This is a genomic window from Mycobacterium sp. (genome assembly GCF_052144515.1).
In the GTDB taxonomy this organism is placed as follows: Bacteria; Actinomycetota; Actinomycetes; order Mycobacteriales; family Mycobacteriaceae; genus Mycobacterium.
Window position 1 is genome coordinate 57,672 of the sequence record NZ_JBKQQD010000106.1, and the last position, 57,171, is coordinate 114,842.

General features: G+C 66.9%; 52 protein-coding genes and 6 pseudogenes (2 of these 58 running past the window's edge). 30 read left to right on the forward strand and 28 right to left on the reverse strand.

The genetic code is table 11. The features are described from left to right. The 8 genes from ACLP9N_RS06290 to ACLP9N_RS06325 form a co-directional block, all read right to left on the reverse strand. Window positions 1–354, reverse strand: partial view of a GNAT family N-acetyltransferase gene (locus ACLP9N_RS06290; protein WP_442406578.1) — the 5' portion only. It extends 192 nt beyond the left edge of the window; 354 of the gene's 546 nt are visible here — the first part of the coding sequence; it begins with the start codon at window positions 352–354; the stop codon falls past the left edge of the window. A gap of 9 nt (window positions 355–363) precedes the next feature. Beyond that, a complete protein-coding gene (locus ACLP9N_RS06295; protein ID WP_442406640.1) occupies window positions 364–1,269 on the reverse strand; it encodes a 5-oxoprolinase/urea amidolyase family protein in 906 nt (301 codons plus the stop codon). 35 nt (window positions 1,270–1,304) lie between these two features. Continuing rightward, a complete protein-coding gene (locus tag ACLP9N_RS06300; protein ID WP_442406579.1) occupies window positions 1,305–1,979 on the reverse strand; it encodes a 5-oxoprolinase subunit B family protein in 675 nt (224 codons plus the stop codon). Window positions 1,980–2,068: 89 nt separating this feature from the next. Beyond that, on the reverse strand, window positions 2,069–3,097 hold the full coding sequence (locus ACLP9N_RS06305) for an ABC transporter substrate-binding protein (protein ID WP_442406580.1): 1,029 nt from the start codon (window positions 3,095–3,097) through the stop codon (window positions 2,069–2,071). Window positions 3,098–3,127: 30 nt separating this feature from the next. Further along, complete coding sequence (locus ACLP9N_RS06310; RefSeq protein WP_442406581.1) at window positions 3,128–3,712, reverse strand: acyl-CoA-like ligand-binding transcription factor; 585 nt, start codon at window positions 3,710–3,712, stop codon at window positions 3,128–3,130. Between the two features lie 43 nt (window positions 3,713–3,755). Continuing rightward, entirely contained in the window at window positions 3,756–7,352 is a 3,597-nt protein-coding gene (locus tag ACLP9N_RS06315; RefSeq protein ID WP_442406582.1) for a hydantoinase B/oxoprolinase family protein, read from the reverse strand. 82 nt (window positions 7,353–7,434) lie between these two features. Next, window positions 7,435–7,881, reverse strand: a complete 447-nt coding sequence (locus tag ACLP9N_RS06320; protein ID WP_442406583.1) for a PhoU domain-containing protein — start codon at window positions 7,879–7,881, stop codon at window positions 7,435–7,437. A 379-nt stretch (window positions 7,882–8,260) separates the two neighbouring features. Further along, a complete protein-coding gene (locus tag ACLP9N_RS06325) occupies window positions 8,261–9,514 on the reverse strand; it encodes a DNA polymerase domain-containing protein (protein ID WP_442406584.1) in 1,254 nt (417 codons plus the stop codon). 67 nt (window positions 9,515–9,581) lie between these two features. Here ACLP9N_RS06325 and fadD2 point away from each other — a divergent pair, with 67 nt between their 5' ends. After that, window positions 9,582–11,261, forward strand: a complete 1,680-nt coding sequence (fadD2, locus tag ACLP9N_RS06330; protein WP_442406585.1) for a long-chain-fatty-acid--CoA ligase FadD2 — start codon at window positions 9,582–9,584, stop codon at window positions 11,259–11,261. A 26-nt stretch (window positions 11,262–11,287) separates the two neighbouring features. Here fadD2 and ACLP9N_RS06335 read toward each other — a convergent pair whose 3' ends face one another. Next, window positions 11,288–11,689, reverse strand: a complete 402-nt coding sequence (locus ACLP9N_RS06335) for an ATPase (RefSeq protein ID WP_442406586.1) — start codon at window positions 11,687–11,689, stop codon at window positions 11,288–11,290. Between the two features lie 492 nt (window positions 11,690–12,181). Between ACLP9N_RS06335 and ACLP9N_RS06340 the strand changes: the two genes are divergently transcribed. Further along, window positions 12,182–12,598 (forward strand): hypothetical protein, encoded by a 417-nt coding sequence (locus ACLP9N_RS06340; protein WP_442406587.1) that lies wholly within the window; start codon window positions 12,182–12,184, stop codon window positions 12,596–12,598. Between the two features lie 124 nt (window positions 12,599–12,722). Here the strand turns inward: ACLP9N_RS06340 and ACLP9N_RS06345 are convergent, their stop codons facing one another. The 4 genes from ACLP9N_RS06345 to ACLP9N_RS06360 are packed head-to-tail and all read right to left on the reverse strand — an operon-like array spanning window position 12,723 to window position 17,712. Continuing rightward, window positions 12,723–14,948 carry an acyl-CoA dehydrogenase gene (locus ACLP9N_RS06345; RefSeq protein WP_442406588.1) on the reverse strand — a complete coding sequence of 742 codons (2,226 nt, stop codon included), beginning with the start codon at window positions 14,946–14,948 and terminating at the stop codon, window positions 12,723–12,725. A 60-nt stretch (window positions 14,949–15,008) separates the two neighbouring features. Next, the gene (locus ACLP9N_RS06350; protein ID WP_442406589.1) at window positions 15,009–15,971 is read right to left on the reverse strand and encodes a 2-hydroxyacid dehydrogenase; all 963 of its coding nucleotides are present in this window, start codon (window positions 15,969–15,971) and stop codon (window positions 15,009–15,011) included. Window positions 15,972–15,978: 7 nt separating this feature from the next. Continuing rightward, window positions 15,979–17,112 carry an alpha/beta hydrolase gene (locus ACLP9N_RS06355; RefSeq protein ID WP_442406590.1) on the reverse strand — a complete coding sequence of 378 codons (1,134 nt, stop codon included), beginning with the start codon at window positions 17,110–17,112 and terminating at the stop codon, window positions 15,979–15,981. Then, entirely contained in the window at window positions 17,113–17,712 is a 600-nt protein-coding gene (locus tag ACLP9N_RS06360) for a TetR/AcrR family transcriptional regulator (RefSeq protein WP_442406641.1), read from the reverse strand. It abuts the gene before it with no gap. 170 nt (window positions 17,713–17,882) lie between these two features. Here ACLP9N_RS06360 and ACLP9N_RS06365 point away from each other — a divergent pair, with 170 nt between their 5' ends. Together ACLP9N_RS06365 and ACLP9N_RS06370 are read left to right on the forward strand one after the other, a co-directional pair. Next, on the forward strand, window positions 17,883–18,464 hold the full coding sequence (locus ACLP9N_RS06365; protein WP_442406591.1) for a VOC family protein: 582 nt from the start codon (window positions 17,883–17,885) through the stop codon (window positions 18,462–18,464). 33 nt (window positions 18,465–18,497) lie between these two features. Further along, entirely contained in the window at window positions 18,498–19,049 is a 552-nt protein-coding gene (locus tag ACLP9N_RS06370) for a hypothetical protein (protein ID WP_442406592.1), read from the forward strand. Here ACLP9N_RS06370 and ACLP9N_RS06375 read toward each other — a convergent pair. Further along, window positions 18,982–19,677, reverse strand: a complete 696-nt coding sequence (locus tag ACLP9N_RS06375) for a TetR/AcrR family transcriptional regulator (RefSeq protein ID WP_442406593.1) — start codon at window positions 19,675–19,677, stop codon at window positions 18,982–18,984. The two genes, ACLP9N_RS06370 and ACLP9N_RS06375, sit on opposite strands and share 68 nt — an antisense overlap. Before the next feature lie 81 nt (window positions 19,678–19,758). Here ACLP9N_RS06375 and ACLP9N_RS06380 point away from each other — a divergent pair, with 81 nt between their 5' ends. The 4 genes from ACLP9N_RS06380 (at window position 19,759) to ACLP9N_RS06395 (ending at window position 24,327) form a co-directional block, all read left to right on the forward strand. Next, window positions 19,759–20,667, forward strand: a complete 909-nt coding sequence (locus ACLP9N_RS06380) for an oxygenase MpaB family protein (RefSeq protein ID WP_442406594.1) — start codon at window positions 19,759–19,761, stop codon at window positions 20,665–20,667. 93 nt (window positions 20,668–20,760) lie between these two features. Next, window positions 20,761–22,542 carry a PPE family protein gene (locus tag ACLP9N_RS06385; RefSeq protein ID WP_442406595.1) on the forward strand — a complete coding sequence of 594 codons (1,782 nt, stop codon included), beginning with the start codon at window positions 20,761–20,763 and terminating at the stop codon, window positions 22,540–22,542. A 75-nt stretch (window positions 22,543–22,617) separates the two neighbouring features. Next, entirely contained in the window at window positions 22,618–23,580 is a 963-nt protein-coding gene (locus ACLP9N_RS06390) for a permease (protein ID WP_442406642.1), read from the forward strand. After that, complete coding sequence (locus ACLP9N_RS06395) at window positions 23,581–24,327, forward strand: TIGR03943 family putative permease subunit (RefSeq protein WP_442406596.1); 747 nt, start codon at window positions 23,581–23,583, stop codon at window positions 24,325–24,327. It begins immediately after the preceding gene. A 392-nt stretch (window positions 24,328–24,719) separates the two neighbouring features. Here ACLP9N_RS06395 and rpsR read toward each other — a convergent pair whose 3' ends face one another. Genes rpsR through rpmB form a run of 4 tightly spaced genes read right to left on the reverse strand, consistent with a single transcriptional unit; the run spans window position 24,720 to window position 25,725 of the window. Further along, complete coding sequence (gene rpsR / locus ACLP9N_RS06400) at window positions 24,720–24,995, reverse strand: 30S ribosomal protein S18 (protein ID WP_442406597.1); 276 nt, start codon at window positions 24,993–24,995, stop codon at window positions 24,720–24,722. A 21-nt stretch (window positions 24,996–25,016) separates the two neighbouring features. Next, window positions 25,017–25,322: a 30S ribosomal protein S14 gene (gene rpsN, locus ACLP9N_RS06405; protein WP_442406643.1), complete on the reverse strand. Its 306-nt coding sequence runs from the start codon at window positions 25,320–25,322 to the stop codon at window positions 25,017–25,019. 2 nt (window positions 25,323–25,324) lie between these two features. Beyond that, entirely contained in the window at window positions 25,325–25,489 is a 165-nt protein-coding gene (gene rpmG / locus ACLP9N_RS06410; protein WP_442406598.1) for a 50S ribosomal protein L33, read from the reverse strand. Next, a complete protein-coding gene (gene rpmB / locus ACLP9N_RS06415) occupies window positions 25,489–25,725 on the reverse strand; it encodes a 50S ribosomal protein L28 (protein WP_442406599.1) in 237 nt (78 codons plus the stop codon). Before rpmB ends, rpmG begins: the two co-directional genes overlap by 1 nt. Before the next feature lie 111 nt (window positions 25,726–25,836). Here rpmB and ACLP9N_RS06420 point away from each other — a divergent pair. The 3 pseudogenes from ACLP9N_RS06420 to ACLP9N_RS06430 form a co-directional block, all read left to right on the forward strand. Then, window positions 25,837–26,008 (forward strand): annotated as a pseudogene (locus ACLP9N_RS06420) (ribosome hibernation factor-recruiting GTPase MRF); the annotation flags it as partial. Continuing rightward, window positions 25,997–26,152, forward strand: a pseudogene (locus tag ACLP9N_RS06425) (ribosome hibernation factor-recruiting GTPase MRF); the annotation flags it as partial. The pseudogenes ACLP9N_RS06420 and ACLP9N_RS06425, both read left to right, overlap by 12 nt. Beyond that, window positions 26,152–26,440 (forward strand): annotated as a pseudogene (locus ACLP9N_RS06430) (type B 50S ribosomal protein L31). The pseudogenes ACLP9N_RS06425 and ACLP9N_RS06430, both read left to right, overlap by 1 nt. On the opposite strand, the pseudogene ACLP9N_RS06435 reads toward ACLP9N_RS06430, so the two are convergent. From ACLP9N_RS06435 to ACLP9N_RS06450, 4 genes and pseudogenes are all read right to left on the reverse strand, one after another. Next, window positions 26,409–26,810, reverse strand: a pseudogene (locus ACLP9N_RS06435) (Fur family transcriptional regulator). The pseudogenes ACLP9N_RS06430 and ACLP9N_RS06435 overlap by 32 nt on opposite strands. Before the next feature lie 40 nt (window positions 26,811–26,850). Further along, window positions 26,851–27,684, reverse strand: coding sequence for a metal ABC transporter permease (locus tag ACLP9N_RS06440; protein WP_442406644.1), 834 nt, complete (start codon window positions 27,682–27,684; stop codon window positions 26,851–26,853). Between the two features lie 62 nt (window positions 27,685–27,746). Continuing rightward, complete coding sequence (locus ACLP9N_RS06445; protein ID WP_442406600.1) at window positions 27,747–28,535, reverse strand: metal ABC transporter ATP-binding protein; 789 nt, start codon at window positions 28,533–28,535, stop codon at window positions 27,747–27,749. Continuing rightward, window positions 28,522–29,313, reverse strand: coding sequence for a metal ABC transporter solute-binding protein, Zn/Mn family (locus ACLP9N_RS06450; RefSeq protein ID WP_442406645.1), 792 nt, complete (start codon window positions 29,311–29,313; stop codon window positions 28,522–28,524). Before ACLP9N_RS06450 ends, ACLP9N_RS06445 begins: the two co-directional genes overlap by 14 nt. Window positions 29,314–29,565: 252 nt before the next feature. On the opposite strand from ACLP9N_RS06450, the gene ACLP9N_RS06455 reads away from it, so the two are divergent. The 15 genes and pseudogenes from ACLP9N_RS06455 (at window position 29,566) to eccE (ending at window position 49,163) form a co-directional block, all read left to right on the forward strand. Further along, a complete protein-coding gene (locus ACLP9N_RS06455; RefSeq protein WP_442406601.1) occupies window positions 29,566–30,462 on the forward strand; it encodes a class I SAM-dependent methyltransferase in 897 nt (298 codons plus the stop codon). A 13-nt stretch (window positions 30,463–30,475) separates the two neighbouring features. Beyond that, window positions 30,476–31,649: pseudogene (locus ACLP9N_RS06460) on the forward strand (cupin domain-containing protein). Further along, window positions 31,636–32,607, forward strand: a complete 972-nt coding sequence (locus tag ACLP9N_RS06465; protein WP_442406602.1) for a hypothetical protein — start codon at window positions 31,636–31,638, stop codon at window positions 32,605–32,607. Before ACLP9N_RS06460 ends, ACLP9N_RS06465 begins: the two are co-directional and overlap by 14 nt. A gap of 91 nt (window positions 32,608–32,698) precedes the next feature. Then, window positions 32,699–34,210, forward strand: coding sequence for a PPE family protein (locus tag ACLP9N_RS06470; RefSeq protein WP_442406603.1), 1,512 nt, complete (start codon window positions 32,699–32,701; stop codon window positions 34,208–34,210). A 192-nt stretch (window positions 34,211–34,402) separates the two neighbouring features. Continuing rightward, a complete protein-coding gene (gene eccA / locus ACLP9N_RS06475) occupies window positions 34,403–36,289 on the forward strand; it encodes a type VII secretion AAA-ATPase EccA (protein WP_442406604.1) in 1,887 nt (628 codons plus the stop codon). After that, complete coding sequence (gene eccB / locus ACLP9N_RS06480; RefSeq protein WP_442406605.1) at window positions 36,286–37,884, forward strand: type VII secretion protein EccB; 1,599 nt, start codon at window positions 36,286–36,288, stop codon at window positions 37,882–37,884. The genes eccA and eccB overlap by 4 nt, the downstream gene beginning before the upstream one ends. Next, the gene (gene eccCa / locus ACLP9N_RS06485) at window positions 37,881–41,873 is read left to right on the forward strand and encodes a type VII secretion protein EccCa (protein ID WP_442406606.1); all 3,993 of its coding nucleotides are present in this window, start codon (window positions 37,881–37,883) and stop codon (window positions 41,871–41,873) included. Before eccB ends, eccCa begins: the two co-directional genes overlap by 4 nt. A 5-nt stretch (window positions 41,874–41,878) precedes the next feature. Further along, complete coding sequence (locus tag ACLP9N_RS06490) at window positions 41,879–42,187, forward strand: PE family protein (protein WP_442406607.1); 309 nt, start codon at window positions 41,879–41,881, stop codon at window positions 42,185–42,187. A 2-nt stretch (window positions 42,188–42,189) separates the two neighbouring features. Continuing rightward, window positions 42,190–43,731, forward strand: a complete 1,542-nt coding sequence (locus ACLP9N_RS06495; RefSeq protein ID WP_442406608.1) for a PPE family protein — start codon at window positions 42,190–42,192, stop codon at window positions 43,729–43,731. Window positions 43,732–43,758: 27 nt separating this feature from the next. Then, window positions 43,759–44,052, forward strand: a complete 294-nt coding sequence (locus tag ACLP9N_RS06500; protein WP_442406609.1) for a WXG100 family type VII secretion target — start codon at window positions 43,759–43,761, stop codon at window positions 44,050–44,052. A gap of 30 nt (window positions 44,053–44,082) precedes the next feature. After that, window positions 44,083–44,373: a WXG100 family type VII secretion target gene (locus ACLP9N_RS06505; protein WP_442406610.1), complete on the forward strand. Its 291-nt coding sequence runs from the start codon at window positions 44,083–44,085 to the stop codon at window positions 44,371–44,373. Window positions 44,374–44,405: 32 nt separating this feature from the next. Next, window positions 44,406–45,284, forward strand: coding sequence for an ESX secretion-associated protein EspG (locus tag ACLP9N_RS06510; protein WP_442406611.1), 879 nt, complete (start codon window positions 44,406–44,408; stop codon window positions 45,282–45,284). Window positions 45,285–45,352: 68 nt separating this feature from the next. Further along, entirely contained in the window at window positions 45,353–46,753 is a 1,401-nt protein-coding gene (gene eccD / locus ACLP9N_RS06515) for a type VII secretion integral membrane protein EccD (RefSeq protein WP_442406646.1), read from the forward strand. Window positions 46,754–46,815: 62 nt separating this feature from the next. Then, window positions 46,816–48,165, forward strand: a complete 1,350-nt coding sequence (gene mycP / locus ACLP9N_RS06520) for a type VII secretion-associated serine protease mycosin (protein WP_442406612.1) — start codon at window positions 46,816–46,818, stop codon at window positions 48,163–48,165. An 8-nt stretch (window positions 48,166–48,173) separates the two neighbouring features. Next, entirely contained in the window at window positions 48,174–49,163 is a 990-nt protein-coding gene (gene eccE / locus ACLP9N_RS06525) for a type VII secretion protein EccE (protein WP_442406613.1), read from the forward strand. Here the strand turns inward: eccE and ACLP9N_RS06530 are convergent, their stop codons facing one another. Next, window positions 49,164–50,342 carry an alpha/beta hydrolase gene (locus tag ACLP9N_RS06530; RefSeq protein WP_442406647.1) on the reverse strand — a complete coding sequence of 393 codons (1,179 nt, stop codon included), beginning with the start codon at window positions 50,340–50,342 and terminating at the stop codon, window positions 49,164–49,166. A 111-nt stretch (window positions 50,343–50,453) separates the two neighbouring features. On the opposite strand from ACLP9N_RS06530, the gene ACLP9N_RS06535 reads away from it, so the two are divergent. Continuing rightward, entirely contained in the window at window positions 50,454–51,239 is a 786-nt protein-coding gene (locus ACLP9N_RS06535) for a trans-aconitate 2-methyltransferase (protein ID WP_442406614.1), read from the forward strand. Here ACLP9N_RS06535 and stf0 read toward each other — a convergent pair. Then, the gene (gene stf0 / locus ACLP9N_RS06540) at window positions 51,228–52,034 is read right to left on the reverse strand and encodes a trehalose 2-sulfotransferase (RefSeq protein WP_442406615.1); all 807 of its coding nucleotides are present in this window, start codon (window positions 52,032–52,034) and stop codon (window positions 51,228–51,230) included. The genes ACLP9N_RS06535 and stf0 overlap by 12 nt on opposite strands. 94 nt (window positions 52,035–52,128) lie before the next feature. After that, the gene (locus tag ACLP9N_RS06545; protein WP_442406616.1) at window positions 52,129–53,511 is read right to left on the reverse strand and encodes a sulfatase family protein; all 1,383 of its coding nucleotides are present in this window, start codon (window positions 53,509–53,511) and stop codon (window positions 52,129–52,131) included. 116 nt (window positions 53,512–53,627) lie between these two features. Here ACLP9N_RS06545 and ACLP9N_RS06550 point away from each other — a divergent pair, with 116 nt between their 5' ends. Further along, the gene (locus ACLP9N_RS06550) at window positions 53,628–54,509 is read left to right on the forward strand and encodes an SMP-30/gluconolactonase/LRE family protein (RefSeq protein WP_442406617.1); all 882 of its coding nucleotides are present in this window, start codon (window positions 53,628–53,630) and stop codon (window positions 54,507–54,509) included. On the opposite strand, the gene bluB is transcribed toward ACLP9N_RS06550, so the two are convergent. Beyond that, window positions 54,434–55,081, reverse strand: coding sequence for a 5,6-dimethylbenzimidazole synthase (gene bluB / locus ACLP9N_RS06555; RefSeq protein WP_442406648.1), 648 nt, complete (start codon window positions 55,079–55,081; stop codon window positions 54,434–54,436). The genes ACLP9N_RS06550 and bluB overlap by 76 nt on opposite strands. A 133-nt stretch (window positions 55,082–55,214) precedes the next feature. Here bluB and ACLP9N_RS06560 point away from each other — a divergent pair. Beyond that, window positions 55,215–55,531: pseudogene (locus ACLP9N_RS06560) on the forward strand (hypothetical protein). On the opposite strand, the gene ACLP9N_RS06565 reads toward ACLP9N_RS06560, so the two are convergent. Next, on the reverse strand, window positions 55,515–55,997 hold the full coding sequence (locus ACLP9N_RS06565) for a hypothetical protein (protein WP_442406618.1): 483 nt from the start codon (window positions 55,995–55,997) through the stop codon (window positions 55,515–55,517). The pseudogene ACLP9N_RS06560 and the gene ACLP9N_RS06565 sit on opposite strands and share 17 nt — an antisense overlap. 95 nt (window positions 55,998–56,092) lie before the next feature. On the opposite strand from ACLP9N_RS06565, the gene ACLP9N_RS06570 reads away from it, so the two are divergent. Then, on the forward strand, window positions 56,093–56,743 hold the full coding sequence (locus ACLP9N_RS06570; RefSeq protein ID WP_442406619.1) for a L,D-transpeptidase family protein: 651 nt from the start codon (window positions 56,093–56,095) through the stop codon (window positions 56,741–56,743). On the opposite strand, the gene ACLP9N_RS06575 is transcribed toward ACLP9N_RS06570, so the two are convergent. Beyond that, window positions 56,733–57,171: the 3' portion of a nuclear transport factor 2 family protein gene (locus ACLP9N_RS06575; protein WP_442406620.1), read on the reverse strand. 68 nt of this gene lie beyond the right edge of the window; the window shows 439 of its 507 coding nt (coding positions 69–507); its start codon lies beyond the right edge, outside the window — the gene reads right to left on this strand; the stop codon is at window positions 56,733–56,735. The genes ACLP9N_RS06570 and ACLP9N_RS06575 overlap by 11 nt on opposite strands.

Genomic DNA, 57,171 nt, shown 5'->3' on the forward strand with positions numbered 1-57,171 from the left:
AGAACTGAGGGCCCCGAGCTGGTAGGCGCCGCGCATCACCTGCTCGACGCCGTCGAGCAGCGCGTGCACCAGCCCTTGGCCACGGCAGTCCTCCCGTACCGCGACCCCCTCGACGTAACCGCAGCGCAGCGCGCTACCCCGGTAGATCAGTCGCCGCTGGACCACCGATGCGTGCGCGATGATCGCGCCATGACGCCAGATCAGCGCGTGCATCCCGCCCAGCGCATGCTCCCAGTCGGTGTCGGTGAAGTCACCGGCGAATGCTTCGGTGACCATCTGGCACATGCGCGCACGGGTGTCGCTGTCGAGATCGGCGGTGTGGACCAGGCGGGCGGTGTGTACCTGGGTGTGCACCCTATCTGTTTACACCCCGTGAGCCAGGTCCGCTCTTTCAGCCGTAAACGGAGAGCGGGGCCGTGCCCAGTGCAGCCGCACGTGCTGACCGGGCCGCACCTGGGCGACCTTGTCGATGTCCTCGTCGACCACGACGCCCACGACCGGGTAGCCGCCGGTGACCGGGTGATCGGGCCCCAAGATAACCGGTAACCCGTTGGGCGGCACTTGAATCGCGCCGCGGGTGGTGCCCTCGCTGGGCAGTTGCCGGTCGGGGTAGCAGTACCGCAGAGGGCGGCCCTCCAGCCGCATTCCGACCCGGTCGCTGCGGTCGGAGGCCATCCAAATCGTGTGCACCAAGGCGTCGGGATCGACGAACCAGTCGTCGCGCGGTCCGGGCATCACCTGAAGTTCCACCAGTTGCGCGGAGATCGCCGCGACTGGGGCCTGGTCGAGTTCGGGATAGTCGTTGGTGTGCTCGCCGACCGGCAGCTCGTCTCCGGTCTGTAGCGGCGACGGGCCGATCGCCGACATCATGTCGTAGCTGCGCGAGCCCAGCACCGGCCGCACGCAGAAGCCACCGCGTACCGCCAAATAGCTGCGCAGTCCGGCGCGCGGGGCGCCCAGAGAGATCACCTGGCCGTCGCGGACGTGACGAATACTATTGGTGCCGAAGACTTTTCCGTTGACGGCGGGGTTGGTGTCAGCGCCCGTCACCGCGACGTCGACGTCGCCTCCGCGGACCCGGGCCGAGAAACCGCCGAACGTGACCTCCACGGTGGCGCGGTCGTCGGGATTGGCGACCAGTCGGTTGGCCAGCGTGTGCGAGCGGCGGTCGGCGGCTCCAGACCGCCCGACGCCGAGGTGGGCCAGCCCGGCCCGGCCCAGGTCCTGGACGACGGCCAGCGGCCCGGTGCGCAGGATTTCCAGCCTGATTTCCGGATCTGTCACGGCTTGCTCCTTCCGGTTCTTCACACTGCCCGGAACTGAACCCACATGCCCTGCGTCAGCAACGCGGGATCGGGCCGCTCGATGTCCCACAGGACCGCGTCGGTGTGGCCGATGAGCTGCCAGCCGCCTGGTGACCGCCGCGGGTATATCGCGCTGAATTCGCCGGCGAGGGCAACCGAACCGGCCGGCACGGCGGTCCGCGGATCGGACCGGCGCGGCACCCGCAGGCGTGGGTCGCCGTCCACGAGGTACGCGAAACCCGGAACGGACCCGGCGAAACCCACTCGCCAGGGGGTGGCGATGTGGGCGTTGATGACCTGTGCGGTGGTCAGCCCGGTGTGGCTGGCGACCTCGGCGAGATCTGGGCCGTCGTAGACGACGTCGATCACCACATCGACGCTGCGATCCGGCGGGGCGGCCTCATCAGCGGTGACCCGCATCTTGCGTAGACGCTGACGGATGACTCCTTGGTAGCGGGGACCGTCGAGCTTCACCAGCACCGTGCGGGCGGCCGGGACGATATCGACCACACTGGGCAGTGCCGCAACGCGCAACACAGCCGTCCATGCCAATACCTCAGCGGTGCTGCCACATTGCAGCATCAGCGCTTGGTCGCCGTAGTCCAGAACCGTGTTGCCGACCAGTTCTGTCGGCAGGTCCTTGGAAAGGTCGCTGGTGAGGTCCGTCACGCTCATTACTCGACGGTAACCCCGCAATCGGGTGTCGGCCAGGGATTTTCGAGCACTGCCAGAGGTGCCTTAACAAACGCTCAAACAGCGGGGATCTAACCCAGGATTTTGCCGATCAGCGGCGGCAGTTGGTCGGCGAGCATCGGGTAGCTGAGTATCGACGAAAACGCGATCGCGCCCGCCTGTTCCTTGGTGGTGAAGATGTGGCGGTTCTGGGCGGTCGCCTGCGAAGCCGCCACGTCGGGGTCGGCCAGCAGGGCCTTTTGGTCATCCGGACTTTCGGTCGTCCAGATCACCACGTCGGCGGAATCGAGCACCGCTTTGATCTGATCGCGCGGGATGACGGCCCGGTGATCGACGCCGAAAGGTTTGATGCTGTCGTCGATGACCAGCCCCATCTGGTTCAGAAAGTCGGTCCGCCAGCCCGCCACCGTAGCCACGACGGTGCCTTGCCACAGCGTGCCCTTCATCAGCAACGCCTTCTTGCCCAGCCAGCCCGGATTCTTTTGCGCCACGGCGGCGAACTTCTGGCCGACGCCGTCGATCAGTGACTTCATCTGGTCGGCCTGGAACACCGCCTGGCCGATCGTGGCGGCCTGGTCTTTCCACGGCTCGAAGAACGCATCGCCGCCACCCTGCGGGACGGTCGGGGCAATCGCGGACAGCTTGGAGTAGGTGTCGGCGTCCACACCGGCATTGATCGCCACGATCAGGTCGGGTTTGAGACCGGCGATCTGGTCGACGGGAATCCCGTTGTCCAGGTTCAACACCACCGGCTGCGCCCCGCCGAGCTTGGGCTGGGCCCATGGCCACACCGCGAAGGGCTGATCGCCCCACCAGTTGGTCACCGCGATGGGCACCACCCCCACCGCCAGCAGGTCGTCCTGCTCGGTATAGCCGGCACTGACGACGCGCTTCGGCGGCTCCTTGACGACCGTCTGCCCGAAAAGGTGGGTGATGGTCACCGCTCCGGCGGGGGCACCGGGGGCAGGTTTGGGTGACGAACACCCCGCTAACGCCCCAGCGACCTCGGCGACCGCGGTGACCCCAGCGCCGAGCAGTCCCGTGGCCCCGGCGAGCTGCAAGAATCCCCGCCGATTCCATCCGTGTCGCCCTTGTCGCACCGCGTGAGAGTATCGCGTGCCCGACTCAATTCAGCTCAGCGGCATACCGGCGTCCACGAAGTCCAGCGCCCGATAGATCGTGTCGGCGGTCTGCGGTGCAGTGTCGAAGGCGGCCATCATGGCGCCGGTCAGCGCGCCGACAAATACCCGGACTTCGAAATCGCTTGCGGGGCGACCGATTCGGCGGCCGATCAACTCGGCCATGACGTTGACGGTGCGGTAGTACTCGTCGTACATGGCGGCCTTGAGCTCGGGTATCGAGAACATCAGCCGCTGCCGGGTGTTTTCGAACTCCAACTGCTCGGCTGGAAGGCGCGCCATGACGGCCGCGTAGGCCCGCCGGATCGCCTGGGTTGGCGACAGGTCGGGCGGCTGCGCCTCGAAGGCCGCCAATACCAGCGGGTCCAGGTCGTCGGCCAGCAGCAGCGATTCCTTGGACGGGAAATATCGGAAGAAGGTGCTGGGCGACACGTCGGCGGCATCAGCGATCTGTTCGACGGTGGTAGCGGCGTAGCCGTTCGCCTCGATCAGGCGGAATGCCTCACGCCGGATGGCCTGGCGCGTCTTGATCTTCTTGCGCTCCCGTAGACCGAGGGCATGATTATCCGACAGCATGGAGCAATTCTGGCGCACCTCGAGCGCGGTGCGTTCCAGGACGTCAAGTGGGCGTGCCGTATCCGCCGCCGCCGGGGGTTTCGATCACCAGCGTGTCGCCGGGCTCGACTTCCGTCGAGTCGCAACCGGCCAACTCGACGGTGCTGCCGTCGGCGCGCTCCACTCGGTTACGCCCCAGCTCCCCGGGTGAGCCGCCGGCCATCCCATAGGGCGGAACCCGCCGATGACCGGACAACGTGCTGACCGTCATCGGCTCGGTAAACTCGATGCGACGGACGGCGCCATCACCGCCATGCCAGCGACCAGCGCCACCGCTGCCGCGCCGAATGGCGAACTCCCGCAGCAGCACCGGGAAACGCCATTCGAGCACTTCGGGATCGGTGAGCCGGGAGTTCGTCATGTGCGTCTGCACAACCGACGCCCCGTCGAAACCGTCACCGGCCCCGGAGCCGGATCCGAGGGTTTCGTAGTACTGGTGCCGCTCGTTACCGAATGTGACGTTGTTCATCGTCCCGGCTCCTTCGGCCTGTACACGTAGCGCGGCGAACAGTGCGCCGGTGATCGCCTGTGAGGTTTCGACGTTGCCGGCGACGACGGGGGCTGGGTAGGCCGGCGCGAGCATCGACCCCTCCGGTACGACGACGTGCAGCGGGCGCAGGCAACCGTCATTGAGCGGGATCTCGTCGGCGACCAGGGTCCGGAACGTGTAGAGCACGGCCGCAATCGCCACCGAGGATGGCGCGTTGAAGTTCGTGTCCAGCTGGGGAGAGGTTCCGGTGAAGTCGATGGTTGCGCTGCGGGTGGCGCGGTCGACGGTGATGCGGACGGCGATTGTCGCGCCGGAATCCATGCGGTAGCGGTATTCGCCGTCGTCGAGCTTGTCGATGACGCGACGGACCGCCTCCTCTGCGTTGTCCTGGACATGTCGCATGTAGGCCTCGACGACATCCAGGCCGAACTGGTCGATCATCTGGCGGACCTCATCGACGCCTTTTTGGTTGGCGGCGATCTGCGCGCGGAGGTCGGCGAGGTTGGTGTCGGGATTGCGCGAACCGAAGGGCGCGTCCGTGAGCAGGCGCCGGGTTTCGACTTCGCGGAACTGTCCGTTTTCCGCGAGTAGCCAATTGTCGAACAGCACGCCTTCTTCGTGGATCTCGCGGCTGTCGGCCGGCATGGAGCCGGGGGTGATACCGCCGATTTCGGCGTGGTGCCCGCGGGAGGCGACGAAGAACAGGACGCGCTCGCCAATGCTGTCGAAGACCGGGGTCACGACGGTGATGTCCGGCAGGTGGGTGCCGCCGTGGTAGGGATCGTTGACCGCGTACACGTCACCGGGCTTCATCCCCCCGGCGCGGCGGTGAATCACTTCCTTAACGCTGGTGCCCATCGAGCCGAGGTGCACCGGGATGTGCGGTGCGTTGGCGACGAGATTGCCGTCCGGGTCGAACAGCGCGCACGAAAAGTCCAGCCGTTCACGGATGTTCACCGACTGTGCGGTGGCTTCCAGCCGGGCGCCCATCTGCTCGGCGATCGCCATGAACAGGTTGTTGAAGATCTCCAGCAACACCGGATCGGCCTCGGTACCCGCATTGGGCTGCGAGAGGGCGACCAGCCGTTCGGCGAACAGGTGCCCGGATCCCGTTATCGTCGCCTGCCAGCCGTCGTCGATGACGGTGGTGGCGTTGGGCTCGGCGATGATCGCCGGGCCGGTCACCATGTCCCCCAGCCGCATCCGCTCGCGGTGACGTAGGGGGGCGTCGTGCCACGATCCGTTCGAGTAGATCCGGGCGGTTTCGGCCGGTCCAGTGGTGTCGGTGACCTGATCGCCCAGGTGGGACAGGTCGGTCTGGTCGGTGAGGCCGATCGCCTCGACCGAGACCGCTTCCGCGATCAACGGACGGTCCATCAGGAACGAATACATCGCGCGGTGGCTGGCCTCGAACGCGACGGTCATCGCCTCGAGCTCGGCCAGTTCGACAGGGACCGCGTTATCGGTTCCCTCGTAGCGCAGATGCACCCGGCGAACCACCCGGATCCGCCCTGGTGGGACGCCCTCGTCGAGCAGCTCGGCGCGGGCGGTCTGCTCGAGGGCGTCCGCGACGCTGCCCAACTGCTCCAAGGCGGCGGTCTCGAGCCGGATTTCCACGGTCTGCTCCCGCATCGAGGTGGTGTCGGCCAGGCCGATCCCCAGTGCGGAGAGCACGCCGGCCATCGGCGGGACGAGCACCGTGCTGATGCCGAGCGCGTCCGCCACCGCGCATGCGTGCTGCCCGCCTGCGCCGCCGAATGTCGTCAGCACATACCGCCGCACGTCGTGTCCCTTTTGGACGGAGATCTTCTTGACCGCGTTGGCCATGTTCGCCACCGCTACCTGAAGAAACCCCTCGGCGACCTGCTCGGGCGAGCGGTCGTCACCGGTCCGGGTCCGGATATCGGCGGCCAGGTCGGTGAAGCTGCGCCGCACGGTCTCGTCATCGAGCGGCTGGTCGCCGCCGGGACCGAACATGGCCGGGAAGTGCGCGGGCTGGATGCGACCGAGCATCACGTTGGCATCGGTGACGGTGAGCGGACCTCCACCGCGGTAGCAGACCGGGCCGGGCTCCGCTCCGGCCGAGTCGGGGCCGACCCGGTAGCGGCTGCCGTCGAAATGCAGGATCGACCCGCCACCGGCGGCCACCGTGTGGATGTCCAGCATCGGCGCGCGCAGCCGGACCCCGGCCACCTGGTTCATGAAGACGCGCTCGTACTCGCCGGCATAGTGCGACACGTCGGTGGAGGTGCCGCCCATGTCGAAGCCGATGACATGGTCGAAACCGGCCAATGCCGACATCCGCACCATGCCGACGATGCCCCCGGCCGGGCCAGACAGGATCGCGTCCTTGCCGCGAAAGTGCCCGGCGTCGGCGAGGCCTCCGTTGGACTGCATGAACATCAGTCGCACGGCACGCATCTGGTCTGCCACCTGCCTGACGTAGCGGCGCAGCACCGGGGACAAGTAGGCGTCGACCACGGTGGTGTCCCCGCGCGGGACAAGTTTCATCAGCGGGCTGACCTCGGACGACAGCGAAATGTGAGCAAAGCCGATGTGCTCGGCCAGCTTGCCGATCTCGCGCTCGTGTGCCGGGTGCAGGTAACTGTGCAGGCACACCACCGCGACCGCGCGGATCCCATCGGCATGGGCTTGCCGCAGTTCGGATTCCAACAGCTCGAGGTTGGGTCCCCGCAGCACCGTGCCGTCGGCCGTGACGCGCTCATCGACCTCGACGACCCGCTCATACAGCATCTCTGGCAGCACGATGTGCCGGTCGAAGATGCGCGGACGATTCTGGTAGGCAATGCGCAGCGCGTCACCGAAACCGTGGGTGATCACCAGCACCGTGCGCTCCCCCTTGCGCTCCAGCAACGCATTGGTCGCGACGGTGGTGCCCATCCGCACCGCGTCGACTCGCGCGACCGGAATGGGCAAGTCCTCGGTGATCCCGAGTAGCGCACGGATTCCGGACACCGCTGCGTCGCGGTAGCGCGCAGGGTTGTCCGAAAGCAGCTTGTGGGTCAGCAAGCGTCCGTCCGGCCGGCGCGCCACGATGTCAGTGAACGTGCCGCCCCGGTCGACCCAGAATTGCCACCCCGCACCAGCCACCCGGACTCCCTTTCACGGCTCTCCAACTCTATCGGCGAGTGGGGAATGAAACAGCTTCGGCCGGCCAACGGCTCACCGAGCATTAGTTCCTCGGTGCGTCCACCGCAAGCAGGGCAGCGCGATGTGCGACCGCCACAGCGTGCTCGGCATATCGTTCGTAGGCGCGGGCGGCCAGGGTGAGGTCGATCGCCGCGTGGACGTCGATCCCGGCCGACCAGGAGAGCAGCTGTTGAAACAGCGACTGCTCTAATCGATCCACTTCGTCGCCGCGATCAACCTCCGCCACGCCGACTTTCCCGTGTGACTCCACGACATTGGTTGCTTTGACGGCCACGTCGAGGCACACCTCGCTCAGCTCGCGAAGTACGTCCAACAGTGGGGCCGGTATGGACGCCCACGCACGTCGGGTACGGGCGATATCGGCCACCTCGCGCGCGAGTTGGCCCATGCGCTCGGCTTCGGCGTGGATGTGCACCGTGGCGACGGTCGCCGGAAGCTCCGCAACCGTCGAACGGGCGCGAGCAGCCATATGTGCCGCCGCCTGGTCCTCGAGCTCGTGACGGAGCGTTAACAACGACTCATAGGCTGCACCAATGTCGTCGGCCGCGGGATGACCAGGACCAAATAGGGCGGCCGTCGCGTGCCGCATCCCCTCCAATGCCGGACGAATCAGACATACCAGCCGAGTGCTCGGGCCTTCGAACTCCTGGGCCCGCGCTCCACCGAGTGGGTTAGGGCGCTGTTCGCCGCCTGCCACGGTCGCTAACAGTACCGGCAAGCTCCACACACCGGCTGTTCGCTGCCAACGGATCCGCGGCAGCCGGGCAGGGCAACGTGAGAGCTATCTAGGTTTACAGAGGCGGACGCTGCCCGCCCCCTTATTAGGCTGAGGAGCCACCGTGCTGGCCTTAAGCGCCACGCCAAGGGCTGTAATCGGTGATGAGCTCTTCCTGCGGCGGGCGCTGCTCGACGGGCACATGCTGCAGGTTGATCCGGATCCGATACCAGATCGAACTCGGCCCGCGCATGCCGTCGACCAGGACGTCGGCCGGCTGCAGCCGCTCGGCCGCGGCGGGGTAGCGGCCGCGCCAGGTGTCCAGCGCGGCCAGCGCCTCGTCCTTGGTCTTGGTGCGGGCGATTTCGATGAGCGGCTTCGATGAGACGCGCCTGCCGTCGGCACGCTTTTCGGACCCCTTCGGCGCCTTCGGCGCCTTTTCCGGGGGGCCCAGTTCTTCGGCCAGCATGAGCAGCCGGTCGAGCTCGCCGACCGCTGCTTGGTTGGAGGGGTTCATACCCGCCCAGGGGTCACCGATTTCGGCGAACCGGCTGGGCACGGTGGCCATGGTGAAGGCCTCAGGCGTGCAGTCGGCGACCTCGTCCCAGTGCAGCGGCGTGGACACCCGCGCGTCGGGAGTAGCCCGTACCGAATAGGCCGAGGCGACCGTGCGGTCTTTGGCGTTCTGGTTGAAGTCGACGAACACCCCCTCGCGTTCTTCCTTCCACCAGCGGCTGGTTGCCGCATCGGGGATGCGCCGCTCGACCTCGCGCGCGACGGTCTGGGCGGCCAGCCGGACCTGGGTGAACCGCCAGCGCGGCGCGATGCGGGCGTAGATGTGAAAGCCCCGCGACCCGGACGTTTTCGGCCACGCGACCAGGCCGTAGTCCTCCAGCACTTCGCGAGCCACCAGCGCGACGTCGACGATCCGCCGCCAGGTGACCCCAGGCATCGGGTCCAAGTCGACCCGCAGCTCGTCGGGATGGTCGAGGTCGCCGGCCAGCACCGGGTGCGGATTGAGGTCGACGCAGCCCAGGTTGATCGCCCACGCCAGCCCGGCGGCGTCATGGATGACCGCTTCGGCGGCGGAGGTGCCCGACGCGTAGCGCAGCTCGGCGACATCCACCCAGTCCGGCCGTTTCGCGGGCGCCCGCTTCTGGAACACGGCCTCTTCGGAGATGCCCTTGACGAAGCGTTTCAGAATCATCGGCCGGCCCGCCACGCCGCGCAGCGCCCCATCGGCGATGGCCAGGTAATAACGCACCAGATCGAGCTTGGTGTACGGGCCGGAATCGGCATGGGCGGGGAAGACCACCTTGTCCGGATGGGTGATGGTGACCCGACGTCCGGCCACTTCCAGTGACGCCGGACCGATCATGGGCTTCATGGTAAGTCCGGGAAATTTTCTGGCCGGAGTGCGACCTGGGTCACAAATGGTCACATAGGGTGAAGTTATGGCTAACCACATCGGACTGCCGGGCCAGGCTGTCAACAAGCTTCAGCAGTACATCGAACGCGGCTCGGCCGAACTGCACTACGTGCGCAAAATCTTCGAGGCCGGCGCGTTCCGGCTGGAGCCGCCGCAGAACATCGCCGCCATGGCAACCGACATCTACAAATGGGGCGAGTTCGGGATGCTGCCGTCGCTCAACGCGAGACGTCATCCTGACCGCGCAGCGTGCATCGATGAAGACGGCGAGTTCAGTTACCGGGAGCTCGACGAGGCCGCCCATGCGGTGGCCAACGGGCTGCGTGAGAAGGGCGTGCGCGGCGGCGACGGTGTGGCGATCCTGGCGCGCAACCACCGCTGGTTTCTCATCGCCAACTACGGCGCCGCCCGGGCGGGGGCCCGCATCATCCTGCTGAACAGCGAATTCTCCGGCCCGCAGATCAAAGAGGTGTCGGAGCGCGAAGGCGCCAAGGTGATCATCTACGACGACGAATACACCAAGGCGGTCAGCAGGGCGGAGCCCGAGCTGGGCAAGCTGCGCGCACTGGGCACCAACCCCGACTCGGACGAGCCCTCGGGTAGCGACGACGAGACGCTGGCCGATCTGATCGAGCGCAGCAGCAAAGACCCCGCGCCCAAGGCCAGCAAGCACGCATCGATCATCATCCTGACCAGCGGCACGACCGGCACGCCGAAGGGGGCCAATCGCAGCACCCCGCCGACGCTGGCGCCGGTGGGCGGCATCCTGTCGCATGTTCCGTTCAAGGCGAACGAGGTGACCTCGCTGCCCGCGCCGATGTTCCACGCGCTGGGCTACCTGCACGGCACCCTGGCGATGTTCCTCGGGTCCACGCTCGTGCTGCGCCGCAAGTTCAAGCCGCCGCTGGTGCTCGAAGACATCGAGAAGCACAAGGTGACCGCCATGGTCGTGGTGCCGGTGATGCTGTCGCGCCTCCTCGATGCGATCGAGAAGATGGACAAGAAGCCCGACCTGTCCAGCCTGAAGATCATCTTCGTGTCGGGATCCCAGTTGGGCGCCGAGCTGGCCAGCCGTGCCCTCAAAGACTTCGGCCCGGTCATCTACAACATGTACGGCTCGACCGAGATCGCGTTCGCCACCATCGCCGGGCCAAAGGATCTGGAACTCAACGCCGCGACGGTCGGACCGGTCGTCAAGGGTGTGAAGGTCAAGATCCTCGACGACAACGGCAACGAGCTGCCGCAGGGTGACGTCGGGCGGATCTTCGTCGGCAACGCCTTCCCGTTCGAGGGCTACACCGGCGGCGGTCACAAGCAGATCATCGATGGCCTCATGTCGTCGGGCGACGTCGGCTACTTCGACGAACACGGCCTGCTCTACGTGAGCGGCCGCGACGACGAGATGATCGTCTCCGGCGGCGAGAACGTGTTCCCGGCCGAGGTCGAGGACCTGATCAGCGGTCATCCCGACGTGGTGGAGGCCACCGCGATCGGCGTGGACGACAAGGAGTGGGGCCACCGGCTGCGCGCGTTCGTGGTCAAGAAGGACGGCGCGGGCGTCGACGAGGACGGCATCAAGCACTACGTGCGCGACCATCTGGCCCGCTACAAGGTGCCGCGCGAGGTGGTCTTCCTCGACGAGTTGCCGCGCAACCCCACCGGCAAGATCCTCAAGCGCGAGCTGCGCGAGATGGAGATCGACTAGCTCCGTCTGCTCGCGCAGTCCCGGGATCAGCGTCGAGACTCGATGGCGCGCGTGATCTGGGCGGTGAGTTTGGGGTCGACTAGCAGTTGGTCGATGAGGGCGGTGAGGACCTCTTGCCCGGTCACCCGGGCGACTCCCAGGCGGTCGGCGGCTTCGCGTTGCCAGATGTCGAGGGCCCGGTGTGTGCTGGCTGGGAGGTCGACGGTTCGCCGGGTCCGTTGGCTGCGTCCCGACTGATCGCGTGTCCGGTAGTCGGCCGTGGGTTGGCTGGGCTGGCTGGCTTGGCCGAACACCTGCTGGGCGGGCGTCTGTCGGAGGTTCTTGTTGAGGCGCTCCGTGGGCGCCGCGTCGCCGGGTGGTGTGCCCGCCGACATGTGCGTGCGGAACGCTCCGGCGCCCGGTTCGATGTGCCCTGGGTTGATCACCACCGCTGCGGCTCTCCTCCCTGGCCTCCCCCGGAGCCAAATCAGTAAGTCAGTACTTCAGTCTAGGAGTGGATGCGGGATCCCGCAGCGGACGCCATCCGGCGTGGCGTGTCGGGTAGCCCTGTCAGCGGATTCTTCAGAGCAATTAATGCAGTAGCTGCACGTAATTACCTCGGCTATTGCGCCCGCGCGGGGAGTCAACTTCAGATCTATTCCTTTAATCTCGCCATTCGACGTACAGATACTGAACTAATGAACCCCGTGAATACGTATCTCAGTAAGTCAGTAAAATGCCTTTGAGCAGCTACTTTGTGAGGAACGCACATACTGATTTCAGTACCTGAAGAAGTCCGGAATTTCGTAAATATAAAAATAATATTCAGAGATCACAGGCACTCATCCACAGCATTCTAAAAATTTATTTCTATTGTTTGCTTAGCCATTTCTTGGGTAATATTGAACGTGTCAGCACAAAGGTCTTGGAAGGAGCCCCTCATGTTGATTTCACTGCGATCGGTCCGCAACGCGGCCGCCGGTGCAGTCGGCGCCGGTGCGCTGGCCGGAACGATGCTGTTCGGTGGCGCCCCGATGGCGCAAGCAGCCCCCGCAACACCGACTCCAGCGACAAGCTTCGCGACTTTCGGGCCGCACGGCGGACCGGGCGGCCCCGGGATCAGTCCCGAGCGCCCCGGCGGCGGTTGGGGCCACGGCGACGGCGGCCACGTCGGCGGCTGGGGCCGCGGCGGCGGTTGGGGCCACGGCCCCGGCGGATGGGGCCACGGCCCCGGCTTTGGCCGGGGCGGCTGGGGCCCTGGCGGTTGGGGACGCGGCGTGGGCCGCGGTTGGGACCGTGGCGGCGGCTTTAGCCATCGCGGCGTCTTCGGGAACCGTGAGTCGTGGAGCTGGTGGTGATGAGCCACTGAAGCGCGTGGGCGCTGACCAGCCTGGTCTGGCCGGCAATTCCTAGGCTGGCCGCCCCACGCTAAGGGGGAGAACCGTGTCGACCTGACAACCGTCAGGTCGACACGGTTTCTGTTTAGGGGTCGCGGGGAAGGCCCAGCAGCCGTTCGGCGATGATGTTGAGTTGTACCTCCGACGTGCCGCCGTAGATCGTGGTGGCGCGGCTGGCTAGCAGGTATTCGCCCCACTTGCCCGCTAATTCGTCGGGGTCGCCGATCGCGGCATCGGTGCCGAAGGAGGACACCGCGAATTCGGCGTAGCCCTGGCCGGTGCGCATCGACAACAACTTCGAGATCGCCGCCGACGGCATGGCGTCACCGCCGGCCAGCGTCAACAGCGTGGAGCGCAGGTTCAGCACCTTGGCGGCCTGGCCCTCGGCGATCAGTTGGCCGGCGCGGTGTTGCGCGACCTGGTCGAACTGCCCGTCGCGAACGAACTCGACGAACTCGGGAAGTGTCGCCAGCAAATTGTTATCGCTGGTGCCGAGCGATACCCGCTCCGCCGTCAGAGTGTTCCGGCTGACCTCCCAGCCCCGGTTGACTTCGCCGAGCACGTACTCGTCGGGCACGAACACGTCGTCGATGTAGACCGTATTGAAAAACTCGGCGCCCGTGAGCTCACGCAGCGGCTTGACGGTGACGCCTTCGCTCTTCATGTCCAGCAGGAAGTAGGTGATGCCGTTGTGTTTCGGCGCCGACGGATCCGTCCGGGCTAGTAGCGCGCCCCACTGCGAGAACTGCGCGGCCGTGGTCCAGATCTTCTGGCCACTGATGCGCCAGCCGCCTTCCACCCGCGTTGCCTTGGTCGAGAGCCCCGCCAGGTCAGACCCTGCGCCGGGCTCGGAAAACAGCTGGCACCAGATCATTTCACCGCGGAAGGTCGGCGGCAGGAACCGCTGCTTTTGCTCCTCGGTCCCGAACGCGACGATCGACGGGATGATCCACGCCGCGATGCCCACCTGCGGACGCTTGACCCGCCCGGTGCTGAACTCCTGCGCGATGATGATCTGCTCGATCGGGCTGGCGGCGCGTCCCCACGGCCTGGGAAGGTAGGGCAGCACCCACCCGCCCTCGGCGATCGCGACCTTGCGTGGGTCGCGCTCCATCGCCTTGAGCCCCTCCACCTCGGCCCGGATCTCGGCCCGCAGCTTTTCGGTGTCGGGATCCAAGTCGATGTCCACCGCACGCAGACCCGCGTCCGTCGCGGTGTCCACCACCCTTTGCGGGTACTCCGAGCTGCGGCCGAAGCACGCGGACAGCATCAACGCCCGGCGGTAGTAGACGTTCGTGTCGTGCTCCCAGGTGAAGCCGATGCCGCCGTGTACTTGGATGCAATCCTGCGTGCACCGCTGGGCGGCGGCCGGGGCCAACGTAGCAGCCACCGCCGCGGCGAATTCGACCTTCGAACCGGTTGTGTCCCAGTCGTTTTGGCCGGCCTCGCGTGCCTCGTCCAAGGCGCGTGCGGCGTCCCACACCGCGGCGGTGGCCCGTTCGGTGTCGGCGATCATCTCGGCACACTTGTGTTTGATGGCCTGGAACTGGCCGATCGGCCTGCCGAACTGCTCGCGGATCTTGGCGTATTGCGCAGCCGTGTCGGTCGCCCAGCGCGCCACACCGACGGCCTCGGCGGATAGCAGTGTGGACATCAGCGCGTACGCGGTCGTCATGCTCAGTCTGCTCAACACCGCGTCCTCGCCGATCTCGACGGCATCCACCCGCACATGCGCGATCGGACGCAGCGGGTCAATGCTTTTGACCGGCTGGATCTCCAGCTGATCGGCGCGCAGCACGACCCATTCGTCGCCGCTGGCGATCGCTACTGGGAGCACCAGCACGGAGGCCTGGGCCGCTGCGGGAACGGCGCGGACTTCGCCGCGAATCACCAGCGTTGCCTCATCCGGGCCCTGTGGGGTTGCGGTCAGCCCGGAATCCAGCGCATAGGCGCCGATAGCCGCGCCCGACGCCAGCTCGGCCAGCACTTTGGCGTCCGGGTCATGCGCGGAGATCAACGCGCTGGCGATCGCCGACGGCACGAACGGGCCGGGCACCGCCCCGTAGCCGAACTCCGCCAGCGCGACCGCCAGCTCGAGGATGCCGAAACCCTGTCCGCCGACCGATTCGGCCAAATGCAGACCGTGCAGGCCCTGTTCGGCCGCGGCCTGCCAGTACGGCGGCGGGTTCTCCAGTTTTTCCAGGGGCGTCTCCATAGCGGCATGCAGCACCTCGGACGGCGCTACCCGCGCCACGAGGGACCGCACTGAATCGGCCAGGTCTTGATGCTCAGGAGTTATTGCGATCGGCATTGGTCGCCTTCCACTGCTTTGGGGTGCTTTCGGGCCCTGCCTCGCCCAAGCACCTCCAAGCTAACAACCAGTCGGTTGGTTGACCACAGGGGTCACTAGGTGGGCCAGCGGCTGCCCTTCGTGCAGTCGGCGGCAGTTCGCAACGGCCTCGGTCAGGTAGCGCCGCACGGTGTCGGCGGTGTACCAGGTGATGTGCGGTGTCAGTACCACGTTGTCCAGACCGAGCAGCGGATTGTCCGGCGCCACCGGCTCGACCTCGAAAACATCGAGCCCCGCGGCGGCCAGCCGCCCGCCACGCAGCGCGGCGACGAGCGCGTCCTCGTCGACGACGGCGCCGCGAGACGTATTCACCAGCACCGCAGTCGGTTTCATCGAGGCCATTGCGTCGGAGCCCAGCAGGTGATGCGTGTCGGTGGTCAATGGCAGGTGCAGCGAGACGATGTCGCTGGCGGCCAGCAGTTCCGGCAGCTGCCGCCAGCCGGGCCGCCCGTCGTCCCGGGTGCTGGTGTGCAGGATTGTGGCACCCATCGCTGCGACGATGTCGCCCACCCGCTTGGCGATGTTGCCGTAGCCGACCAGCCCGACGGTGCAGCTGCCGATATCGCGCACCGTCTCGCCCAGCTGCGGATTCGCCGGCCAGCCGCGCCCGTGGCGGATGTCGCGGTCCAGCGATGTCAGCCGGCGCAACGCGGCCAGCATCAGCAGCACCGTGCCCTCGGCCACCGACTGCGCATTGGCACCTGGCATATTGGCGACCGCGATACCGAGCTCAGTGGCGGTCTGCACATCGATGGTGTTGACCCCTGCGCCGAGTTTGTGCACCAGCCGCAACCGCGGACCACGCCGCAGGTCGGCACCCGAAAGCGGTCGCAGTACATGCCAAATCACCTCTGCCTCAGGCAATTCCCGGTAGAAGCTGGTGTCATCGTCATCGGCGCACCATCGGATGTCAAGCCAATCTGACTCGGGCGCAAGGAAATCGAGCACCTTGTCGCCAGGGACGAAGTGGGCCAGGACTTTCACGAGATTCTCAGCGCCACCGTTTGTGAATCCACTTGGCGATGGTGTCGGCCTGCTCGCTGCGCGCCCCCGGGGTGGTGAAGTAGTGGTCGGTGTCGATCGAAGCCTGCGTCTTGTCGGTGCCGGCGAGCGCGTCGTAGACGCGTTGGGCATCAGAGGGAAAAACCCCGGTGTCGGCCAGGGCGTTGATCACCAGGGCCGGGCAGGTGATGCGGGCCAGGTGTGGCTCCGCCCGGGTTTGCGCCACCCGCAGGCTCCACATGCCCAGCCAATTGCGCAGCGTGCAGGCCGCGGCGATGCCGTTGGCGGATCGGTTCGCCTTGGCCGGCACGCCCATGTAGCAGAGGTTGGGCTGACGGCTGGTGGGCTCGATGCTGGGATCGACCATGCGCGGGTCGGCCCAGGTCCGCATCACGGTGAACGGCCGATCGGAAAACCCCGCGGCGCGAACACGTTTGAGCTCATCCTCGGCCCAATCGGTGATGGCGTGGTTGCGCGTGGCCTGCGCCGAGCGGTAGCGGCTGAGAAACTCCGGCGAGTACGGCGGACCGTTGCGCTGGCTGAACAAGTCGAGGTCGAGATCGGTGGCCACCGGGTCGTTTTCGTCGACGACGGCGGCGTCCATCCAGGCGGTCAGCACGTCCGGGCGCCCGGGATGGGCGGCGGTGGCAACGTAACCGTCGGCGGGAAGCAACTCCGTCAATCCGGCCGCCGGCCGCATGCCGTCCAGCGGAGTCACGTTCGGGTCGACCGCCTGTGACTGGTAGGCCGCCATCAACGAACCGCCGCCCGAATTGCCCAGCAAGACAACGGCTTCCACGCCCTGAACTTCCCGCAGCCAGCGCACCCCGACGCCTATGTCGACCAGTGCGTGGTCGAGCGCAAAGCTGCTTTCGAAGCCGCGATAGCGAGTGTTCCAGCCCAGAAATCCGATGCCGCGGGTGGCCATGTAGTCGGCGAGATAATGCTCGGAGAAGTCGATCTGATAGTGCGTGGCAATCATCGCCACTTTCGGCTTGCGCCCTACACCGCGGTGGTACAGGCCCTGGCAAGGATGACCGCCGGCCCCGGCGCGCGCAGCGGTGCGCGACGGCAGCCCGACGAACTCGTGGATAACCCCCGGCGTGCCGCCATTGCGAGTCATTCACGCCTCCTTGCCGTAGATCGCGCGGTAGTAGATGTTGGCGAGGGTCTGGATGCAGGCCTGGTCGTCGGGCTTGCCGGCCCGGCTGAGCTGGAGATAGCAGAACTGGTTGAACATCGCCACAATTGCCTCGGCGATCAGCTGCGGGTCATCGCCGGGGCAGTAGCCCTCGGCCTGTGCACGCCGGACCGACTCGGCGATGAAGGAGATCGGTACCGCGCATATCTCGGCCCAGAACTGCGCGAAGTCGTCGTTGATCATGGCCAACTGCGACGCGCTGATCACCTCCGCGAGCCGGTTGCGGGAGGTGTGCCAGTGGGCGGAAGTGGCCTCGTGAGAGCGCTCGCGGGGGGACAGTCCGTGGCGGGTCACCGAGAGCGCCCGCTGGTTGGCCTCGTCGCGGAAGCGCACCGCCCACTGACGGACCATCGCCTCTTTGGAGTCGTAGTAGTTGTAAAACGATGCCGCCGAGCGGCCCGCTTCGCCGGCGATGTCGGCGATGGTCGTCGCCAGAATGCCCTTGCGCGCGATGACCGTTCGGGCGGCGGTGTCAATCGCGGCCTGTGTCCGGCGGCCGCGGCGCGTGGGGAAGGCCCGAATCTCTGGAGGATGGCGCGCCGGCTCCGAAGCGGTCGACAACTGGCGCACCTCCCCTGTCGCACCCTGTCGAATATGTGAATCTGATGTTAGATGACTATGTGAATCTGATGTTCGATTCAGATTTATTCTTGATCAGGGCTGTGCCCCCGGATACCGATGGGAGTCGCACGATGATCAAGCCACACAACACCAACAGCGAGTTCGAGCTCGGCGGGATCAACCATGTCGCCCTGGTGTGTTCGGACATGGCGCGCACGGTGGACTTTTACAGCAACATCCTCGGAATGCCACTAATCAAATCGCTCGATTTGCCGCGCGGTCAGGGGCAGCACTTCTTCTTCGACGCCGGCAACGGCGACTGTGTCGCGTTCTTCTGGTTCGCCGACGCGCCTGATCGGGTGCCGGGTATCTCGTCGCCGGGTGCCATCCCGGGCATCGGTGACATCACCAGCGCGGTGAGCACCATGAACCATCTTGCGTTTCACGTGCCGGCCGAGAAGTTCGACGAGTACCGGCGGCGGCTCAAGGACAAGGGCGTGCGGGTCGGCCCGGTCCTCAACCACGACGAGAGCGAAAGGCAGGTGTCCGCGACCGTGCATCCCGGGGTTTATGTGCGCTCGTTCTACTTCCAGGACCCCGACGGCATCACATTGGAGTTCGCTTGCTGGGTAAGGGAATTCACCACAAGTGACAACCAGGCCACCCCGAAGACGGCGGCCGATCGGCGACCCGCTGTGCAGGCCGTACGCTAATCGGCAAAACCGTGCCCGAGCCGGGGGATTCCCATGACGACCGACGGCATTTTGACCGACGAGCAGATCGCCGCCCTCACGCCCGAGCAGCGGCGCGAGCTGATCACCCGCCTGGAGCAACCCCTGAGCGAGCTGATCGACACGGAGTACCTCGGTCGGATTCGGCGAATCCGGCTGGGTCTGATGATCGGTGGCTCGATCGCGATGATTCCCTGGCTGGCGTATCTCTCCGTGACGTTGCCGGAAAATTATGTCGCCCATAACTGGCCCATCACCTGGGTAGGCTTCGACCTTCTGTTGGTCGCTTTCATGCTGGCGACCGCCGTGCTGGGCTACCTGCGCCGCCAGCTGCTGATGCTGTCGGCGTTCACTTCAGGGGTGTTACTGATCTGCGACGCGTGGTTCGACCTGACGACCGCCGGACCCACGGACCTGTGGTTGTCTCTGGTTACGGCGCTGCTGATCGAGGTGCCGTTGGCGATCTTCATGATCACCGGCGCGCAGCGGATTTTGCGACTCACGATGATGCGCTTGTGGCGGATGGATCCCGGGATGCGGCTTTGGCATCTGCCGTTGTTTCCGTGAGTCTGTATATGGCTGGGTCGGTGAGTTGGTCGAGCAGCGAGGCCAGCTGATCGACGAGTTGGTCGGGCTCGAGCCGGACGTCGCCGCCGAGCCAGGCGCTCAAGGTTTGCGTGACGCCGCCGACCGCGAAGTGCGCACCCGCTTTGATGCGGTCGTTTGCCGGCATGCGCAGCGCATCGCCGGCATATTGGCCGGACAGCATTGCGAACAGCGCTGCTGATTCGGCGCGCTTGCGCGCGATCACCGAATTGGCCAGTTGCGTGCTGAACAGCAGGCGCCCGATGCGCGCATCGTCGGCGATGGTCCGCACGATGTTGGCCATCCCCGCACGGGACTGCTCGTGCGCCGGCACCGCGGCCACCGCGGCCTGGGTGGTGGCGGCCACTTCCGCAACGACCCAATCGAATACGCCGCTGATGAACTCGTCCTTGTCGGCAAAGCTTTCGTAGAAATAGCGGGAAGCCAGGCCGGCCCGTCGGCAAACCTCACGGACGGTCAACCCGGAGATGTCCTGCCGGCCGGATCCCAACAGGTCCAGGCCGGCGGCCAAAAGCAGGCGACGGCGCGTGGCCAGTCGCTCGCCGGCCTCGACGCCGCGGTACGGCCGAGTGCTCGGGGTCTCCGCCATGATATCCATCTTGACACCGGCGCCAGACGCAGACAACATCAGGAAACAGGTGTTCTCACAATTAGCGGACGGGTGCGGTAGGTGACAGATTCCAAGACGGTGCGCGAGCCCATCGGGCACGTCGAGCGCGCGGTCGCCGACTCTCCCCGTCCCTCGGGGTTGCCCGAGCGCCAGGGTTCCACCTTCGCGGACGGTTTGATGGGCATAACGCTGCTGGCCGGCCCGGCCAACGTGATCATGCAGTTGGCGCGACCCGCCGTCGGCTACGGCGTGCTGGAAAGCCGCGTCGAGAGTGGCCGGGTGGACCTGCATCCGATCAAGCGGGCCCGCACCACCTTCACCTATCTCGCGGTGGCCGTCGCCGGCAGCGACGCCCAGAAGGAGGTGTTCCGTCGCGCGGTGAACCGGGCGCACGCTCAGGTGTACTCCACACCCGAGAGTCCGGTGCAGTACAACGCGTTCGACCCGGACCTGCAGCTGTGGGTGGCGGCATGTCTGTACAAGGGTGGGATCGACGTCCACCGCATCTTCGTCGGCGAACTGAACGACCAGGACGCCGAGCGCCACTATCGCGAGGCCAAGACGCTGGCCACCACATTGCAGGTGCCGCCGGAGATGTGGCCGGCCGACCGGGCGGCGTTCGACCGCTACTGGCAGGAGTCGCTGGCCAAGATCCACATCGACGACGCCGTCCGCGACTATCTGTATCCGATTGCCGTGTCGCGTATGCGCGGGCTGGCGCTGCCACGCTGGCTACGGCGGCTGCCGGAAAGCATCGCCTTACTGATCACCACCGGCTTTCTGCCGCAACGGTTTCGCGACGAGATGCGGTTGCCGTGGGATGCCGTCAGGCAACGGCGCTTCGACCGGCTGATGGCTGTGCTGCGCACGGTGAACCGTATCCTGCCGCGATTTGTCCGGCAGTTTCCGTTCAACGCAATGCTCTGGGATCTGGACCGCCGCATCAGGACGGGGTGCCCCTTGGTCTAATGCGCGGGGTGGGCGGATCGCGTGTCCGGTTGATAACGACAATCATATTCATTAAGCTCACTCGGGTTCGTCCTCCCAGCCCGAGGAGTTCTTATGACCGCGCCGATCTGGATGGCATCGCCGCCGGAGGTGCACTCGGCGCTGCTCAGCAGCGGTCCGGGGCCGGGTTCTCTGCTGGCGGCGGCCGGGGCGTGGGGCTTGCTCAGCACCGAATACGCCGAGCTGGCAGACGAACTCGCCGCGTTGCTGGCCGCCGTGCAGGCCGGGGCGTGGCAGGGGCCGAGCGTCGAGTCGTACGTGGCCGCGCATGCCCCCTATCTGGCCTGGCTGACGCAGGCCAGCGCCAACAGCACGGGAATGGCGGCCAGTCATGAGACGATGGCCGCGGCCTACACCGCCGCGTTGGCGGCCATGCCGACGCTGCCGGAATTGGCCGCCAACCATGTCGTCCACGGGGTCTTGTTGGCGACCAATTTCTTTGGGATCAACACCATCCCGATCGCGCTCAACGAGGCCGACTATGTGCGGATGTGGATTCAGGCCGCCGCGACCATGGGCATCTATCAAGCGGTGTCCAGCACGGCGATGGCATCGACACCGCAGACCACCCCGGCGCCGCAAATCCTGAAATCCAATGCGTCGGCCGAGCCCGCCTCGAGCTCCAACCCGTTGCAGGGGATCCTGCAGAACATCGAGCAGTTCCTGCAAAACCCGTTGGGGCTCCGGCAGCAGATCATTCAGATCATGCAAGAACACATCAACGGCGACAACCCGTATGGGCTCCCGCAGGGGTTCATAAACCTCCTGCAGAAGTTCGGCATATCGAATAGCCAGGTCGCACACGACCCGACGGTCGACAATGCGATCGATAACTTCCTTGCGAGTCAGCTGCAGCGCTTCGGCATCAACTGGGATCCGGCACACGGCACGATCAACGGATTGGAATACGACGATTATGCGAACCCCGGTCAGTCGTCGTTTTGGCTCGCTCGAACCCTCGAACTCATTGAGGATTCTCAAAACTTCGGCGTGGACTTCAGGTCAAATCCGGTTGAGGCCATTCAGTGGTTCATCAGCTGGCAGCTGTTCGATTTCCCGACCCACATATTAGAAGTCGCTGAGTATGTGGTCGAGAACCCGGTGGCGGCTCTCGCGGCGCTCCCCGCCATCTCGCCCATTGCGGCCACAGGCGGCTTGGGGGCGCTGGCCAGCCTGGCCGCCGTGCCTCCGGCGGCCGCCGCGCCGGCGCTGGCACCCCTCGCGGCTGCGCCCCCACTATTGCCGGTCGTCACGGCCCCGGCTTTCACCGCGCCGGCGATGACCGCCGGCGCGCCACCGGCGCCTGCGCCCACGCCTCCTAGCCCTCCCGCCCCTGCGGGTCCGGCACCGACACCGCCGCCTATGGTCGCGGGCGGACCCGCTTTTGCGCCCCCCTACGTCATCGCTCCTCCCGGCATCGGATCCGGCGCGGGGATGAGCACCAGCGCCAGCGCGCGCTCGAAGAAGAAGGCGCCGGAGCCGAATGCCGCCGCCGCGGCGACCGCGGCGGGGGCGCGGGATGCGGCACGGGCGCGGCGGCGCCGGCGCGCGAAGCAGCGTGGGTACGGCGACGAATTCATGGATATGAATGTCGAGGTCGACCCCGACTGGGACGGGCCGCCTGGTGATGGGCCACTCGCGTCGACGGTGGCCTCGGATCGGGGCGCCGGAAGTCTGGGGTTCGCCGGCACGGCAGCCAAGGAAACGGTCGCCGAGGCGGCCGGCCTGACCACACTGGCCGGTGACGAATTCGGCGGCGGCCCGCGGATGCCGATGCTGCCGGGCTCCTGGGATCCCGCTGGCCGGCCGCCGCAATCCACACCGCCCGCAAGTTAGGGTGCGGCGCCCGCGCGCTGACACAATGGCTTGGTGACAGCGCTGAGTTTCGTGCGCCGGATCCGGGTCGGGTCGATGGAACTGCTGGTGGGCATCCTGCTGGCGTGCGCCATATCGGCGACGATGCTGCGCAAGGTGGTCTCCGGCAGTGCGGTGTTCTCGACGGCGGGCACTGTGTTCTGTGGGGTCTTCGTTCAGGCGATTCCGTTCCTGGCGCTCGGGGTAGTGGTCAGCGGGCTGATCGCGGTGTTCGTGTCACCCGAGCGGTTGGCGCGCTGGCTGCCGCGTCGTCCCGCGGTAGCGGTGCTGGCGGCGGGGATCGGTGGGGCGGTGTTGCCGGGCTGTGAATGCGGGTCGGTTCCGGTGGGGCGGCGATTGTTCGGCGAACGAGGGGCCACGGGCGCGGCGGCGTTGACGTTCATGCTGGCCGCTCCGGCGATCAACCCGGTGGTGCTGGTCGCCACGGCGGTGGCGTTCCCCGGTGCGCCGATGATGGTCGTTGCCCGGCTGGGGGCATCGCTGCTGACCTCGGTAACCATGGGCTGGGTGTGGGTGCGATGGGGCCGCCCGGAGTGGGTCACCCGGCGGCTGCCCCGCTCGGGCCCACCTGGCTCGGAAGACACCGAGTCCCGATGGGTGCTGTTCGCCGAGGCGGCCCGGCACGACTTCCTGCAGGCCGCGTCCTATCTGGTCTTGGGTGCCGCCGCGGCGGCGGCACTGCACGTGGTGGTGCCGCGGTGGGTTTTCGACCACCTGGCGGCCCACCTAATTTTGGGTGTGGCGGTGATGGCCGCCCTTGCGGTGGTGTTGGCGTTGTGTTCGGAGGCAGACGCGTTTGTGGCGGCCAGCATGACGATGGTGCCGCTGCTGCCCCGCCTCGTGTTTCTGGTTGTCGGCCCGGCCGTCGATGTGAAACTGTTCGCGATGCAGGCGGGCATGTTCGGTCGGGCTTTCGCAGCGCGCTTCGCCCCCGCCACCTTGCTGGTTGCGGTGGCGAGCGCGTGCGCCGTCGGGCTTTTGGTTCTCGGTGGTCGATAAGTGAGCCGCGAAACCGAGAACACCGTCCTGCTGCTGGTGGGCATCAGCATCGCCATGATCACTGTGACGGGTGCGTTCACCCGCTACGTCAAGCCCGGGTTGCTTCCGTGGCTGGCGGCGTCGGCAGTGCTGCTGATCGTGTTGGCGCTGGCGGCGATCATCGGCGATATCCGCCGCGGCGGACCCCGGACTAGTGATCAGCACAGCGATCACGGCGAGGGACACTCCCACCGGGCCGGCATGGTGTGGTTTCTGCTCGTTCCGATCCTGCTCTTGATCTTCGTCACGCCCCCGGCGCTGCGGCCCTCGGCCGCCGCCCCGTCTGTCACCGCGGTGTCCAATGACGTTCTGAATCGGGCATTTCCGCCGCTGCCGCCGGGTCGCGCCCCTGAGTTGTCGCTGCCCGAGATACTGATGCGGGAGGCTCAAGACAGCACTGGCTCGCTGAAGAATCGAACGATCACCGTGACCGGCTTTGTCCTCAACGAGGCCCAGGGGGTGGACCTCGGCCGCATCGTCATCATCTGTTGCGCCGCCGACGCCCAGCTGGCCCGCATCCATCTGAGGGGTCCGGCCGCCGCGCAGGCCGCCGGGCTGGCTGACAACACGTGGCTTCGGGTTGAGGGCGAGGTCGGTGAGGTCCCGGCCGCACCCCGGCAGCCGCACTCGGCGGCGATCCCGACATTGCAGGCCACCGCGGTGACCCGCATCGATGCCCCGCCCAACCCCTACGACTACCCGCGTTGAGGATCGTCAATTACTTCGACTGCAGTGGCGACTCCAGAGCTGATGCCTGCCGAGTTCTGTTGGCACCGGTGTGTTTTCCCATTGACCGAGCTCTAGCCAGTCCCGCAGGGCGGCCGCGCCATCGTTGTCGGTGACGGGGCCGATCCAGTGTGTCGGCCCGCAGGGTACCCGATCTTTCGTGCACGGCTGCACCACAGCCATGACGCCGCATCCCGTCGGGCGAGATGCGCACGCTAGTGGTCCGAGCATGCACGGGGCGGCGACGAGCATGGCGTGTGGACAGCGCTGGATGCTGGGACTTAGTTCGTCGATCATCGACAGCTTCTGGTCGGCCGCACACGTGGTGCAGACGATGACGGTGAATGGGCGGTCGGTAGCGCGGCGCGGGGAAGTCACCGTGCCGTGCCCTGGCCGGTGGTCGGTCCGGGGTAGGGCAGCAGCGCCATTTCGCGCGCGTTCTTGATCGCGGTGGCGACCTCTCGTTGTTGTTGGACGGTTAGACCGGTGACGTGACGTGAGCGGATTTTGCCGCGTTCAGAAATGAACACGCGCAGCGCGGCGGTGTCCTTGTAGTCGACCACGCTGACCCGCAGGCTGGTGAGAAGGTTCTTCTTGGGCCTGACGAGAGGTTGGGCGGCACGACGAGCCCGCTGAGGTTTCTTAGCCATCACCAAGCCATCACCAAGCCATCACCAGCTCGCCTTACGCACGCCGGGAAGTTGCCCGTTATGCGCCAATTGGCGGACCCGCACCCTCGACAGTCCGAATTTGCGCAGATGCCCGCGCGGTCGCCCGTCAACGGAGTCGCGGTTGCGCAAGCGCACCGCGCCGGCGTCACGGGGCTGGCGTGCCAACTCGCGTTGCGCGGCCACCCGTTGTTCACCCGAACTCGCCGGTGAACGGATGATCTCTTTGAGTGCAGCGCGGCGTTGGGCGTAACGCGCCACGATCACGCGACGCTGCTCGTTCCTGACGATCTTGGATTTCTTCGCTATGCTCAGCGCTCCTCTCGAAAGTCGATGTGGCGGCGAATCACCGGGTCGTACTTGCGCAGCACCAGGCGGTCCGGGTCGTTGCGCCGGTTCTTGCGGGTGACGTAGCAGTAGCCGGTGCCCGCCGTGGAGCGCAGTTTGACGATGAGGCGGATCTCGTTGCGCGCCACTAGATCCGCTGCCCTTCGCGGCGCAGCCGCGCGACGACGGCTTCGATGCCGTCGCGGTCGATGACCCTGATGCCCTTTGCGCTGACCCGCAGGCGAATCCGACGGTCCTCTGACGGCAGGTAGTACGTCTTGAGTTGGACGTTGGGTGACCAGCGCCGACGAGTCCGGCGATGCGAGTGCGACACCGCGTTACCGAAACCCGGTGCCCGGCCGGTCACTTGGCAATGAGCAGACACGATTCCCTCCGCGGACCTGCACGCGTTATTGAAAATCATTTTCGACAAGCCCTGCAGGAGACGGTACCGTATGAGGAGCTCTAATGAAAATGATTATCAATAAGGAGACTGATGCGGACGCCCGTCATCCTGGTCGCCGGCCAGAAGGACTCCGACCCGGTCGTGGGGGCACTGCTGCGCACCCACGGGACGGTGGTCGTTGAGCACCGATTCGACGGTCACGTGGTGCGCCGAACGACGGTGACCCTGCAAGACGGTGTGTTGACGACCGCGGAGACCGCTGCTCACCGACGACGAGCTTGCTTCCCCGCAGGACTGGACCCACTACGACGATCCGTTCGGCGACTGGCACGAAGACCCCTGTGTAGCCATGGCAGAAGACGCCAAGGACACGCCTGTCCGCTACACCCAGGACCGAGACAGTTGATGAAACCCGGTATCCACCCCGATTACCACCCCGTCGCTTTCCAGGACGCCACCACGGGTGCGATGTTCCTGACCCGATCGACCCTGACCAGCTCGCGCACCATCGAGTGGCAGACGCCGCAGCGGGGTGCGCAGCTACCCACTTGTCGTCGTTGAAGTCACCTCTGATTCACACCCGTTCTGGACCGGTTGGCGCCGCATCGTCGACAGCGCCGGACAAGTAGAGAAATTCCACCGGCGCTACGGCGGCCGCCGACCTACCGCGGGAGAACGCGTAACGACCGGTTGAGCGTGGCCGGCGGGATGGTGGTTCGGCACTGCGGACAGACGCCGTACAGATCGACGTAGTGAGTGACGTCGGTGTAGTGGTGTTGGCGGGTTAGGCGGCGGGTGTGTTCTTAGATGTTGGCGGGGGTGAATCCCACCGCCTTGCCGCACCGCCGGCACAGCAGATAGTGACGATGACCCGCCCCGGTACGTAGGCGGTAGAGGATCTCGCCGTCCTCGGCACGCTGGGTCTCGGCTATCCGGTCGTCCGCCAGCGCGCGCAAGATGCGGTAGACGCTGGTCAGGCCGATCTGCAGCGGTCGGCGCTGGCGAATATCCAGATACAGCTGCTGGGCGCTGCGGAAGTTCTCCTGCTCCCGCAGGACCTCCAAGACGGTCCGTTGCTTGGCCGTGGAACGTCGCCGCCGGGGTTCAGGTGAAGAGACCAGAAACACTCCTGTCGGCGGCCGAATTTTTTTCCCGCGTTTGCACGGCAGCTCGCCGGCGGTTGCCGACCCGCACGGCTGACCAGATGACACAGGCGATGGTGACGATGGGGAAACTTGGCGGCAGGTTGAACATGGCCGATGCGCCCAGTCCGAGCCAGACCGCGCTCAGGCTGATCGCCGTGGAGATGACCATAGCCAGTACCGGTCTGGGGGTGAGCATGATCGCGGTCGCAGCAGGAGTGACGACCAGGGCGAACAACAGCAGCGTGCCGACGGCTTGTATCGCCATGGTGACGGTGAGCCCGAGCAGCGCCATGAATATGACCGATAGAGCGCGCACGGGCACACCTTTGGCCTCGGCGACCAGGGCGTTGACCGAGCTGAACAGCAGGGGCCGGTAGATGATGCCGACGCTGGACGCCAGCACCGCGAGGAGGATCGCGAAGCTGACCAGTTGCTCATGGGAGATGGCCAGCAGGTTGCCGAACAACACATTGGTCATCGTGCTGGAGCTCTTGGTGGCCAGCGAGTTGAAGAACAAGCCGAGACCGGTGGCCATGGCCAGGACCGTCCCGGTGACCACTTCGCGATCGGCGGCGCGCTTGCCCAGACCCCCGATCACCAGTGCCCCGCCAACACAGAACACGCCGAGCCCGACGACTACGGGCACGCCCAGCAGGACGGCGCCGGTCGCGCCAGGCAGCCCGATGTGAGCCAACGCATGAGCGGCGAAGGCAGTGTGGCGCACCACGACGAAGTAGCCGATCAACCCTGCGGCCAGCGCGACGATAGTGCCGCCGATCAGGGCGTTGACCATGAACCCGGATGCCAGAATCGGCCACCAATTGGGCTGATAACCCAGGGCTACAAGATGGTCGGTCACAGCGCGCTCCTCATATACGGCTCCCCGTGCGGTGTGTGCGCGACCTGGATCGGAGTGCCGTACAGCTGGCTAAGCAGCGCATCGTCCACCAGGTCGTCCATGAGTGCGTAGTGCGCGTGCCCGTCGAGCAGGTAGATCGCGCTGTCGAGGATGTGCAGCAGCGGGTTGAGGTCGTGGGCGACCACCAGGATGGTCACGGCCAGCTCAGCATGCAGTCGGGCCAGAAGTGCGACGATGTCGTGCTGGCTGCGCAGATCCAACGACGCCAACGGTTCGTCGAGGATTAGCAACTGCGGTTGTGCTACCAGGGCTGTGGCGATCGCGATGCGCTGGCGTTGCCCGCCAGAAAGCATCGACAGCCGCCGGTCGGCGATCTCGGTGGCCTCGACGGCGGCCAGTGCCTGGCTGACCTGCCGGCGTTGGGCTGGGGTGCTGCGCCCGAACGCCCACCGGCGCCCGGTGAGCCCGAGCAGTACCGCATCGGCGGCGCGGATGGCTTCCCCCGCGCTGGCGGAATAGTGTTGCGGCACGTAGCCGATGCTGTCGTTGCCCTGGCCGGGATGGCGGCCGAACACCTCGAGCCGGCCACTGGCCGCCGGGATCAGTCCGAGGACCATGTGCAGCAGGGTGGTCTTGCCCGAGCCGTTGGGTCCGATGACGGCGACGATGCCGCCGGCGGGCACTGTGAAGCTGGCGTGTGACCAGATGAGTCGTCCGCCGCGCACCGCGCTGACGTCGGTGAACGCGAGCGCGGTGGGCGTGCCGGGCAGCTCAGAGCGCGACACCGAGCGCCTTTGCCAATGCGGTGAGCTGGGCGCATTGCCAGCTCTCAAACGAGGTCTGCCCAGGCGGTACGGTCTCGGTGACGTTGACGACCGGCACCCCGGCCTGTTCGGCGGCGGAACGGATCTGCTCGGGGATCGACCCCTCGGTCTGGGTGTTATAGATGAGGACGTCGACCTGCCGGCCGGCCAGCGCGCTGCGGAATGCATTGATGTCGCCCGGCGACGGCTCTGATTCGTTGGCCGACGCCTGCTGGTAGCCGTGCGGGGTTTTGTTGACCAGACCCAATGCCTGCGCCTGGTACTCGAAAATTGCCTCGGTGGCCGCATAGGACTTGCCCGCCGCCTGGGCCTTGATCTTGTCGATCAGGCTGGTGTAGGGGGCCATCGCAGCGGTGAACTGTGATCTGCGCTGGCTGAAGTAGTTGCCGGCCTGCGGTTCGAGCTTGCTCAACGCTGCGGTCACCGCGTCGGCGACCGCGGCTACCGCCGATGGCATGTACCACAGGTGTGGGTTCGCGCCATCCGGTGTCTTGGTGACTTCGGCGGCGCTGACCATTGGGACGCCAGCGGCGGAGGTGGCGGCCAGGTTGGACGCCCAGGTGTCGTAGTTGGCGCCGTTGACCACTACAAGCTTGGCACCCGTGAACCAGGCCGCATCGGCCGGTGCCGGCTCGTAGTCGTGCGGGTCCACGGCCGAGCTGGCGAGCACGGTTTTGACGCGTGCGCAGGCGCCACCAAGCTCTGAGACGATGTCGCCCCACTGATCGACGCTGACCACCACACCAACCGGGGCGGTCGGGCAAGCCGCTACGGCGATGCTGCCAGTGGATGCTGGCGTCGTGGCCGCGCCCCGGGATGCATCGGGTTTGGTCTGGCTTGACGAACAGCCCGCCACAGCGAGCGTCAGCGCGAAGGCGGTAATGGCGGATGCGCACTGGAAGCGGGAGCGCAACACACTCACGCAGAGAACGATAACCGTTTTCATCACGACTGCGCGAGGGCCATCACTCATCGGCGTAGGGTCGGCTGGGTGCGTAGTGAAGGTGATACCTGGGACATCACAACGAGTCTCGGTGCGACCGCGTTATTCGTGGCGACCGCGCGAGCGTTGGAGGCGCAAAAACCCGACCCGCTGGCAGTGGACCCGTATGCGGAGGTGTTCTGCCGCGCCGTTGGCGGTCGTGCTGCCGACGTCCTCGACGGCAAGGTTCCCGACCACGAGCTCAAGACCGCCGACTTCGGCCAGCATTTCGTCAACTTCCAGGGCGCGCGTACCAAGTATTTCGATGAGTATTTCCGTCGCGCCGCTGATGCCGGCGTGCGGCAGGTGGTCATACTGGCGGCCGGACTGGACTCCCGCGCCTACCGGTTGTCGTGGCCGGACGGAACGACGATCTTCGAGTTGGACCGTCCGCAGGTTCTCAATTTCAAGCGTGCGGTGCTCGCCGGCCAGGGCGCCCAGCTACGCGCGGAACGTCGTGAGATTGCCGTCGATCTGCGGGAGGACTGGCCACAGGCGTTGCGGGACAACGGCTTTGATGCGACCAAGCCGTCAGCATGGATTGCCGAGGGCCTGCTGATCTATCTCCCGGCCGCGGCGCAGGAGCAGCTGTTCACCGGCATTGACTCGCTGTCCTGCCCGGGCAGCCATGTCGCCGTGGAGGATGGCGCTCCGATCCAGCAGGACGAATATGAAGCCAGACTCGAAGAAGAGCGCTCCTCGCCCGGCCAGCGCGCGTTCTTCCAGTTGGTCTACAACGAGCGGCACGCGCCGGCCACCGAATGGTTCGGCAACCGGGGCTGGACCGCGGTCGGTACTCCACTGGGCGATTACCTGCGCGAAGTCGGCCGGCCGGTACCCGGACCCGAATCTGAATTCGGGTCGTCGGTCGTCCGTAACACCCTGGTGACTGCCGTCAAGGCATGACCGCCTACTAACTTTGAGGAGGGTTACCGTCGAGTCCTCCCTAGCCTGGTTGCCTCAACCGCTCGCGGTGCAGAGCTTTCTTGACACGGTATGGGGCGCAACGCATTACCACGTCAAGCGAGGCTGCGCGGGCTACTTCGACAGTCTGCTGAACGGGCCATCGGCGGTTGAGGAACTCTTGGAGTGTTTTCGGCGCGAGCCGTCGGCGGCGGTGCGCCTGGTGCGAGGGAACGACAAAAAGGACCCTGACGCCTACCGGCTTGCCGATGGCAGTCTCGACCTTGTCCGCGTCCGCAACGACTTTGCCGACGGGTACACCATCGTTCTGGACAACGTCGAGCGGTGTGTGCGCACGATTGGCTCGTTGTCCCACTCCATCGAGGTTGAGCTGAACTTCCCGACACAGGTCAACGCATACGTCACGCCACCCGAATCACGCGGCTTCGTCCCCCATTACGACGAGCACGACGTGTTGATCCTTCAGGTCCAGGGATCCAAGACCTGGCATCTGTACGACGTCGACGTACCGCCTCACGAGATGGAGCGCCGAGAAGCGGTCGATGCGGCGGGGCTTCCGTCGCCAATCGAGCTGCGCCTGGAAGCCGGCGACGTGCTGTACCTGCCATGCGGCCGAGTTCATGGGGCCGAAACCGACTCGGAGGCATCACTGCACCTGACCGTCGGAATTCATGCGCCCACCGTGCTCACGCTGATGATCCGGGCACTGCATTCGCTGAGTCTCCGGGGTGACCGCGTCCACACCCGTCTGCCGCCGCGGTATCTCGATGACCCGGGCATACGTGCGGGCCTGGAAGCACCCGAGCGTCATCGCGGAAAGTCTGGACGCATTGGAGGATGCCCTGGTGCGGCGCGGCCGATGCCCACCGGTCGGGCAGATCTCGGACACCGTTGGAATCGACGGACAAACACTGGTGGTGAAGTACCAACCGCTCTATTCGCGGGTAAGCGCGGTTGCCGGAGGCGTTGTGTTGCAGTTTGCTCAATTGTCGATACACGGCGATGCCGGCCACGAAGCCGCGATGCTGTTCCTCTCGACGAGTACCGAGCCCTTCCGGGTCCGCGACCTGCCCGGGTTGCATACGGCACAACAGACGGAGCTGGCGCGAACGCTGATCGTGGCCGGATTCCTTGTCCGGCTGCCCGACGACTCTGATGCAGCTCGCTGACCTGGCCCGCTGGACGCCGGTCAGGCTCGACTTTTCCGGGCGCGTGCCGGCGGTCGACTGGGCCGATCTGTCGGCGGAGCGCTTCGTCGAACCATTCTTCGACCAGACCGTCGCGCGCTGGGCGTCCGCTCCGCATGCCCGGCCGCTCGTCAGGACTGGGCTCGAAGCGCTCGTCGCTCTCGATGGCGAGCCGTCGCTCGAGCCCGCGGGCATGATCTTTCACCTCTCGCGGTGCGGATCTACGCTCGTGTCCCGGCTGCTGGGCACACTTCCCGGCGTCGTCGTGCTCGCCGAGCCGACGCCGCTCAACGCGCTCCTCGGACTCGATTCCGATCGGGTCGACGAGGCCGCGCTGGTCGGGGCTGTGCGGCTTCTGGTCCGGGCGCTCGGCCGATGCCGGCACGGCGACGAGCGGTGGTTGGTGCTCAAGTGCTCGAGCTGGAACATCCGCCGTCGGGCGGTTCTCGCCGCCGCGTTTCCCGAAACGCCCTGGGTCTGGGTGCAGCGCCACCCGGCGCGCGTCCTGGCCTCGCTGCTTGCCGAGCCGCCCGGCTGGCTCGGGCTGCAGGCCGAGCCCACTCGGGCGGCGCGGCTTTTCGGCTTCGATCCGGCCGTCGGTCCGGCCACGGCCCCGGCCATGACACGTGCCGAGTTCGCGGCCCGCGCGCTCGGTGCGATGCTGGAGGCCGCCGCGAGAGATCCGGCTCGGCGCCTCTGCATCGACCATGCCGACCTGCCCGCCGCGGTGTGGGGGCGCGTCGTCCCGCATTTCGGGCTCGAAGCAGATTCTGCGGCAATCGAACTCATGACCGCGGAGTCTCGGTTCTATGCCAAGGATCCAGCACCCCAAGTCTTTGCCGGCGACGCCCCGTGTCGCCGCCCGATGACCGACGCGATGCGGCAGGCCGCTCAGCGCTTCGCCGAGCCGGGCTATCGCGCGCTCGCGCCACACGGATAGCGCTTCGCGGGGGAACTTTTCGATGCCGCGCCGCGACTATTTATTGAGTCCGATATGAGTTCGACCGCCCAACAGCGAAGGAAGCCTGACAATGACCGCGCCGATCTGGATGGCCTCGCCGCCGGAGGTGCACTCGACGTTGCTGAGCAGCGGTCCGGGACCAGCGTCGTTGTTGGCTGCGGCTGGCGCGTGGAATTTGTTGAGCGCCGAATACGCATCGATCGCAGAGGAACTCACCGCAGTGCTGGGGGCGGTGCAGGCCGGGGCATGGCAGGGGCCGAGCGCGGAGTCGTATGTGGCCGCGCACGTGCCGTATTTGGCGTGGTTGATGCAGGCCAGCGCCAACGCCGCGACAGCGGGCGCCCAGCACGAGACCGCGGCCGCGGCCTACACCGCTGCGTTGGCGGCGATGCCCACGCTGCCTGAGTTGGCCGCTAACCATGCCGTCCATGGGGTGTTGGTGGCGACGAATTTCTTTGGGATCAACACCATTCCGATCGCGCTCAACGAGGCTGACTACGTGCGGATGTGGGTCCAGGCTGCCATCACGATGGTCACCTATGAAGCGAACGCCTTTGAAGCGCTCGCCGCCACGGAGCTGTCAAAGGCCGAGAGCAGCCCGTACTGGCCGCCGAACATCGTGAAACTGGCGAGGGAATATTCGCACGGCGGAGTAGGCCTTCCACCCGGTACCAAAACAATTATCGACAATGACAGCGGCACCCCACACGAGCTGGCCTGGTGGACCAATCGGGTCACGGAAATCACCGATACCTTGGGCAGGGACTTTGGCGAGATTCTCCAAGATCCACAACAAGGAACCGTGCAGCTGCTGACCGATGTTGTGCAACTTACGCTCGACGAGTCCGGCCACGCGATCGAGGCTTACCAGGCATTCCCCTTGCAATTCGACGCGATTGCGCTCGGCACGCTGCTCGCCACCCCCGCACCGTTGGGCGGGTTCGCGGGGATGGCCGCACTCGCAGCGATCCAACAACCCGTCGAGGTGGCGGCATCAGCCGCGCCGATCCCGGCAGCCGCGCCCGGCCCGCCAACCGTTCTCAACTCAGTCGTGAGCCCTGCCCCGGCGCCTGCCCCAGCTCCTGCTCCCGCTCCCGCTCCGGCTGCGGCGGCAACTCCGGCCGCCGTACCCGCGGCCGGCGCGCCACCGCCTCCCGTCGGCCCCGGAGGTTTTGGCTTCCCCTACTTAGTGGGTCTTCCCCCCGGGTTGGGCTCGTCCATGAGCACCAGCGCCAGTGCCGGTGCCAAGAAAAAGGCGCCCGAGTCCGATACGGCCGCCGCGGCGGTCACGGCGGCCGCGGGGGAGCAGGCGCGCGACCGGCGGCGCCGGCGGGCGAAGCTGCGCGGGCACGGCCACGAGTTCATGGATATGGATGTCCAGGTCGATCCGGACTGGGGTGAGGCGGGGACGGAGTCAGTCGCGTCAACACGGGCCTCGGGTCAGGGCGCGGGAACCATGGGCTTTGCCGGAACGGCGCGAGGGGACGCGACCGTCTCTGCGGCGGGGTTGGCCACACTGGCCGGCGACGGGTTCGGCGGGGGACCCTCGGTGCCGATGGTTCCCGGCACCTGGGAAAGCTGAACACCCGGCTTTGCTAATGAAAATCATATTCAGTAAGCTTCACTGCTTAGTGGAGTCTGCCGTGGTCAGCGCTGTCGGGAGGGCTGTGGAGTCGCGAGTAGATCGAGGTCAGGCGCCTCGACAACTAGCTTAGGCAATGCTAACTTCAGCGGGTTAGGTTAGGGGACGCTATGTACGGGAGACAATGCAGCTGTGGAACGCGGTGACATCGGCATGCTCGCAGCTCAGCCACGCGCATCCAGGGTTGACGGCAGGGTAGACGGAGACGTCGTCAGCCGATTCGCCACCTGTTGCCGTGCGCTAGGCATCGTGGTCTATGACCGTCAGCGTCCCGCCGATTTGGCCGCCGCCCGGTCGGGTTTCGCCGCACTCACCCGCATCGCCCATGACCAGTGCGACGCGTGGACCGGGCTGGCCGCCGCCGGCGACCTGTCCACCCCGGTGCTGGAAGCGGCTTCGCGCACTACGGCCACGGCGGGCACGTTGCAACGGCGGGTGGAATTGGCGCCCGAGGCGTTGGGATTCCTTTACGACACCGGACTGTACCTGCGCTTTCGGGCGACCGGCCCGGACGACTTCCACCTCGCCTATGCGGCGGCGCTGGCTTCGACGGGCGGAGCCGAAGATTATGCCCGAGAATTTGAAAAAGCCGACCAACTTGTCTCCGGCATCAGGCAGCGCCGCCCGAGCTGGCGCGAAGCCCGGTGGATCGCAGTCGTCGTCAACTACCGGGCGCAGCGCTGGTCGGACGTCGTCAAGCTGCTGACCCCGATCGTCAACGACCCCGACCTCGACGCAGCTTTCACCCACGCGGCCAAGATCACCCTGGGCATCGCGCTGGCTCGCTTGGGCATGTTCGCGCCGGCGCTGTCGTATCTCGAGGAGCCCGACGGCCCGGTCGCGGTGGCGGCGGTGGACGGCGCACTGGCCAAAGCCCTCGTCCTGCGCGCGCACGTCGACGAGGAAAGCGCCGAGGAAGTCCTGCAGGATCTCTACGCGGCCAACCCCGAAAACGAGGAGATCGAGCACGCGCTGTCGGATACCAGCTTCGGGCTGGTCACCACCACGGCCGACCGCATCGCGGCGCGCACCGACCCGTGGGATCCCGAAACCGAGCCCAGCCCAGGCGAATTCGTCGACCCCGGAGCCCAAGAGCGCAAGCGCGCACTGCTGGCAGAAGCCGAACGTGAGCTGGACGAGTTCATCGGCCTGGACAAGGTCAAGGACCAGGTGGCGCGGTTGAAGAGCGCGGTGGCGATGGAACTGGTGCGAAAGCAGCGCGGACTGGAGGTGGCGCAGCGCACCCACCACCTGGTCTTCACCGGGCCGCCCGGAACCGGCAAGACCACCATCGCCCGCGTCATTGCCAAGATCTATTGCGGTCTAGGCCTTTTGAAGAAAGAGAACATTAGGGAGGTGCACCGCGCCGACCTGATCGGCCAGCACATCGGGGAGACCGAGGCCAAGACCAACGCGATCATCGACAGCGCGCTGGACGGCGTGCTGTTCCTCGACGAGGCCTACGCATTGGTTGCCACCGGCGCCAAAAACGACTTCGGACTGGTCGCCATCGACACGCTGCTGGCGCGGATGGAAAACGACCGGGATCGGCTGGTCGTCATCATCGCCGGATACCGCGCCGACCTGGATCGATTCCTTGACACCAACCAAGGTCTGCGGTCGCGGTTCACTCGCAGCATCGACTTCCCGTCGTACAAGCCGGCTGAGTTGATCGAGATCGCGAACTTCATGGCCGGCAAGCGCGACAGCGTCTTCGACCAGGCGGCCCTCCACGATCTCGAAGCGTTGTTCGCGCATCTGGCCAGTACTTCGAAGCCCGACGCGACCGGGGTGGAACGTCGCGGCCTGGATATCGCCGGCAACGGCCGGTTCGTCCGCAACGTCGTCGAAAAGTCGGAAGAGGAACGCGAATTCAGACTGGACCACTCCGCGCACGCCGAAACCGGCGAATTCACTGACGAGGAACTGATGACGATCAACGCCGGTGACGTCGGCAACTCGGTCGAGCCGCTGCTGCAAGGCCTTGGTCTCTTGCAAGGCCTGTTGGAGCGGGCATGACGAGCCCGGAGTCGCAGGACCAACGACGCTCGTTCGCGTCGCGTACCCCCGCCAACGACAACCCCGACAAGGTCGTCTATCGGCGCGGCTTTGTCACCCGACACCAGGTGACCGGCTGGCGGTTCGTGATGCGCCGGATCGCCTCCGGTATCGCCCTGCACGACACCCGAATGCTGGTCGACCCGTTGCGCACTCAGTCGCGTGCGGTGTTGATGGGTGTGCTCCTCCTGGTCACCGGCTTGGCGGGCTGCTTCGTGTTCTCCTTCATCCGGCCCAGTGGATCGGCGGGCAACAACGCGGTGCTGGCCGATCGGTCGACCGCTGCGCTATATGTGCGGGTCGGTGACGAGCTGCATCCGGTGCTCAACCTCACGTCGGCCCGGCTGATCGTCGGCCAGCCGGCTAACCCCACCAGCGTGAAAAGCAGTGAGCTGAACCGATTTCCGCGCGGCAACCTGATCGGCATTCCGGGTGCACCGGAGCGGATGGTGCAGAACACTTCGCGTGACGCGGACTGGACGGCCTGTGATGGCGTCAGCGGGACCTCACGGGCGGCGCACAGCACCGGCGTCACCGTGATCGCCGGACCGCTTGACAACCGCGGCGCCCGGGCGGCTGCCCTTGACTCGGAACACGCGATCCTGGTCGACTCCCCAACTGAGCAGGGCACCAGCACCTGGCTGCTCTGGGACGGCAAGCGCAGCCAGATCGACCTGGCCGATCACGCCGTGACCAGTGCCCTCGGCCTGGGATCGGAGGCGCCCGCGCCGCGGCCCATCGCGCAGGGCCTGTTCAACGCGATACCGGAGGCTCCCCCGCTGACGGCGCCGGTGATCCCGAACGCCGGTGCCCCCGCGAGCTTTTCGGTTCCCGCTCCGATCGGGGCGGTAGTGGTGTCGTACGGCTTGGAGCCGCGGGACAAGACCTCATCCGACACCGTGCGGTATTACGCGGTGCTCCCCGACGGCCTGCAGCCCATCTCACCGGTGCTGGCCGCGATCTTTCGCAACACGAATTCCTATGGCTTGCAACAGCCGCCGCGGCTGGCCGCCGACGAGGTCGCCAAGTTGCCGGTGTCGCGGCTGCTGGACACCGCACGTTACCCCGGCCAGCAGGTCGGCCTCGTCGATGCGGCCCGCGATCCCGTCACGTGCGCGTTCTGGAGCAAGCCGGCCGGAGCTGCCACCAGCACCCTGAGCCTGCTGTCCGGCTCGGCACTGCCGGTGCCCGAGGGGGTACGCGCCCTCGACCTGGTCGGCTCGGCCAACGGCGCGACCCGGGTCGCGCTGCCGCCCGGCACCGGTTACTTCACCCAGAGTGTGGGCGGCGGTGCGTCTGCGCCTGCCGCCGGATCGCTGTTTTGGGTCTCCGACACCGGAGTGCGCTACGGCATCGATACCGAAGCCGACGGACACGGGAAAACCATTGAGGCCCTTGGCCTGAAGGAGCCTGCGGTTCCCATCCCGTGGTCGATACTGACGCTGTTCGCCACCGGCCCGACGCTGTCGCGCGCCGACGCGCTGCTGGCACATGACGGCTTGCCCCCCGACACCAGGCCGGCTCGCCCCGTATCGGCCGAGGGAGGAGCCCGATGAGTCGGCTGATCTTCGAAGCCCGCCGACGGGTGCCGCCACCAAGCACGCGCAAGGGCAGCATCACCATCGAGGCGCCGCCGGAGCTACCCCGCGTCATTCCGCCGTCGCTACTGCGGCGTGCGATGCCCTACCTGATCGTGATTCTGATCGTCGGCATGATCGTCGCGTTGGTCGCCACGGGGATGCGGGTGATCTCCCCACAGACGCTGTTCTTCCCGTTTGTGTTGCTGCTGGCGGCAACCGCTCTCTATCGCGGCAACGACAACAAGATGCGCACCGAAGAGGTCGACGCCGAACGGGCCGACTACCTGCGCTACCTGTCGGTGGTCCGGGACAACATCCGGACCCAGGCCGCCGAGCAGCGCGTGGCCGCACAGTGGTCTCATCCGGACCCGGCGATGCTGGCATCGGTACCCGGATCCCGCCGCCAGTGGGAACGTGACCCGCACGATCCGGACTTCCTGGTGCTGCGGGCCGGCCGCCACTACGTGCCGTTGGCCACCGCGTTGCGGGTCAACGACGCCGCCGACGAGATCGATCTGGAACCCGTGTCGCACAGCGCATTACGTAGCCTGCTCGACACCCAGCGCACCGTCCGTGACGTGCCGACCGGAATCGACCTGACCAAGGTGTCGCGCATCACGGTCCTGGGTGAGCCAGATGAGGTGCGCGCGGCAGTGCGCGCCTGGATCGCGCAGGCGGTGACCTGGCACGACCCGACCGTGCTCGGGGTGGCGCTGGCCGCCCGTGATTTGGAGGGCCGGGACTGGTCGTGGCTGAAGTGGTTGCCGCACATCGACATTCCCGGCCAGCTCGACGGCGTCGGCCCGGCCCGTTACCTGACGACCGACCCCGACGAGCTGGTCTCGCTGCTGGGCCCGGCGCTGGAAGACCGCCCGCCGTTCACCGGTGGACCGGCAGATGCGTTGCGGCACTTGCTGATCGTCGTCGACGATCCCGACTACGAGATCGATGCCTCCACCCTGGCGGTCGGCCGGGCCGGCGTGACGGTCGTGCATTGCTCCACCACGGCGCCGCACCGCGAACAATATTCGGATCCCGAGAAGCCGATCCTACGGATCGAGCGCGGTGCGATCCAACGCTGGCAGACGGACGGCTGGCTGCCCTACATCGACGCCGCCGACCGACTCGGCGCCGACGAGGCCGCGCATCTGGCTCGGCGGCTGTCGCGATGGGACTCCAACCCGACCCACGCCGGGCTGCGCTCGGAGGCCACCCGCGGCGCTACCTTCCCCACGCTGCTGGGTATCCCGGACGCCTCGCAACTGGACGTGCCGGCGCTGTGGGCGCCGCGTCGCCGCGACGACGAATTGCGCGTTCCGATCGGTGTCACCGCGACCGGCGAGCCGCTGATGTTCGACCTCAAGGACGAGGCCGAGGGTGGGATGGGTCCGCATGGCCTGATGATCGGCATGACCGGTTCCGGGAAGTCGCAGACCCTGATGTCGATCCTGTTGTCGCTGTTGACGACTCACTCGGCGGACCGGCTGATCGTCATCTACGCCGACTTCAAGGGTGAGGCCGGCGCCGACAGCTTCCGGAACTTCCCGCAGGTCGTCGCGGTGATCTCGAACATGGCCGAGAAGAAGTCGCTGGCCGACCGGTTCGCCGACACGTTGCGCGGCGAGGTGGCGCGGCGCGAGGTGCTGCTCCGGGAGGCCGGCCGCCAGGTTCAGGGCAGCGCCTTCAACTCGGTGACCGAGTACGAGAACGCGATCGCGGCTGGACATGACCTCCCGCCGATCCCGACGCTGTTCGTGGTCGCCGACGAGTTCACCCTGATGCTGGCGGATCACCCGGAATACGCGGAACTGTTCGACTACGTGGCACGCAAGGGCCGCTCGTTCCGGATCCACATCCTGTTCGCGTCCCAGACGCTGGATGTCGGCAAGATCAAAGACATCGACAAGAACACCTCCTACCGGATCGGGTTGAAGGTGGCCAGCCCCAGCGTTTCCCGTCAGATCATTGGCGTGGAGGATGCCTACCACATCGAATCCGGCAAAGAACACAAAGGCACGGGCTTCTTGGTGCCCGCCCCCGGCGCGACGCCGATCAAGTTCCGTAGCACCTATGTCGACGGCATCTACGATCCCCCACAAATTGCTAAAACCGTTGTCGTGCAATCTATTCCGGAGCCGAAGCTATTCACCGCCGCGGCGGTGGAGTCGGAGCAGTCCACGGTCATATCCGACGGCGCGGACGACGAATCGGCCCGTCCGCCGCGCAAGCTGATCGCGACCATCGGAGAACAGCTGGCGCGCTACGGGCCGCAAGCCCCGCAGCTATGGCTGCCGCCGCTCGACGAGCCGATCCCGCTGACCACTGTGCTGGCCCGGGCGGCGATACCGCAACGGCACTGGCGTTGGCCGCTCGGCGAGATCGACAAGCCATTCGAGATGCGCCGCGATCCGCTGGTGTTCGACGCGTCGTCGTCGTCCGGGAACATGGTGATCCACGGTGGCGCCAAATCGGGCAAATCGACCGCGCTGCAAACATTTATCCTGTCGGCGGCCAGCCTGCACTCGCCGCGCGACGTCACGTTCTACTGCCTGGACTACGGCGGTGGGCAGCTGCGGGCGCTTCAGAATCTGGCGCACGTCGGCAGCGTCGCGTCCGCGCTGGAACCCGAACGCATCCGCCGCACCTTCGGCGAGCTGGAGCAACTGCTGCTGTCCCGCCAGCAGCGTGAGACATTCCGGGACCGGCCCGCGGACCGTCAGGGCAACGGCCATCGCACTGCGGCTGCTGACGACGGCTTCGGCGAGGTGTTCCTGGTCATCGACAATCTCTACGCCTTCGGCCGCGACAACACCGACCAGTTCAACACTCGTAATCCCTTGCTGGCCAAGGTAACCGAGCTGGTCAACGTCGGTCTGGCGTATGGCATTCACGTAATCGTCACCACCCCGAGCTGGCTGGAGGTGCCGCTGGCGATGCGCGACGGCCTGGGGCTACGACTCGAGCTCAGACTGCACGACGCGCGTGACAGCAATGTGCGGGTGATCGGCGCCCTGCGCCGGCCGGCCGAAGCCGTCCCGCACGACCAGCCGGGCCGCGGATTGACCATGGCCGCTGAGCATTTCCTGTTCGCGGCTCCGGAGCTGGACCAGATTGCCGCGGTCAACGCCCGCTACCCCGGCGTGACCGCGCCGCCGGTGCGGTTGCTGCCCACCAACCTCGCGCCCGCCGCGGTGGGTGCACTCTATCGGGGCCCGGACCGGGTGGTCATCGGCCAGCGCGAAGAGGACCTGGCGCCGGTGCTTCTCGACTTCGCCGAGAACCCGTTGTTGATGGTGTTCGGCGACAGCAAGTCGGGCAAGACCACGCTGCTGCGCCACATCGTCCGCACCATTCGCGAAAACTCGTCGGCCGACCGGGTGGCCTTCACCGTGCTGGATCGCCGGTTGCACCTCGTCGACGAACCGCTGTTTCCCGACAACGAATACACCCCCAACATCGACCGGATCATGCCGGCGATGCTCGGGCTGGCCAACCTCATCGAATCGCGGCGGCCACCGGCGGGATTGTCGCCGGCCGAACTGTCCCGCTGGAGCTACCAGGGCCATACCCACTACCTCATCATCGACGACGTCGACCAGATTCCGGATTCCCCGGCGACGAGCGGCCCGTACATCGGGCAGCGCCCGTGGACGCCGATCATCGGATTACTGGCACAGGCAAGCGATCTGGGACTGCGGGTGATCGTGACGGCCCGCGCCAGCGGTTCGGGGCATTCGCTGATGACCAGCACGTTGCTGCGGCGCTTCAGCGACTTGCAGGCGACCGCGCTGATGCTGTCGGGCAATCGGGCCGACAGCGGCAAGATCCGTGGTCAGCGATTCGGCCGGTTGCCCGCCGGCCGGGCAGTTCTGTTGGACGACAGTGACAGTCCAATGTATGTGCAGTTGGTCAACCCGCTGGCCGATCAGGCGGCGATGGCTAATGAAACGCAACAGGAGGGGTAGTTGTCATGACGTTGCGAGTGGTTCCCGAGGGCCTGGCCGCCACCAGTGCGGCGGTGGAGGCGCTGACGGCACGGCTGGCCGCCGCGCATGCGGCGGCGGCTCCGCTGATTACTGCGGTGATCCCGCCGGCGGCGGATCCGGTGTCGCTGCAGACGGCGGCAGGGTTCAGCGCCCAGGGCCAGGAGCACGCCGCTGTGGCGGCCCAGGGTGTCGAGGAGCTGGGCCGTGCGGGCGTGGGTGTGGGTGAGTCCGGTGCCAGCTATTCCGCCGGCGATGCCGCGGCCGCTGCGACGTATGGGATCGCAGCCGGCTGATTATGACGTTTCCCGTCTGGATGGCTTCGCCGCCGGAAGTGCATTCGGCGTTGCTGAGCGCTGGTCCGGGACCGGGGCCGCTGCTTGCGGCCGCCGGTTCCTGGAACTCGCTCAGCGCCGAATACGCCTCAGCGGCAGCCGAACTCAGTGGCCTCATGGGGACGGTGCAAGCGGGGGCGTGGCAAGGACCGAGTGCCGAGCGGTATGTGGCCGCGCACGCGCCGTACGTGGCGTGGTTGGAGCAGGCCAGCGCCGACAGCGCTGGGGTGGCGGCTCAGCACGAGGCCGCGGCAACGGCGTACACCGCCGCCCTGGCCGCAATGCCGACATTGGTGGAGCTGGCCGCCAACCACGTCATCCACGGGGTGTTGGTGACGACGAATTTCTTTGGGATCAATACCATTCCGATCGCCCTCAACGAGGCCGACTATGTGCGGATGTGGCTGCAGGCCGCCACGACCATGGGTCTTTATCAGGCGGTATCGGGTGCGGCGCTGGCGTCGGCGCCGCGAACCACCGCGGCACCGGTCGTGCTGACACCCGGTGCCGGTGAGGCCGCGGCGACGGCCAACGCGGCCCAGACTGGCGCAGCAGCACCAGCCGCCAATTCGGGTTCGTCGCTGGACAGCTCGAACGTCATCGTCCAGTGGCTGGAGTCCTACGTGAAGGCGTTGCCCGACGGAAACGCGATCTGGAACTTCCTGACGAACCCTATCCCCGAGATTCAGCAGATGATCATTGATTTCTCGACCAACCCGGCGCAAGCCTGGGTCACCTGGGGGCCCTTGCTCTCCGCGCTCGCTTATCAGGCGTTCTGGGAGCCGGTCGGGTGGGGCACGTGGGGGGTCCTGCTGAGCTCGCCCCTGTGGGTGTCGTCGTTGCTTACCGTCGGAGTTGCGATGCTGGGTCTGCTCGGTCTCATCCAACTGGACGTCCTTCCCGACATCGCTCCCGTGGCGGCGCCGGTTGCGGCCGGTGCCGAGCACCATGGCTGGCCCGCCGTCACACTCAGCTCGCCCACGACGACTCCCACTACCGCGCCGGGGTCCCCGGCGACGGTGGCGGGTGCTCCCGCCGGCACCGCGCTAACGGCTCCGACGACTCCGGGTTTCGGCTATGTCGTTAGCGGCATTGACGATTGGGGACCCAGCGTGGGCCCGACGCTCGGTGGCCGCACCGGGGTCAAGGCGCCCGCGGCGACCATCCCGGCCGCCGGTTCGGCGATTGCAACCAGTGCGCGGGCGCGGGCGCAGCGGCGCCGGCGGGCCGCGATGCACGATCATGGCGACGAATACCTGGACATGGACTCCGACGTCGGCGTCGTCCCCGATTACGGCACGCAGGCTTCCGATCAAGGGGCCGGCTCCCTGGGCTTCGCGGGAACCGCGCACAAAGAAGCGGTCGGGCAGGCGGCGGGGTTGACCATGCTGGCCGGTGACGAGTTCGGTGGCGGCCCACGGATGCCGATGGTGCCACGCACCTGGGAACCGGGGAGAGGGGGTGCGGACGGTTTACAAGACAGTTCGCAGCGTGTTGGTGAGTGACCGAAATTCGAAGGGAAAGAACATATTATGAGTCTTCTAGATGCTCACATCCCGCAACTGGTGGCCGCGCAGTCGGCGTTTTCCACCAAGGCGGCGTTGATGCGCAGCACCATCAGCCAGGCCGAACAGGAGGCACTGTCGGCGCAGGGATTTCACGTCGGCGAGGCGTCTGCGGCATTTCAGGCCTCCCACGCCCGCTTCGTTGCGGTAGCCGCAAGGATCAACACCCTGCTGGATATCGCCCAGGCCAACCTCGGGGACGCCGCCGGCACCTACGTGGCCGCCGACGCCGCCGCCGCGTCGACCTACACCGGATTCTGACCCGACCGGTACACCGCGAAAGGACTTGTGATGTCACAGATTATGTACAACTACCCGGCGATGCTCGCCCACGCCGGGGACATGTCGGGCTACGCCGGCACGTTGCAAGGGCTGGGCGCCGATATCGCCAGCGAACAGGCCGCGCTGTCTAATGCCTGGCTAGGCGACACGGGTATGACCTATCAGGTCTGGCAGGCGCAGTGGAACGAGGCTATGGAGCAGCTGGTGCGGGCCTACCAGGCGATGTCCAGCACTCACGAAGCCAACACGTTGGCGATGTACGCCCGCGACGCCGCCGAAGCCGCCAAATGGGGCGGCTAATTCGTGCTTAGACGACTGTAAATGAACGTTAGATGAACGGGGCACCCAACGCCGTCGAGCTGACGGTCGATCACGCGTGGTTCATCGCCGAAACCATTGGGGCGGGCAGCTTCCCGTGGGTGCTGGCGATCACCCCGCCCTACTGCGATGCCGCGCAGCGGGACGCCTTCCTCCAACGTCAAAGGGCCGACCTGATCCGGATGGGCCTGTTGTCCGATGACGGGGGGATCAACCCGGCGGTCGCCGACTGGATCAAAGCAGTGTGCTTTCCGGACCGGTGGCTGGACCTGCGCTACTTGGGCCCCAGCTCGGTCACTGGCGCCGGCGAGCTGCTGCGCGGCATAGTTGCCCAGCGTGGCGCCGAGGACGGCAAGACCGGCAAAACGATTGTCGCGCTGCGCAGCGCGCAGCTGATCACGTTCACCGCAATCGATATCGACGATCCCCGGGCGCTGGTTCCCGTCCTCTGTGTCGGGCTGGCGCAGCGGCCGCCGGCGAGGTTCGACGAGTTCAGCATGCCTACGCGCGTCGGAGCCCGGGCCGACGAGCGGCTGCGCGGCGGCACGCCGCTCTCCGAAGTCCTTGACTACCTGGGGATCCCGGCGTCGGCGCGACCGGTGGTGGAGTCGGTGTTCTCCGGTCCGCGCAGCTACGTCGAGATCGTCGCCGGCTGCCACCGCGACGGGCAGCACGCCACCACGGAGGTGGGGATGAGCATCGTCGACACCGCCGCGGGCCGGGTGCTGGTCAGCCCGTCGCGCGCATTCGACGGCGAGTGGGTGTCGACGTTCAGCCCCGGCACGCCCTTCTCCATCGCGGTCGCGATCGAACAGCTGACCGCCAATTTGCCGGACGGCCAAGGGTTCTCGAGCCGGCGGCGGGCCCGAGACTTTTCTGGCCAAGCGATGTAACAGAAACAATATAGAAAGAGAAACACCATGCCCCAGGATTGGAGCGCCCGGTGACGTCCGGCGCCGTGATGCCGATCGTGCGCATAGCCATCCTCACCGACAGCAGGCTGACGGAGATGGCCCTGCCTGCGGAGTTGCCGCTGCGCGAAATACTGCCCGCGGTTCAGCGTCTGGCGGGCCCCGCAGCGTCCAACGGAAACACTGACACCGATGCCGGTGCGGCGTCCCAGCTGAGCTTGGCGCCCATCGGCGGCGCGCCGTTCAGCCTGGACGCCAGCCTGGACACCGTCGGTGTCGTCGACGGTGACCTGCTTGCGTTGCGGCCGGTGCCCATCGGCCCGGCCGCGCCCGGCATCGTCGAGGACATCGCCGACGCCGCGATGATCTTCTCGACGTCGCGGCGCAAGCCTTGGGGCACAGCGCATATCCAGCGCGGGGCGCTGGCCGCGGCGATCGTCGTGGCCCTCTTGGTGACAGGTCTGGCGGTCACCTATCGGGCGGCCACCGGCGCGCTGACCGGACTGCTCGCGGTCGCTGCCATCGCGGTACTCGTTGGCGTGACGGGTCTGCTGATCGGCTCACGATCGGCGCGCGCCGCCCAAGCGCTGTCGATCACGGCGCTGGTGCCGATCGCCGCGGTTTTGGCGCTGGAGGTGCCCGGGCGGTTCGGGCCGGCTCAGCTTCTGCTCGCCGCTGCCGGCGCCACCGCGTGGTCGCTGATCGTCCTGATCATTCCCGCCCCGGAGCGCGAGCGGGTCGTCGGCTTCTTCACCGCGGTTGCGGTGGTCGGTGCCGGCGTGTCGTTGGCGGCCGGTGCCGAATTGCTCTGGCAGCTAACGATATTGGCCATCGGCTGCGGGCTTATCGTGGCGGCCTTGCTGGTCACCATCGAGGCGGCGCACCTGTCCGCGCTGTGGGCACGCTTCCCGCTGCCCGTCATCCCGGCACCGGGTGACCCCACCCCGTCGGCGCCGTCGTTGCGGGTGCTCGAGGATCTGCCCCGGCGGGTGCGCGTCGGCGACGCCCATCAGAACGGGTTCATCGCCGCCGCCGTGCTGCTCAGCGTCCTGGGGTCGGTGGCGATCGCGTTGCGCCCCGAGGCGCTCAGTGTGGTGGGCTGGTATGTGGTGGCCGCTACCGCGGTCACGGCGATCCTGCGTGCGCGGGTGTGGGATTCGGCCGCGTGCAAGGCGTGGCTGCTTGCTCAGCCCTACCTGGCGGCCGGTGTCCTGCTGGTGCTCTACGCCTCGACGGGCCGCTACATCGCCGCCTTCGGGGCGGCGCTGGTGCTCATCGCCCTGGTATCGGTGTGGCTTGTGGTGGCGCTGAACCCGCGCATCGCGTCGCCAGAGAGCTATTCGCTGCCCCTGCGCCGGCTGCTGGGCTTTGTCGCCGTCGGTCTCGATGCTTCGCTGATCCCCGTCATGGCCTATCTGGTCGGTTTGTTCAGCTGGGTGCTCAATCGATGATGCGGGCCGTACCGCGAACCGGGTTAGCTCGCCTCACAGCGGTTTTAGCCGCAGGTCTGGGCATGGCGCCCTCGGCATGGGCGATCGGCCAGCCGGTGGTCGACCCCGGCGTGCCGCCGCCGAGCGGAGCACCGGGGCCCGTGCAGCCGATGGAGCAGCGCGGCCCATGCAGTGTCACCGGAATCATTCCGGGTACCGATCCCGGCGCAACGACACCCAGCCAGGCGGTGCTGAATCTTCCTGCGGCATGGCAGTTCTCCCGCGGCGACGGCCAGCTGGTGGCGGTCCTCGACACCGGGTCGCGGCCCAGTCCGCGCCTACCGAATGTCGACCCCGGTGGTGACTTTGTGGAGTCGACCGACGGCCTGACCGACTGCGACGGGCACGGAACCCTGGTAGCCGGGATCATCGCCGGCCAGCCTTCAGATGACGGCTTCTCGGGCGTTGCACCCGGCGCACGGGTGCTGTCCATCCGGGTGACATCGGCCAAGTTCGCGCCCCGGACGCCGGGCGGCGATCCGCAGCTCGCGCAGGCCTCCCTCGAGGTGGCCACCCTGAGCCGGGCCATCGTCCATGCGGCCGATCTCGGCGCCCGGGTGATCAACATCTCCGCGGTAACCTGCCTGCCCGCCGATCGGCCCGTCGACCAGGCCGCGCTGGGTGCCGCGGTCCGGTACGCCGCGGTGGACAAGGACGCGGTGATCGTGGCGGCCGCGGGCAACACCGGGCCGACCGGATCACTGGCCGGCGGAACGTCGTGCGCGTCAAATCCGTTGACCGATTTGGCTCGTCCCGACGATCCGCGCAACTGGGCCGGCGTCACGTCAATCTCCAGCCCGTCGTGGTGGCAACCGTATGTGCTCTCGACGGCTTCGCTGACGCCGGAGGGGCAGCCGTCGAAATTCACCATGGCCGGGCCGTGGGTGGGTGTCGCCGCGCCCGGCGAAAACATCGCGTCGGTGAGCAACCGCGACGGCGGCGGCCTGGCCAACGGCCTGCCCAACGACCACAACCAACAGATCGCTCTCAGTGGCACCAGCTACGCGGCCGGCTACGTGTCGGGAGTCGCGGCGCTGGTCCGCAGCAAGTACCCGGCGCTCACCGCCACGCAGGTGGTGCGCCGGATCACCGCGACCGCGCACAACGGTGCCCGGGCGCCCTCCAACGTCGTCGGCGCCGGCATTGTAGACCCGGTGGCGGCCCTGACCTGGGAGCTACCCGCGAACCCGGAAAACCCGGAAACCCTCGCGCCGCCGGCCAAGACGGTCGCCCTTCCGCCGGCGCCGGCGCCGAAAAACAACGCCCCGCGAACCGTGGCGTTTGTGGGGACCGCCGTGCTGGCCCTGGTCGTCGCGGCCGTGGCGGCGACTACCGGGATTGCCGCGCGCCGGCGAAAGGAGCCCACTCGATGAGCCGAACTATGCCCACCCCTCTCTGGCCAACGAGCGGGAGACTCACCCTGGCGCTGTTGGCTGTGGTGCCCGCGGTGATGGCGTACCCGTGGCGCTCGCCCCGCGACCAATGGGTGCTGGGCATCGCCGTCGCCGTGGTCATCCTGTTGTTCGGCTGTTGGGGCGGACTGCATTTCACGACGATTGTGCGCCGCCGGCTGGCGATGATGCGCCGCCGCGGGGGTCCGGTCCCCGAATCCGAGCCAGCGGCGCGGACCACCGCGCTGCTGCGGCTCGGGCCGCCGGCCGGTGACCAGGACGTGCTCCCGCTGCCGCTGATCGCCGGCTATCTGAACTGCTACGGCATTCGCGCCGACACGATCCGAATCACCGGCCGCACCAACGCATCCGACGCCTGCCAGACCTGGATCGCGCTGACCGTATCGGCCGCTGACAACCTGGCGGCGCTGCGGGCCCGCTCGTCGCGCATCCCGTTGCACGAGACCACCCAGGTCGCCGTGCGCCGGCTAGCCGATCACCTGCGCGAGATCGGCTGGGAAGCAACGGTATCCGGACCCGACGTCGTTCCCCGGCTGCTCGACTCGGCAGGTCGCGAAGCATGGCGAGCAGTGCAGGCCGGCTCGGGTTACCTTGCGGCATACCGGGTCAGCGCGGATGACGCGCTTCCGGGGACCCTCGACGCGATCCTGTCGCAGCCGGCGCGCGAGACGTGGACCGCGCTGGAGATCGCCAGCGCAGGGGGATCGGGAACAAGCCACACGGTCGCGGTCGCCTGCGCCCTGCTGACCGATGCGCCGCCACCGGCAGCGGCGCCGATGCCCGGCCTGACCCCGCAGCGCGGAAACCAGCGGCCGGCGCTCGCGGCATTGGATCTGTTGTCCACCCGGCGGCTCGACGGACACACAAGTGTGCCCGACGATCTGCTGGCAGGGCTGGACTGGCCCACTCCGCTCGCCGGGGCCCATCGGGCACCGCTGGCCGAAGTCGTTAGAACATGACTAAAACATGACCCCGTGCAGGAACGGCGTCATCCGCCGCAGGTAGTCCAGCTGACTCACGTGCGCCACGTGACTGCCGGGGAACCAGTGCAGCGCGCAGTGATCCCAATGCTCCCAAAGCTTTACGGCCTGGTCCGGCGGAGCCATCCGATCGCCCAGCCCGGTGATGATCATCCGGCGGTCCTTGGGGATCACCGGTAGATAGTTAAGTGGGCAGTGATAGGACATCCCGGCGTTCAGCTCGTCGCGATTGATGTTGGCGAGCCGAAGGCCCAGCCCGACCAGTGCGTTGGCCGGGAACCATTCGTCGAACAACTTCGCCGGGGTGACGACGGGACAGTTGGGGATCACGGCCTCGAGCCGGTCTTCGACCGTCGCCAGCAGCGCTGAGGTGTAGCCGCCCAGCGAAATCCCGGTCAGTGCGACGCGTTGGACACCGGTGTGGCGCAGATAATCCACGATGGAGCGGAAGTCGTGCACGGCCTGGGCCATCGACTCGGCGAAACCGCTCAGCCCGCTGGCGAAGTAGCCGTAACCGCTGAAAGGCGAGAACCTTTCGGCCCGCCGGCCGTGAAAAGGCAAGGTGTACAACAGCACGTCGTAGCCCGACCGGTAATACCACGGCAGCGAGAATAACAAACCATTGAGCAGGTAAGACGAACCCATGAAGCCGTGAATAACGCAGAGCGTCGGGCGCGGTCCGTCATCATGGCGCCAGTGCTGCGCATGCACGACGTTATTGGAGGCAAATGCGCTCCACTGCTTTCGCATCGCGGGGTTGACCGCGGTGAAGCTGCTGCGGAACGAGATGTTGTCGACCGTCCCGTTCGCGAGCCACTCGGCGAGCAAGCTGGCCGGCCGCGACTCGACGTCCGGTAATTCGGTCGGGGCCGGAAACGACTTCGCCGTATCCCGCTCGGCCGCCAGCTCGGCGTAGAAGGCCAGATTGCTGCGCTCGCCGCCGGGGTGGCGCATGGCGTTGGCGACAACGGCCGGCGCCACCGTCGCCGACAGGAGCGACGAGGCCGCCGTCCGCAACGCGAGGTCGCCGATCGCGGACACGTCGACCACTGCGCGCTGACGGGGCGACAGATCCGAGCGTCCGGGTAGTCCCTCGGCGCTGGGCGGTACATCTGCGCCCAGGGCTCCTTGGGCACCCTGCGCACCCAGAACAGGCATGTCGGACACACCCGATGGTATCCCGCCTATCCCGCTGAGGCCGCATCACCGGGCGTAATACGGTTTGTCTGTACCAGCGGACTAGCGAGGGTGTTGATCAGGAGGATCGATATGTGGGATCCCGACGTCTACCTGGCGTTTGCCGACCATCGCGGCCGCCCCTTCTACGACTTGGTGTCCCGGGTGGCGACCGAGCGCGCACGCCGCGTGGTTGACCTTGGTTGCGGGCCGGGCCACCTGACCAAGTACCTGGCCAAGCGTTGGCCCGGCGCGGTGGTCGAGGCGCTGGACAGCTCGCCGGAGATGGTCGCCGCCGCCCGCGAACGCGGGATCGATGCCAGCACCGCCGACTTGCGCGACTGGAAGCCCAAGCCGGATACCGACGTGGTGATCAGCAATGCGGCGTTGCACTGGGTGCCCGAGCACGCCGACTTGCTGGTCCGGTGGGCCAGCGAGCTGGCGCCGGGATCGTGGATCGCCGTTCAGCTCCCGGGCAACTTCGAGACGCCGTCACACGCCACGGTGCGCGCGTTGGCCCGTCGCGAACCGTACGCAAAGATCATGGCCGACATACCGTTTCGAGTCGGAGCGGTGGTCCATCCGCCGGCGCAATACGCCAACCTGCTGTTGGACGCCGGGTGCCGCGTCGACGTCTGGGAGACGACATACCTGCACCAGCTGACCGGCGAGCACCCGGTGCTGGAGTGGATCACCGGGACCGCGCTGGTCCCGGTGCGCGAGCGGCTCGACGATCAACGTTGGGAGCAGTTTCGCCAAGAACTGATCCCGCTGCTGGACGACGCCTACCCGCCCCGGGCCGACGGCACGACGATCTTCCCGTTCCGGCGGGTGTTCGTCGTCGCCGAAGTCGGCGGCACCAGCCGATCAGGTAGGTAGCCCCAGCCGCGGCGCCGCCGCACGGTAGCGGACGACCCACTCGTCGGAGCGTTGATCGGCCTGCCGTTGCAGCGCCGGTGGCGGCGCCAGCTGCGGATCCTGCCCGAGTGCCTCGAGAACGCGGCCGACGATCGCGGTCAGGTTGCGCCACAACACCGGGTACGAGATATCGATCGGCGTGATCGACTCCGCGGCGAACCAGGCACGCCAGCTGTCTTCCTGATCGCGCAGGTTCTTGACGATGTGCGCGATGGCGCCGGCGTGGTAGACGGCCCGCGAGTCGCGCTCAGGGTCCGGATGACCCCGCCACACTTGGGTCTGCACGGCGCGCCAGAACGACACCGCCTGCGACACCACATCCGGCCGGTAAATGTGCACGTACACCGGCTCGCTGCCGATCACATCGCGGATCGCCGTACGCAGGCCGTCGCCGGAGCGGTCCGGCAGTCGCGACGCCCGCTCTTCTAACAGCGCCGTCTGGTTCCACATCAGCTTGCCGCCCCAGACGCCGTTGGGTGTGCGGCCGGAACTGCGGATGTGCTCCCGCCAGGCAACGGGGGTCGCGGTGTCCGGCGTGCCGCGCTTCACCAGGGGATCGAGCAACCGCAAGATCGATTCGTCGTCGACGCCGGCAAACCACTCCCGGGGCTGTGGCGCCATCCCGGTGTCCGGCAGATATTGGAAAAACTCCTGGGGTTCCCCGGCGCATCCGCTCGCGCGCAGCGACTCCACCAGTAGGGTGCTACCGCTGCGCTGGGTGGCGACTACCAGGTACGACGTCGCAGGACAGGGCACCGGATGAGCCTAACGGCAACTCATCCCGGTCGGGTTCGGATGAATTACCTTCACACTGAACACAAGCGCACACAATCACCGTTGGCCGGCGAACTCACTCCTCGATGCCGCGGTCGACGGCGAGCGCCGATCGGCTCGTCGGCGACGTGTGATGGATACGCAGATACGTTTCGGCATAGCGCGTCGCGACGCGGGTGCCGGTGAACTCCGACGGGATCACGTCGCCGGTCCGGTGGCGCCAGTCCTGCAGCCGGGCCGCCAGATCGGCGGCGATCGCAGCAATGTCCCGGCTGTGGTCACCGGCAAGCAGGTTGTTGGTTTCGGTGGGGTCGGTGCGCAGATCGTAGAGCTCCCGCTGCGGGCGCGGCGACTTGGCTGACGGCGCGACGGCCACGCCGGACGGGCTCTCCTCGATGTCCCACGGCAGGTCCAGCAGCGGGCGGGGCACATAGTTCTCGATGTAGCTGTATTCCTTCGTGCGGATGGCGCGAATGGGATCGAAGGCGTCGTGATAGGTCTTCGCGGTGTACACGTGGTCGCGCACCGGATCGGTGTCCGGCGCCAGCAGGCTGTGCGCGTGTGACACGCCCTCGATGTCCGTCGGCACGTCGATGCCCAGCAGGTCCAGCAGCGTGGGGACCAGGTCGACGCCGCTGAACAGTTCGTCGTAGACGCGCGGTGGCACCGCCCTGTTGGTGGGCGGGCGCAGCAGCATGGCGATGCCCGTACCGGCTTCGTAGAGCGTGGATTTCGCGCGGGGGAACGCCGGGCCGTGATCGGTGAGGAACACCACCCAGGTGGTGGCGTCCAGGCCGGTCTCGGCGAGCGTGTCCAGCAGCCGGCCGACCGCCGCGTCCGCCGCGGCGATGGACCCGTAGAAGGCGGCCCAGTCCTCGCGCACCTCGGGAGTGTCGGGCAGGTAGTCAGGCAGATCGACGGCCGCGCTGTTCGCAGGTTGGTAGCGTTCCGGCGGGTAGGGCCGGTGGACTTCGAAGAACCCGGCCGTCAACAGGAATGGTTGCCCGGAAATAGCCGGGGCCATCTCCCGCAGCCACCGTTGCGCTTCGTCCACCACGTACTCGCAGTAGGCGTTGGACACGTCAAATTCGTCGTAGCCCAGCCGTTTCGGGTAGGACGTCTCGTGCTGCATACCGAAAAGTGCTGAATACCAACCATTTTCGGACAACAGGTGCGGAAGGGTCCGTACTCCGGCGCGGTATTCCCAGCCGTGGTGAGCCAGCCCGACGAGCCCGTTGCTTTGCGGGTAGCGGCCGGTGAACAGCGACCCCCGCGACGGTGAGCACAGCGGCGCGGTGGCATGGGCCCTGGTGAACAGGATGCCCTCGGCGGCAAGCCGGTCCAGCTGCGGGCTGACGACGTCCGGGTGACCGTAGGCCCCGAGCTGGCGTCCCAGATCGTGCCAATGCACGATCAGCACATTTTCTAGATTGTTGTCGTCGTGTCGGACCGCTGCCACACCATCTCCGTCATCTGGTCATCCCGATCGGCGACGATACCGCAGCCGAATGCGCAGTGCCTGCGATAACGCCGGCGGCTGGAACAATCGGTCGACAGAACAGTGAGGTGCGCGGTATGGACACGATCATCACCGGACTGGGTCTGCTGGAGTCGCCACGTTGGCGCGACGGGCGGCTGTGGGTGGCGGATTGGACGGCCGGACTGATCCGCGCGATCGACCCCGCGGGTGGTGTCCAGATCGTGGTTGAGCACCAGTCGTTGCCACTGTGCTTCGACTTCCTGCCGCACCTGCCAGCAAACGAGGGTTTGGTGCTGACGTCGGGTTCGCAGCGAGCGCTGCTCCGGTTGTCCGGGCACGGCACGCTGAGCCGCTATGCCGACCTGTCGCCGCTGTCGCCGCACAGGTGCAACGACATCGTGATCGACGGCCGCGGCAACGCCTACGTCAACAACGTGAATTTCGACTTCGCTGCGAGGCCCCCTGCCGGCGACGCGGCGCCGGGATTTGTGGCCTTGGTGAGTGATGGGGTCGGCGAGGGACGCGCCCGGGTGGTGGCCGACGATCTGGCGTTCCCCAACGGCATGGCCGTCACCGCGGACAACGCCACGCTTATCGTCGCCGAGTCGTACCGGCACCGGCTGACGGCCTTCGACATCGGCGCCGATGGCGCACTGTCGAATCGCCGGATCTGGGCGGACCTAGGTTCGCACTCACCCGACGGCATCTGCCTGGACCGCGACGGCGCCGCGTGGTACGCCGACGTGGGGGATTGCTGCTGCGTGCGGGTCGCCGACGGCGGCGAGGTCTTGGACCGTGTCCGACTCGATCGCGGCGCCTTCGCGTGCATGCTCGGAGGGCCGGACGGTTCGACCCTCTTCGTGGTCGCCGCGCACTGGCCCGGGCCGCAGCGTTTGAAGGATTACACCGGCTGGGACGGCATGGTGGTCGGCATTCCCGCGCCGGCCGCTTCGGCGGGGTGGCCGGGCGCCGGTTGACCCCATCGGTTCTCGGAGACGAATTCCGCCAGCGGTCGCGCGAAGGCCCAGCCGTCCAATTCCAGGGCCGGCCGATCCGGAAACTCGGGTACCGGGCCCAGACATAGGACGGCCATGGGCTCGGCATCGCCCGGCATCGCCAACAGGGCAGCCAGCCGTCGCGGGTCGAACAGGGACACCCAGCCCATGCCGAGGCCTTCCGACCGGGCTGCCAGCCACAGGTTCTGGATCGCGCAGGACACCGACGCGAGGTCCATCTGCGGTAGCGTGCGCCGGCCGAAGACGTGCCGGTCGCGGTCGTCGCACAGCGCAACCACCAGCAGCTCGGCGCATTCAAGAATGCCCTCGACCTTGAGCCGCAGAAATTCCTCGCCGCGCGGACCCAGCGCCTGTGCGGTGAGTGCGCGCTCGTCATCGACCAGGGCGTGGATGAGTTCGCGGAGCCGCTGATCGGTGATCCGGATGAAGCGCCACGGCTGCATCAAACCGACGCTGGGAGCGGCGTGCGCGGCTTGCAGCAAGCGCGCCAGCACATCCTCGGGCACCACTCCGCCGGGCACGAACCGGCGCATGTCGCGCCGTTCGGAGATCACCCGATACACGGCCCGGCGTTCTTGAGCGGTGAAGACGTGGTCGTTCACAGGGCCATCCTAGAAAGCCTCTAGAAAGCCCGTAGAAAGCCTGGGTTGCCATTAGCGTGACATCGTGCCGACGTTTTCTGAAGTACTCGACCAACTGCCCAATGACCGCAACGTGCGGCGCGTTTACGGGGAGCCCTATGTGACGCCGGACGGCGTCACCGTGATCCCGGTCGCCAAGATCAGGGAAGGCCGGGGTTTCACCGGGATGCCGATCGGCGTGTTCGTCGTCCAGGGAGATGACGCGTATTGAGTACCGGCCGTCGATACCAACCGGATAGCGCTGTCGGGGTGCTCACCGGCCTGCTGGCGGCGGTGATCGGCAGCCTGGCGGTGCTCCGCCAGCCGCCCTGGCCGCGGATCACGTTCACGGGCTATAGGTGACGCCGACCGCGCGGAAGACATATTCGGGCGGCACGTCGAAGGCCAGTGATCGGCGCGGCAATCGTGTCAGCACATCTTCGGGGATGGCGTTTTTGTAGTGCAGCGACAGTTGGCCGCTGAACTTCGGGTCGACATCGGCGACGTCGAGCTCGAGTTGCAGGCCCGTCGACGAGATCTCGGCCGTCGCGGCGCCGGCCTGCGCCTGGTCCCAGCGCACGTCGATAGCCCGGCCGGCCAATTTGGGGACCACCGACAGTGTCCCCAGTACCCGTTGAGAGGTGAACGCCAGCGAACCCACGTAGCTGCCGACACTGCGCGAGGCGCGCAGTCCGGGGATGACGCCGCTGAACCGCCGGGTGACAGCGACGTACTCGGCGAGATAGATGAGTCCCTCCGCTTCGACCTGAGTGCGCAGGTCGGCGGGAAGCTTGCCGATTCCGAACAACTTCCGAACGAAGACCGCCATGAGGCCAGTATGGTCGCGGGCATCACGGCGCAGTGATCTAATCGGGTCTAAAGCTTTACTTGACCCCGGGTTGGCGCCGCCCGACCATAAGTTGTATGCGCGGACTGGTAGCTCTGCTGTGCGCTGTCGCCCTGGGCTGGGCGTCGGTCGCGCTTGCTCCGGAGAGCGGCGCAGCCGCCCCGTGGTTCGCAAACTCGGTTGGCAATGCCACGCAAGTGGTTTCGGTGGTCAGCACCGGCGGATCGAACGCACAAATGGACATCTATCAGCGCACCACCGCCGGCTGGCAGACGCTCAAGACCGGCATTCCCACCCACGTCGGTTCGGCGGGCATGGCGCCGCAGGCCAAGAGTGAGGTTCCGGCCACCCCGATGGGTGTCTACACCCTGGATTCCGCGTTCGGCACCGCGCCGAATCCCGGTACCGGACTGCCGTATACGCAAGTCGGGCCCAACCATTGGTGGAGTGGCGACGACCACAGCCCCACCTTCAACAGCATGCAGGTATGCCAGAAGTCGCAGTGCCCGTTCAGCACGGCCGCCAGCGAGAACCTCGATATCCCGCAGTACAAGCACGCGGTGGTGATGGGCGTCAACAAGAACAAGGTCCCCGGTGGCGGGGCGGCGTTCTTCTTTCACACCACCGACGGCGGGCCCACCGAGGGGTGTGTGGCGATCGACGACGCCACCCTGGTGCAGATCATGCGCTGGCTACAGCCCGGCGCGGTGATCGCGATTACGAAGTAGCCAGGGCGCGGCCGGGCTTGATCTTAAAGTCCATGCCCGCCAACGACATCGTCGCGTCGTAGGTTCTGTCGTAGCCGGTGACGCTGATCTTCCAGCCGTCGTCGGTGCGCCGGTATTGGTCGCGGTAGAACGCCGCGCCGATCAGCATGAAGTCGAACTCCGCCACGATGACCCGGTCCTGCAGGTACCAGGTGCCCGATGCGGTATCGCCGGTCACAATGATTTCGGGATGGGTCACCCGGTGTTCGGTGATGACGTTCGGGCCGAGCGCCGAGCGCATGTAGTCCACCAACTCGGTGCGGTTGGTGAAGTGCAACTCATTGCCGATCGACGGACCGTAGTCGGCCTTGATGTCCTCGGCCAGCGTGTCGGCGTACTCGTCCCAGTGCTTGGTGTCCAGCGCACGCATGTATCGGTACTTGACCTGC

Coding starts and splice junctions, on each gene's coding strand:
- ACLP9N_RS06375 (WP_442406593.1), bottom strand. CDS start 19,677: ATGGCGGAGACCCCGAGCACTCGGCCGTACCGCGGCGTCGAGGCCGGC.
- ACLP9N_RS06500 (WP_442406609.1), top strand. CDS start 43,759: ATGAGTCTTCTAGATGCTCACATCCCGCAACTGGTGGCCGCGCAGTCG.
- ACLP9N_RS06550 (WP_442406617.1), top strand. CDS start 53,628: ATGGACACGATCATCACCGGACTGGGTCTGCTGGAGTCGCCACGTTGG.
- ACLP9N_RS06365 (WP_442406591.1), top strand. CDS start 17,883: ATGATCAAGCCACACAACACCAACAGCGAGTTCGAGCTCGGCGGGATC.
- ACLP9N_RS06340 (WP_442406587.1), top strand. CDS start 12,182: ATGTTGATTTCACTGCGATCGGTCCGCAACGCGGCCGCCGGTGCAGTC.
- mycP (WP_442406612.1), top strand. CDS start 46,816: ATGGCGCCCTCGGCATGGGCGATCGGCCAGCCGGTGGTCGACCCCGGC.
- ACLP9N_RS06490 (WP_442406607.1), top strand. CDS start 41,879: ATGACGTTGCGAGTGGTTCCCGAGGGCCTGGCCGCCACCAGTGCGGCG.
- eccE (WP_442406613.1), top strand. CDS start 48,174: ATGCCCACCCCTCTCTGGCCAACGAGCGGGAGACTCACCCTGGCGCTG.
- eccD (WP_442406646.1), top strand. CDS start 45,353: ATGCCGATCGTGCGCATAGCCATCCTCACCGACAGCAGGCTGACGGAG.
- ACLP9N_RS06370 (WP_442406592.1), top strand. CDS start 18,498: ATGACGACCGACGGCATTTTGACCGACGAGCAGATCGCCGCCCTCACG.
- ACLP9N_RS06510 (WP_442406611.1), top strand. CDS start 44,406: ATGAACGGGGCACCCAACGCCGTCGAGCTGACGGTCGATCACGCGTGG.
- ACLP9N_RS06565 (WP_442406618.1), bottom strand. CDS start 55,997: ATGGCGGTCTTCGTTCGGAAGTTGTTCGGAATCGGCAAGCTTCCCGCC.
- ACLP9N_RS06390 (WP_442406642.1), top strand. CDS start 22,618: ATGGAACTGCTGGTGGGCATCCTGCTGGCGTGCGCCATATCGGCGACG.
- ACLP9N_RS06355 (WP_442406590.1), bottom strand. CDS start 17,112: ATGACTCGCAATGGCGGCACGCCGGGGGTTATCCACGAGTTCGTCGGG.
- ACLP9N_RS06530 (WP_442406647.1), bottom strand. CDS start 50,342: ATGCCTGTTCTGGGTGCGCAGGGTGCCCAAGGAGCCCTGGGCGCAGAT.
- ACLP9N_RS06495 (WP_442406608.1), top strand. CDS start 42,190: ATGACGTTTCCCGTCTGGATGGCTTCGCCGCCGGAAGTGCATTCGGCG.
- ACLP9N_RS06385 (WP_442406595.1), top strand. CDS start 20,761: ATGACCGCGCCGATCTGGATGGCATCGCCGCCGGAGGTGCACTCGGCG.
- ACLP9N_RS06570 (WP_442406619.1), top strand. CDS start 56,093: ATGCGCGGACTGGTAGCTCTGCTGTGCGCTGTCGCCCTGGGCTGGGCG.
- ACLP9N_RS06300 (WP_442406579.1), bottom strand. CDS start 1,979: ATGAGCGTGACGGACCTCACCAGCGACCTTTCCAAGGACCTGCCGACA.
- ACLP9N_RS06345 (WP_442406588.1), bottom strand. CDS start 14,948: ATGCCGATCGCAATAACTCCTGAGCATCAAGACCTGGCCGATTCAGTG.
- fadD2 (WP_442406585.1), top strand. CDS start 9,582: ATGGCTAACCACATCGGACTGCCGGGCCAGGCTGTCAACAAGCTTCAG.
- ACLP9N_RS06310 (WP_442406581.1), bottom strand. CDS start 3,712: ATGCTGTCGGATAATCATGCCCTCGGTCTACGGGAGCGCAAGAAGATC.
- rpsR (WP_442406597.1), bottom strand. CDS start 24,995: ATGGCTAAGAAACCTCAGCGGGCTCGTCGTGCCGCCCAACCTCTCGTC.
- ACLP9N_RS06505 (WP_442406610.1), top strand. CDS start 44,083: ATGTCACAGATTATGTACAACTACCCGGCGATGCTCGCCCACGCCGGG.
- ACLP9N_RS06440 (WP_442406644.1), bottom strand. CDS start 27,684: ATGGTCAACGCCCTGATCGGCGGCACTATCGTCGCGCTGGCCGCAGGG.
- ACLP9N_RS06465 (WP_442406602.1), top strand. CDS start 31,636: ATGCAGCTCGCTGACCTGGCCCGCTGGACGCCGGTCAGGCTCGACTTT.
- eccB (WP_442406605.1), top strand. CDS start 36,286: ATGACGAGCCCGGAGTCGCAGGACCAACGACGCTCGTTCGCGTCGCGT.
- ACLP9N_RS06325 (WP_442406584.1), bottom strand. CDS start 9,514: ATGAAGCCCATGATCGGTCCGGCGTCACTGGAAGTGGCCGGACGTCGG.
- eccCa (WP_442406606.1), top strand. CDS start 37,881: ATGAGTCGGCTGATCTTCGAAGCCCGCCGACGGGTGCCGCCACCAAGC.
- ACLP9N_RS06320 (WP_442406583.1), bottom strand. CDS start 7,881: ATGGCTGCTCGCGCCCGTTCGACGGTTGCGGAGCTTCCGGCGACCGTC.
- ACLP9N_RS06535 (WP_442406614.1), top strand. CDS start 50,454: ATGTGGGATCCCGACGTCTACCTGGCGTTTGCCGACCATCGCGGCCGC.
- ACLP9N_RS06470 (WP_442406603.1), top strand. CDS start 32,699: ATGACCGCGCCGATCTGGATGGCCTCGCCGCCGGAGGTGCACTCGACG.
- bluB (WP_442406648.1), bottom strand. CDS start 55,081: ATGCGCCGGTTCGTGCCCGGCGGAGTGGTGCCCGAGGATGTGCTGGCG.